This is a genomic window from Methylobacterium sp. Leaf113, assembly GCF_001423325.1.
In the GTDB taxonomy this organism is placed as follows: domain Bacteria; phylum Pseudomonadota; class Alphaproteobacteria; order Rhizobiales; family Beijerinckiaceae; genus Methylobacterium.
The window spans coordinates 1-57154 of sequence record NZ_LMNJ01000011.1; the positions used below are offsets into that span (position 1 = coordinate 1).

Genomic DNA, 57154 nt, shown 5'->3' on the forward strand with positions numbered 1-57154 from the left:
CCTGATCGTGCCGGTGGCCATGGAAGAGAAGCTGCGCTTCGCCATCCGTGAAGGCGGACGCACCGTCGGCGCCGGCGTCGTCGCCGCCATCAACGAGTAGTCCTGATCCGGTCGGCCCGAGCGGCCGCCTGATATGACGCCAAGTACGGCGCTCCGGTTTTAGTCCGGGGCGCCGTGCGCGTTTTAGCCGGCGTCGGCACCTGCCGACTGCCTGCAATCGAGACGGCGAAGGATCTTTGTCGACCGCGCAGTTTGACCATTGCGGAGCCACGGCGACCGGTCTATAGCAGCGCCGCGGCGAAGGACTTGTCCCTCGCGTAGGAGTGTAGCTCAACTGGTCAGAGCGCCGGTCTCCAAAACCGGAGGTTGCGGGTTCGAGTCCCTCCACTCCTGCCACTTGGATTTTGCCAACTGGCCGCGTCAAACCAGTCGACCCTCCCATCCCCGTTCCTTCGAGCTGATCGTTCATCCGCGAAGTCCGGTCGGGCGTAGTCGACAAGCCCGGCGACTTGCGTTAGAGCGGTCGCCTTCCGAGATCGATGAAGGCCGTTGATGCTGGCTCCCTCCGGAGCCGCCGCATTGCGCTTTCCCGAAGCTCGGGCCGATCTCCCTGTTGTTGGCGCCATGGCATCGAACGAAGCATCGAAGAAAGTGGACCTCGCGCGCACTCCGCAGCGCGGCTCCGCCACGCCGACGCCCCCGCGGGCGACACCGCCCGTCCGCCCGACCCCGAAGCGTGTCGGACCGGCCGAGTTCCTGACCCAGGTTCGCGACGAGGGCCGCAAGGTCACGTGGCCGAGCCGCAAGGAGACCGTCGTGACCACCGTGATGGTGTTCATCATGGTGGTGGTGGCCAGCATCTTCTTCACCGTGGTGGATCAGGCGCTGCGTTATCTCGTGACCCTGATCCTCGGGGTCGGCGCTTAAAATCACTTCTCGGCCCGAGCGCCCTGCAGCGCTCGGGCTGACTGACGTCAGGATTTGGTGAGAACCGTGTCGAAGCGCTGGTACATCGTCCACGCCTACTCGAATTTCGAGAACAAGGTCGCGCAGTCCATCAAGGATCAGGCGGCCCAGCGTGGCCTGATGGAGCTGTTCGACGAGGTCATGGTCCCGACCGAAAAGGTCGTCGAGGTCCGGCGCGGCCGCAAGGTCGATGCCGAGCGCAAGTTCTTCCCGGGCTACGTCCTGGTGAAGTGCGACCTGACCGACGAAGTCTATCACCTGATCAAGAACACGCCCAAGGTGACGGGCTTTCTCGGCGCCGACAAATCGAAGCCGGTTCCGATCCCGGATGCCGAGGCCGAGCGCATCAAAGGCCAGGTTGCCGAGGGCGTCGACCGTCCGAAGCCCTCCGTCTCCTTCGAGATCGGCGAGACGGTTCGTGTCTCCGACGGTCCGTTCGCGTCGTTCAACGGCACCGTCGAGGAAATCGACGAGAGCCGCTCGCGCCTCAAGGTGGCGGTCTCGATCTTCGGCCGCGCGACGCCGGTCGAGCTGGAATACGGCCAAGTCGAGAAGATCTGATCGCTTCGCTTTCGGTCGATCGTCCGCGATCGGTCATACCCTTTCGTTCGGCCTAGAGCCGGGCGCGAAACCACCGCTCTTCGCAGCGGTGTCACACGCGGGAGGCCCGCCCGGTTCGCCGCCGGGGTCGACGGTCCGAACCGCGACCTGCAACCGCCCGTATCGTTCGCGCTGAGGCCAGCCGGACAGCGGGCATTCTTTGGGAGCAGTCCCTATGGCAAAGAAGATCACGGGCTACGTGAAGCTTCAGGTTCCGGCAGGCGCCGCGAACCCGTCGCCGCCCATCGGCCCCGCGCTCGGTCAGCGCGGCCTCAACATCATGGAATTCTGCAAGGCCTTCAACGCGAAGACCTCTCAGATCGAGAAGGGGACCCCGATCCCGGTCGTCATCACGGCGTACCAGGACCGCTCCTTCACCTTCGAGATGAAGCAGCCGCCGGTCACCTTCTTCCTCAAGAAGGCTGCCGGCCTGAAGATCGGCAAGAAGCCGGCTTCCGGCTCGAAGACTCCGGGCAAGGGCCCGACTGTGGGCAAGGTGACCGAGGCGCAGCTGCGCGAGATCGCCGAGAAGAAGATGCCCGACCTGAACTGCGACTCGGTTGACGCCGCCGTCGCCATGATCCGTGGCTCCGCTCGGGCCATGGGCCTCGACGTCGTCGCTTAAGGGGAGGGCACAATGGCACACGAAGGCAAGCGCATCCGCGCCGCCCGCGAGGGCATCGACGCGCTCAAGCTCTATCCCATCGACGAGGCGATCAAGCTCGTGAAGGAGAAGGCCAGCGCCAAGTTCGACGAGACCGTCGAGATCTCGATGAACCTCGGCGTCGACCCGCGCCACGCCGACCAGATGGTCCGCGGCGTCTGCAACCTGCCCAACGGCTCTGGCCGGACGGTGCGGGTGGCGGTGTTCGCTCGCGGCGCGAAGGCCGACGAGGCCAAGGCCGCCGGCGCCGACATCGTGGGCGCCGAGGACCTGCTCGAGATCGTCCAGAGCGGCAAGATCGAGTTCGATCGCTGCATTGCGACCCCCGACCTGATGCCGCTCGTCGGCCGTCTCGGCAAGGTGCTCGGCCCGCGCGGTCTGATGCCGAACCCGAAGGTCGGAACCGTCACCATGGACGTGAAGGGTGCCGTCGCCGGCGCCAAGGGCGGCTCGGTGGAGTTCCGCGTCGAGAAGGCCGGCATCATCCACGCCGGCATCGGCAAGGTCTCCTTCGACGCCGATAAGCTTGTCGAGAACATCAAGGCGTTCGCCGACGCGGTGTCCAAGGCGAAGCCGGCCGGCGCTAAGGGCCAGTACGTCCAGCGCGTCGCCGTGACCTCCTCCATGGGTCCTGGCGTCAAGGTGGAGCCGTCGACGGTCCTCACCGCCTGATTCACGCGCGCGTGCATCCAAACGTTGGAAACGCCCGGCCACTGCGGCCGGGCGTTTTCGTTTGCACTCACTTCAGCCAGAATGGCTTGCGGCCCTCTTGGCGCAGGACAACAGGATCGAGATCGAGTTCGATCATTTGCTCCGAGGACAATTGACGAATTGTCTTGCGCCCCTGAGAACGACGGCGCCAGGTCCTTAGCAGGGCCATGGGTCTTGCGAGATGCCCTATACCCGCGAGAGCGCCTGGATTTAGGTGCCGGAACAGGCAAAATGAGCCTAGCGGAGGCGGTCTTGTATTCGTCGTCACGGGCATCTCCATCGCTGCACGCGATCCTATTGATCCGAATATGAATTGATTCAATTATAGAATTGAACTCGGAGCAATTTAAGCGTGACGGATTACCGAACAATCTCCGACGGGATTGCGGCCGAGATCGCCGCGGGCAGCCTGCCTCCCGGCGCCCAACTGCCGCCACAGCGCCAGTTCGCCTATGAGCGTGGCATTGCGGTCTCGACCGCGAGTCGGGTCTATGCCGAGTTGACGCGGCGCGGCCTCGTCACCGGAGAGGTCGGACGTGGCACCTTCATCCGCATGTCTGGAGCTCCGCTAGGCGACGCCCCGCCGGATACCGACGACGGCCTGATCAATCTCGAGCATGTCTTCTCGATCCTGCCGACGCAGGCTGCAGATCTGTCGGCGAGCTTAGCCGCACTTCTTCGTCCGGCGGCGCTCCAAGCCACGTTCCCGCCGCTCCGTGCCAGCGCGACACCGCAGGCGCGAGCCACTGCAGCGGCTTTCTTCCGCCGCGGCGGCTGGTCGGCCGAGCCCGAGCGCATCCTGTTCACCGGAGCGGGACGACAGGGAATCGCCGCCGCACTGATGGCCTTGGCCCGCCCCGGTGACCGGATCGGGGTCGAAGCCCTGACCTATCCGGTGGTCAAGGGCATGGCGGCCCGCCTCGGCCTCACCCTGGTTCCGCTGGCGATGGACGGGGAGGGCGTACGGCCGGACGCGATCACGGATGCACACCGCGCCGGACCGCTGCGGGCCCTCTACCTTCAGACCGTGCTGCACAGTCCCCTGGGGCACACCATGGATGCCCGACGCCGGCAGGACGTCGCGCGCCTGCTCGACCGGCACGACATCATCTGCATCGAGGACGCGGTGTACGGGTTCCTGTGCGACGAGGAGCCACTGGCGGCCCTCGCACCGGATCGGGTGATCGTGGTCGACAGCCTGTCGAAACGGCTGGCCCCTGGGCTCAGCCTCGGCGTTCTCGCCGTACCCTCTGCCCTGGTCGAACCGCTGGCGCGCACCATCCGCAACGGAGCCTGGACCGCCAGCGGCCTGCCGCTCGCGATGGCCCGTCAGGTCATCGAAGACGGCCTCGCCAGCCGCATTGGGCAGGCGAAGCGGGCGGACGTGGCGATTCGACAAGCTCTGGCCCGCGAGATCCTGACCGGCCTCGACGTTCAGGGAGACCCACGCGCCTACCATCTCTGGCTGACACTTCCTGGCGTCTGGAATGCCGAGCGCTATGCCGCGGCGGCGGCGCGCCGCGGTGTCGCGGTCTCGCCCGCGAGCGCCTTCGCCATCGACCCCGCGACGGCGCCCGACGGCGTCCGCCTCGCGCTCGGCTCGCCCCCCATCCCGAAGCTCACGATCGCGCTCCAGATCCTTCGGCAACTCGCCCTCGATGGCGAGGATTCCCAGGTCGAGTAGCCCTCCGGCCGGCGGGTGATGCGGCCTTCGGGAGCCGCGAAACCGGTGCGACGGCGTCGACTCCGTTCAAAGGCGCGTGAGGGGAAGCGCCGACTGTGACGGATGGTCGTACGGGCGGAAACGAACACGCGAGAAAACAACATGCGAGGGTGACGCCTTCGTGGATGCCTGTGCTAGGTATGCAGTCATGCGATGCACCCTCTCCGTCAACTCGAAGCGACGCATCCTGTGCGTCTTCCCTGCCTACACGCCGTCCTTCGGGACCTTCTCTCACGCCTATCCCCTGATGGGTGGCGTGAAGGCCTTCATGCCGCCGCAGGGGCTCCTGCTGATCGCGGCCTACATGCCCGAGGCCTGGGAGTACCGGTTCATCGACGAGAACATCGCCCGGGCCGGCCCAGCGGATTTCGCCTGGGCCGATGCGGTCTTCGTGTCGGGCATGCACATCCAGGCCCCGCAGATCCGGGACATCTACGCCCGCGCCCACGCCGCGAATAAAGTGACGGTGCTGGGCGGTCCCTCGGTGTCCGGCTCGCCGGAGCAGTACCCCGAATTCGACTACCTGCATCTCGGTGAGATCGGCGACGCCACCGACGAACTGGTGGCGATCCTCGACCGCGACGTGTCGATCCCGGCCGCGCAGGTGCGCCTGGAGACCAAGGAGCGGCTTCCGCTCTCGGATTTCCCGGCCCCCGCCTACGAGGCGGCTCCCCTGAAGCGCTACCTTATCGGATCGCTGCAGTTCTCCTCCGGCTGCCCCTATCGCTGCGAGTTCTGCGATATCCCGCAGCTCTACGGCCGTCAGCCGCGCCTCAAATCCCCCGAGCAGATGCTCGGCGAACTCGACGCCATCATCGCCCAGCCTGGCCACCCGGCGGTGGTGTACTTCGTCGATGACAACTTCATCGGCAATCGCAAGGCCACGAAGGACATGCTGCCCCACCTCGTAGCGTGGCAGAAGAAGAACGATTATCCGCTTCAGTTCGCCTGCGAGGCGACCCTGAACATGGCCAAGCAGCCCGACATCCTCGAGCTGATGCGCCAAGCCAACTTCATGACCGTCTTCGTCGGCATCGAGACGCCGGAGGAGGACGCCCTCGCGGGCATCGACAAGAAGCACAACGCCGCCGTGCCGATGTACGAGGCGATCGAGATCCTCAACAGCTTCGGTCTCGAGGTGACCTCCGGCATCATCCTCGGCCTCGACACCGACACCGACCAGTCCGAGCAGAAGCTGATCGACTTCATCGACAAATCGGCCGTGCCCGTGCTGACGATGAACCTACTCCAGGCCCTGCCCAAGACGCCGCTCTGGGATCGGCTCACCCGTGAGAACCGCCTCGTCCACGACGCGGCCCTCGAATCCAACGTGCTGTTCAAGCGCCCGCACGACGACGTGGTGGCGAGCTGGCGCCGGGCGATCGCCCACGCCTACGAGCCGGCGCAGATCTTCGAGCGCTTCCGCCATCAGGTCGAGGTGACCTACCCGAACCGGATCAAGACTCCGATCAAGGGCAAGCTCACGCGCACCAACCTACGCCGGGGTCTCGTCCTCGGCTTCAACATCGCGGTGCGGGTCGGATTGTTGTCGGACTATCGACGGGTGTTCTGGAAAGCGGCCGGTCACGCCCTCAAGCGGGGCCAGATCGAGGCCGTGTTTAACATGGGCTTCGTGGCGCACCACCTCATCCGCTTCACCCGGGAAGCGCTGCGGGGCGAGCACAACGCCTCGTTCTACGCCGCCAAGGCGGAGCAGAAGAACACGGCGCGCGAGCCCTGGTGGCGCGCGGCCCGCAAGTTCCTTCCGACCTAGGAAGAGGTTGGCGCCCGGCCAATCATCGTCGGGCGCACTGGGCGAGACGGGGAGAGGACGTGGCTAGAGGGCGTCAAGGGAAAACAGCACGCCCCGCTCATTTTTCACGGCGGGGCTCTTGGCAGGCTGCTTGCAAGGCTCTATAGACCGCCTCAACGTTTTCATACATGCGAAAGGAATCGGCCGATCGGTCGCATTCCGATTGAGAGATCGCCTGGGCAACTAGGCGGTGATGGCCGGAAGGCTTTGAAGGGCGAAAGCGCTTCGGGGCTTCGTCCGGCCATGTCCTGTCCGAGACTGCAGGTGCCGGGCAACCGGCTTAATCGTCCAAGCCTGCACAGACGGGGAAGACCGAATTTCTAGACCCCTCGGCCGGTTCGCTCGACGCGGACAGGACGAGGAATCGGTTTGAACCATCTCACCCGTATCGTCCACCCGCTCCGGGGGCCGATAGGGGACAGGGCCGTGAAGCGTCGCCAAGGACGTTCCGGCTTCTCGTTAAGCCGAGTTCCGTCCCGGGCGGCATGTGCAACCGGCGGACCCATTCTCGGGTTCCGCCAACCGGAGAGAGCCCCAGTGGACAGGACAGCCAAAGCTGATCTCGTCTCGACGCTCAACGGCGTGTTTGCGAACACGTCCGTCGTCGTCGTGGCCCACTACAAGGGCCTCACGGTCGCCGACATGCAGAAGCTGCGCTCGCAGATGAAGCAGGCCGGTGCCACCGTGAAGGTCACCAAGAACCGCCTCGCCAACATCGCTCTCGATGGCACGGACGTCGCCTCCATCAAGCCCCTCCTGAAGGGTCCGACCCTGCTCGCTTATTCCAGCGATCCGGTCGCGGCCGCCAAGGTTGCGGTGGACTTCGCCAAGGCCAACGACAAGCTCGTGATCCTCGGCGGCGCCATGGGCACGACAGCCCTGAACCCGGACGGTGTGAAGGCCCTCGCCTCGCTCCCGTCCCTCGACGAACTGCGCGCCAAGATCGTGGGCCTCATCCAGGCTCCCGCGACCAAGATCGCCCAGGTCGTCAACGCACCGGCGGCCAAGCTCGCCCGCGTGTTCGGGGCCTATGCCAACAAGGACGAGGCTCAGAGCGAAGCGGCCTGAGGCCGCATCGCTCTTTTCATCCCATCCGTTCAAACCGATATCTAAAGGAACACCAACATGGCTGATCTCGCCAAGCTCGTCGACGACCTGTCCTCGCTGACCGTTCTCGAGGCTGCTGACCTCGCCAAGATGCTCGAAGAGAAGTGGGGCGTCTCGGCTGCTGCCGCCGTCGCCGTCGCCGCTGGTCCGGCCGCCGGCCCGGCTGCCGCTGCCGAGGAGCAGACCGAGTTCACGGTCATGCTCACCGCCGCCGGCGACAAGAAGATCGAGGTCATCAAGGAGGTCCGCGCGATCACCGGCCTCGGCCTCAAGGAAGCCAAGGACCTCGTCGAGGGCGCTCCGAAGGCTGTCAAGGAGTCCGTCAACAAGGAAGAGGCCGAGAAGCTCAAGGCTCAGCTCGAGAAGGCTGGCGCCAAGGTCGAGCTCAAGTAAGACTCTTCGGTGGGCCGTATCGGTCCATCACCGTCCCTTGGGTCCATCCAGACCTGAGGGCACCGAAGGCCCGCGGGTTCACGCCCGTGGGCCACGGTCGCTTCAGGCGACCCGACCGGCCCACGTGAGGGCCACGAGTTTTTCAGTTCGGGAGGGCGTCGTCCGGCGGGGCGGGCTCACCGCCTGGTCGCGGGAGGCAAGAGCCTTCCCCGGGCACCCGGTACGCGGGACGTAGGAGCGAGGTCACCCATGGCCAACACGCTGGTCGGTCGCAAGCGGATTCGCAAGTTCTTCGGCAAGATCAAGGAAGTCGCCGAGATGCCGAACCTCATCGAGGTTCAGAAGGCATCCTACGATCAGTTCCTGATTATGGACGAGCCGGAAGGCGGACGGGGCGACGAAGGCCTGCAGACCGTGTTCAAGTCGGTGTTCCCGATCTCGGACTTCTCTTCCACGGCCCTGCTCGAATTCGTGAAATACACGTTCGAGCAGCCGAAATACGACGTCGACGAGTGCCGGCAGCGCGGGATCACGTTCGCAGCCCCGCTGAAGGTGACGCTGCGCCTGATCGTGTTCGATGTGGACCCGGATACCGGCGCGAAGTCGGTCAAGGACATCAAGGAGCAGGACGTCTACATGGGCGATATGCCCCTGATGACGGAGAATGGCACCTTCATCGTCAACGGGACCGAGCGTGTCATCGTCTCGCAGATGCACCGCTCGCCCGGCGTGTTCTTCGACCACGACAAGGGCAAGACCCATTCCTCGGGCAAGCTCCTGTTCGCCGCCCGCATCATTCCGTATCGCGGCTCCTGGCTCGATGTCGAGTTCGACGCGAAGGACATCGTCCACGTCCGCATCGATCGGAAGCGCAAGCTGCCGGTGACCTCGCTGCTGTTCGCGCTGGGTCTCGACGGCGAAGAGATCCTGTCGACCTTCTACAACCGCGTGATCTATGATCGTGACGGCGCCGAGTGGCGCGTGCCTTACGATGCCGACCGCCTGAAGGGCTTCAAGGCGTCCGTCGACCTGATCGACGCGGAGTCCGGCGAAGTCGTGCTCGAGGCCGGCAAGAAGCTGAACGCCCGCAACGCCCGGCAGATCGCCGAGCGTGGCGTGAACTTCCTCAAGGCCACCGACGAGGACCTGATCGGCCAGTACATCGCCGAGGACCTGGTCAACCCGAAGACGGGTGAGATCTGGGCCGAGGCCGGCGATGAGATCTCCGACAAGCTCCTCAAGAGCCTGGAAGAGGTCGGGGTCTCCGAGTTGCCGGTGCTCGACATCGACCACATCAATGTCGGTCCCTACATCCGCAACACGCTCGCGGTGGACAAGAATTCCGGCCGCGAAGGCGCGCTGTTCGACATCTACCGCGTCATGCGCCCCGGCGAGCCGCCGACGCTCGATACCGCGGAGGCAATGTTCCATTCGCTGTTCTTCGATTCCGAACGCTACGACCTCTCCGCCGTGGGCCGCGTGAAGATGAACATGCGCCTGGACCTCGATGCCGAGGACACCGTGCGTACCCTGCGTCGCGAGGACATGCTCGCGGTCGTCAAGGCGCTGGTGGACCTGCGCGACGGCAAGGGCGAGATCGACGACATCGATCACCTCGGCAACCGCCGGGTACGCTCGGTCGGCGAGCTGATGGAAAACCAGTACCGCCTCGGCCTGCTCCGCATGGAGCGCGCCATCAAGGAGCGGATGTCCTCCGTCGACATCGACACGGTGATGCCGCAGGACCTCATCAACGCCAAGCCGGCCGCTGCCGCCGTGCGCGAGTTCTTCGGCTCGTCGCAGCTGTCGCAGTTCATGGATCAGACCAACCCGCTCTCCGAAGTGACGCATAAGCGCCGCCTCTCGGCGCTTGGCCCGGGCGGTCTGACGCGTGAGCGGGCCGGCTTCGAAGTGCGCGACGTGCACCCGACCCATTACGGCCGCATCTGCCCGATCGAGACGCCGGAAGGCCCGAACATCGGTCTGATCAACTCGCTCGCGACGTTCGCACGCGTCAACAAGTACGGCTTCATCGAGACCCCCTTCCGGCGGGTGAAGGACGGCGTCGTCACCACCGACGTTGCCTACCTCTCGGCAATGGAAGAGGCGAAGTACTACGTCGCGCAGGCCAACGCGCAGATGGATGAGACCTTCAAGCTCATCGAGGATCTTGTGGTCTGCCGTCGCGCCGGTGACGTCATCGTCGTGCCGCCGGATCGCGTCGACCTGATGGACGTGTCGCCGAAGCAGCTGGTGTCGGTCGCGGCCGCGCTCATCCCGTTCCTCGAGAACGATGACGCGAACCGCGCACTGATGGGCTCGAACATGCAGCGCCAGGCGGTGCCGCTGGTTCGCGCCGATGCGCCCTTCGTCGGCACCGGCATGGAGGCCGTGGTCGCCCGCGACTCCGGCGCCGCCATCGCGGCCCGCCGCACCGGCATCGTCGATCAGGTGGACGCCACCCGTATCGTCATCCGAGCCACCGAAGAGGCCGATGCCAACAAGCCCGGCGTCGACATCTATCGCCTGCAGAAGTTCCAGCGCTCCAACCAGTCGACCTGCATCACGCAGAAGCCCCTGGTGCGTGTCGGCGAGGCCGTGAAGAAGGGCGAGATCATCGCCGACGGCCCTTCGACGGAGTTCGGTGAACTCGCTCTCGGCCGGAACGTGCTTGTCGCGTTCATGCCGTGGAACGGCTACAACTTCGAGGACTCGATCCTGCTCTCCGAGCGGATCGTGAAGGATGACGTGTTCACCTCGATCCACATCGAGGAGTTCGAGGTGATGGCCCGAGATACCAAGCTCGGACCGGAAGAAATCACCCGCGACATCCCCAACGTCTCGGAAGAGGCGTTGAAGAACCTCGATGAGGCCGGCATCGTCTATATCGGTGCCGAGGTGCACGCCGGCGACATCCTGTGCGGCAAGATCACGCCGAAGGGCGAAAGCCCGATGACGCCGGAGGAAAAGCTCCTGCGCGCTATCTTCGGCGAGAAGGCATCGGACGTGCGCGACACCTCGCTTCGGGTTCCCCCGGGCGTGACCGGCACCATCGTCGAGGTCCGGGTGTTCAACCGCCACGGCGTCGACAAGGATGAGCGCGCCCAGGCGATCGAGCGCGAGGAGATCGAGCGTCTCGCCAAGGATCGTGACGACGAGCAGGCGATCCTGGACCGCAACACCTACGCCCGTCTCGCAACGGTGCTCATCGGTCAGGCTCCCATCGCGGGACCGAAGGGCTTCCGCAAGGAGACCACGCTCACCCGCGAGTTGCTCAGCGAGTACCCGCGTTCGCAATGGTGGCAGTTCGCCGTCATCGACGACCGTCTCATGACCGAGATGGAAGCGATGCAGAAGCAGTACGACGAGTCGAAGAAGCGCCTCGAGCAGCGCTTCCTCGATAAGGTCGAGAAGTTGCAGCGCGGCGATGAACTTCCGCCCGGCGTCATGAAGATGGTCAAGGTCTTCGTGGCGGTGAAGCGTAAGATCCAGCCGGGCGACAAGATGGCCGGACGCCACGGCAACAAGGGCGTGGTCTCGCGGATCGTCCCGATTGAGGACATGCCGTTCCTGGAAGACGGGACCCATGCCGACATCGTGCTGAACCCGCTGGGCGTGCCCTCGCGCATGAACGTCGGCCAGATCCTGGAAACCCATCTGGGTTGGGCTGCGGCCGGTCTCGGCCGCAAGGTCGGCCTCGCGGTGGACGCCTACCTGCGCAACCAGGACATCGAGCCGCTTCGCGGCGAGATGCAGGCGATCTACTCGCCGTCCGAGTTGGAAGGCTTGTCCGACGACGAGTTGGCTGAAGCCGCCAACAACGTGCGTCGCGGCGTGCCGATGGCGACCCCGGTGTTCAACGGCGCCAAGGAAGCCGACATCGAGCAGATGCTGGAAATGGCCGGTCTCGACCGGTCGGCCCAGTCGACGCTCTACGATGGTCGGACCGGTGAGCCTTTCGACCGCAAGGTCACGATGGGCTACATCTACATGCTGAAGCTGCACCACCTGGTGGACGATAAGATCCACGCCCGGTCGATCGGCCCGTACTCCCTGGTCACCCAGCAGCCGCTGGGCGGAAAGGCTCAGTTCGGCGGTCAGCGCTTCGGCGAGATGGAGGTCTGGGCTCTGGAAGCCTACGGCGCCGCGTACACGCTGCAGGAGATGCTCACGGTCAAGTCGGACGATGTCGCCGGCCGGACCAAGGTCTACGAGGCGATCGTCCGTGGCGACGACACCTTCGAGGCCGGCATTCCGGAGTCGTTCAACGTGCTCGTCAAGGAGATGCGTTCGCTCGGCCTCAACGTGGAGCTGACGTCTTCCAAGAAGCTCGCCAACGACCAGATCGAGCCGCCCGCAGAGGCGGCCGAATAACCACCGCATCACGCTCCCGCGCCGGGATCAGTCCCGGCGCGGTCTGAGCGGGGAGGGGCAGGGCCTCCCGTTCTACGGTCAGCGACGATCCGGCCGGTCGTCGCGCCGCATCCATTTTCAGCACGTGGTCAGCCCCTCGGCGGAGGGTGCGCCTCGTCAGCAGGAGTAGATCATGAACCAAGAGGTCATGAATCTTTTCAACCAGCAGGCTCAGCCCCAGAGCTTTGACCAGATCAAGATCTCGATCTCGTCGCCCGAGAAGATCCTCTCGTGGTCTTTCGGCGAGATCAAGAAGCCCGAGACGATCAACTATCGCACATTCAAGCCTGAGCGTGACGGCCTGTTCTGCGCCCGCATCTTCGGACCCATCAAGGACTACGAGTGCTTGTGCGGCAAGTACAAGCGCATGAAGTACAAGGGCGTGATCTGCGAAAAGTGCGGCGTCGAGGTGACCCTCGCGCGCGTTCGGCGCGATCGCATGGGCCATATCGAGCTCGCCGCGCCCGTCGCCCATATTTGGTTCCTGAAGTCGCTGCCGAGCCGCATCGGCCTGCTGCTCGACATGGCGCTCAAGGACCTCGAGCGCATCCTGTACTTCGAGTCCTACTGCGTCATCGAGCCGGGCCTCACCCCCCTGAAGGAGCGTCAGCTCCTGTCAGAGGAGGAGTACCTGCGCGCGCAGGAGGAATACGGCGAGGACAGCTTCACCGCCATGATCGGCGCCGAAGCGATCCGCCGGATTCTTCAGGAACTGGACCTCGACGGCATCGCGGATTCCCTGCGCGAAGAGATCGCCACCACGACCTCCGAGCTGAAGCCGAAGAAGCTGCTCAAGCGCCTGAAGATCATCGAGGCCTTCCAGATGTCGGGCAACAAGCCCGAATGGATGATCCTCACCGTGGTGCCGGTGATTCCGCCGGATCTGCGCCCGCTGGTCCCGCTCGATGGCGGTCGCTTCGCCACGTCCGATCTTAATGACCTCTACCGCCGCGTCATCAACCGCAACAACCGTCTGAAGCGGCTGATTGAGCTGCGAGCGCCGGACATCATCATCCGCAACGAGAAGCGCATGCTTCAGGAGGCGGTGGACGCGCTGTTCGACAACGGCCGCCGTGGCCGCGTCATCACGGGTGCCAACAAGCGTCCGCTGAAATCTCTCGCCGATATGCTGAAGGGCAAGCAGGGCCGCTTCCGCCAGAACCTACTCGGCAAGCGCGTCGACTACTCGGGCCGCTCGGTCATCGTGGTGGGCCCGGAGCTGAAGCTGCACCAGTGCGGCTTGCCCAAGAAGATGGCGCTCGAGCTGTTCAAGCCGTTCATCTACGCGCGCCTCGACGCCAAGGGCTTCTCCGCCACGGTGAAGCAGGCCAAGAAGCTCGTCGAGAAGGAGAAGCCGGAAGTCTGGGATATCCTCGATGAGGTGATCCGCGAGCACCCGGTGATGCTGAACCGCGCACCGACCCTGCACCGCCTCGGCATCCAGGCCTTCGAGCCGAAGCTGATCGAGGGCAAGGCGATCCAGTTGCACCCGCTGGTCTGCGCCGCGTTCAACGCCGACTTCGATGGCGACCAGATGGCCGTGCACGTTCCGCTGAGCCTCGAGGCTCAGTTGGAGGCGCGCGTCCTGATGATGTCGACGAACAACATCCTGCACCCGGCGAACGGTCAGCCGATCATCGTGCCGTCGCAGGACATCGTTCTCGGCCTCTACTACCTGTCGATCGTCGCCGAGGGCGCCATCGGCGCGTTCGACCCGACGAACAAGCAGAACCCGATGCAGGGCGTTTTCGGCAATATCGGCGAACTGGAGCATGCTCTGGCGGCGAAGACCGTCAAGCTGCACACCAAGATCCGCTGGCGCTGGAACGGCATCGGGCCGGACGGCGAGCCGCTGACCAAGACCTACGACACCACCCCCGGCCGCGTAATCCTCTCGACCGCTCTGCCGCTGCACAAGAACGTCCCCTACGACGTCGTCAACAAGCTGATGACGAAGAAGGAGATCTCCGCGATGATCGACACCGTCTACCGCCACTGCGGTCAGAAGGAGTCGGTGATCTTCTGTGATCGCATCATGGCGCTCGGCTTCAACCACGCGTTCAAGGCTGGCATCTCGTTCGGCAAGGACGACATGGTTGTGCCGGACAACAAATGGCCGATCGTGGACGACACCCGCGCGCTGGTGAAAGATTACGAGCAGCAGTACAATGACGGCCTGATCACCCAGGGCGAGAAGTACAACAAGGTCGTCGACGCCTGGGCCAAGTGCTCGGACAAGCTCGCCGCCGAGATGATGCTGCGCATCTCGACCGTGCAGAAGGACGAGCACGGCGCCGACAAGCAGGTCAACTCGATCTACATGATGAGCCATTCCGGTGCCCGTGGTTCGCCGGCCCAGATGAAGCAGCTCGCCGCCATGCGCGGCCTGATGGCCAAGCCATCGGGCGAGATCATCGAGACGCCGATCATCTCGAACTTCAAGGAAGGCCTCGACGTGCTCGAGTACTTCAACTCGACGCACGGCGCACGTAAGGGCCTCGCCGACACCGCGCTCAAGACCGCGAATTCCGGTTACCTCACCCGTCGTCTCGTCGACGTGGCGCAGGATGCCGTGATCCGCGAGACCGATTGCGGCACGACGAACGGCATCCGCATGCGCGCCATCGTGGATGCCGGCCAGGTCGTGGCTCCGCTGGCGATCCGTATCCTGGGCCGTGCCACGGCCGAGGATCTGGTGGCCCAGGATGGCACCATGATCGTCAAGACCGGCGAGACCATCGAGGAGAAGCACCTGCCCGCCATCCAGGCGGCCGGTATTCAGGAGGTGAAGATCCGCTCGGTGCTCGTCTGCGCCACCAAGAGCGGCGTCTGCGCCACCTGCTACGGGCGCGATCTGGCCCGTGGCACGCCCGTCAACATGGGCGAGGCTGTCGGCGTCATCGCCGCGCAGTCGATCGGCGAGCCGGGCACCCAGCTCACCATGCGGACCTTCCACATCGGTGGTGCGGCCCAGATCGCCGACTCGTCCTTCATCGAGTCGAGCTTCGAAGGTTCGATCAAAATCCGCAACCGGGCCCTCGCCCGGAACTCGGACGGTGATCTGATCGCCACCGGCCGTAACGTTGCTGTCGTCATCGTCGGCACCGACGGCTCGGAGCGTGCAGTCCACCGCCTGCAATACGGCGCGAAGCTGCGGGTCGACGATGGCGACAAGGTGAAGCGCGGTCAGCGCATCGCCGAATGGGACCCCTATACCCGTCCGATCATCACCGAGACGGACGGCGTGGTGGCCTACGAAGACCTCATCGACGGCCAGTCGATCACCGAGACCACCGACGAGTCGACTGGCATCGCCAAGCGCGTCGTCATCGACTGGCGGGGGACCGCCCGCACCGCCGACCTCAAGCCGGCGATGCTGGTGCTCGACGACGACGGCAAACCGATGAAGTTGCCGCGCGGCTCCGATGCCCGTTACTTCCTGCCCGTCGATGCCATCATCGGCTACGACCCCGGCGCGAAGGTGAAGGCCGGCGACATCCTCGCCCGCGTCTCCACCGACTCCGCCAAGACCCGCGACATCACCGGCGGTCTGCCGAGGGTGGCGGAACTGTTCGAGGCACGGCGTCCGAAGGATGCCGCGATCATCGCGGAGAAGTCGGGTACGATTCAGTTCGGACGCGACTACAAGAACAAGCGTCGCCTGACGCTGACCCCGCATGACGGTTCTGAGGCGGTCGAGTACCTGATCCCGAAGGGCAAGCACATCCACCTTCAGGATGGCGACGTCGTCGAGCTTGGCGACTACATCGTCGACGGCAACCCGGCACCGCACGACATCCTGGCAATCAAGGGCGTGGAGGAGCTTGCTGCCTACCTCGTCAACGAGATCCAGGAGGTCTACCGGCTCCAGGGCGTGTCCATCAACGACAAGCACATCGAGGTCATCGTCCGGCAGATGCTGCAGAAGGTCGAGATCACCGATGGTGGCGATTCCGACATCCTGACGGGCGACCAGATCGATCGGACGGAACTCGCAGACATCAACGAGAAGCTGCTTGCCGAGGGCAAGAAGCCGGTCGTGGGTGTTCCGGTTCTGCTCGGCATCACCAAGGCGAGCCTCCAGACGAAGTCGTTCATCTCGGCGGCCTCGTTCCAGGAGACGACACGGGTGCTCACCGAGGCCGCCGTCAACGGCAAGATCGATTACCTTGAGGGCCTCAAGGAGAACGTCATCGTGGGCTCGCTCATCCCGGCGGGTACCGGCTCGATGGCGGCTGAGATCCGGGCTGTCGCGCGCCGACGCGACAACCTCATTCTGCAGCAGAAGGCCGCCGAGAGCGGGGCTCAGCCCCTCTCGGAGCTGCCGCCCGCCGCGGAATAACCCGAACGCCGCATCGCGTCGGAACGAAGGGGCTGCCCATGGGCGGCCCCTTTTTCGTGACCGGTCGGACCGAAGATTTCGTGCGTCGCAGGACGACGCAACTTCATGATCCTGTAACGGAATGGGTTGACGCGGGTCGAATCCACCTCTATCAGGCCCTCATTGAACGGCTGGCCGTAGGCAGCAAACGATCGTGAGGCGCCGAGCCTCGATCCAGGCTTCCTAGACGCATCCGACTTCAACGAACGAACACGTGTCAGTCCGGCATGATCGCTTGCTTCAATGCGGGTGATCCTCTGCTTGCAACGGCGCGCCAAAGGCTGAGATCAGCCTGGGGCGCGGTTTTGCGTTTCGTCGCACAGCTTTGTGCGATGCCGGGGCTGACCGCAACGAGATTTGGATTTCGACGGTCACCGCCGATGGTGACGCGTTTCGAGAGGATTGGCATGCCGACGATCAACCAGCTGATCGCTCAGCCGCGCAAGGCGCAGAAGAGCCGCAACAAGGTGCCGGCGCTCGACGCCTGCCCGCAGAAGCGTGGCGTCTGCACCCGCGTCTACACGACGACTCCGAAGAAGCCGAACTCCGCGCTCCGTAAGGTCGCGAAGGTTCGTCTGACCAATGGCTTTGAGGTCATCGGCTACATCCCAGGCGAGGGTCACAACCTTCAGGAGCACTCCGTGGTGATGATCCGCGGCGGCCGCGTGAAGGACCTTCCGGGTGTGCGTTACCACATTCTGCGCGGCGTGCTGGACACACAGGGCGTCAAGGGCCGCAAGCAGCGTCGCTCCAAGTACGGCGCCAAGCGTCCGAAGTAAGAGCGACACGCGACGTACGATTGATATTCGCGCACCCTGTAAGGATGTCGCCGGCCTCAGAGAGGTTCAAGGCGGCCTGCGCAGGGTGGTTTCAAGAAGACCAAGTTTAAGACGGAGCGAGCGATGTCCCGCCGCCATTCTGCCGAGAAGCGTGAGATCATCCCGGACCCGAAGTACGGGGACATCGTGCTGACCAAGTTCATGAATTCCATCATGTACGAGGGCAAGAAGTCCACCGCTGAGCGGATCGTCTATGGCGCCTTCGACATCGTCGAGAACCGCGCCCGTGCAAACCCCATCGAGGTGTTCCGCGCGGCTCTCGACAACGTCGCTCCGGCGATCGAAGTCCGCTCCCGCCGCGTTGGCGGTGCAACCTACCAAGTCCCCGTCGAGGTGCGCACCGAGCGCCGCCAGGCACTCGCCATCCGTTGGCTGATCCAGGCCGCCCGCGGCCGGAACGATCGGACCATGGTCGAGCGGCTGTCGGCCGAGCTTCTCGATGCCGCCAACAATCGCGGCAACGCCGTCAAGAAGCGTGAAGATACGCACCGGATGGCTGAAGCCAACCGCGCCTTCTCGCACTACCGCTGGTAAGCGGACCCGGACCCTTTCAGGAGCAATCCGATGCCCCGCACGCACGCGATCGAGGACTACCGCAATTTCGGCATCATGGCTCACATTGATGCTGGCAAGACCACGACCACCGAGCGGATCCTGTATTACACCGGCAAGTCCCATAAGATCGGCGAAGTCCATGACGGCGCCGCGACGATGGATTGGATGACGCAGGAGCAGGAGCGTGGCATCACGATCACCTCGGCTGCTACTACCTGCTTCTGGCGCGACAAGCGCCTGAACATCATCGACACCCCCGGCCACGTTGATTTCACCATCGAGGTGGAGCGCTCGCTTCGCGTCCTCGACGGTGCCGTCTGCGTTCTCGATGGCAACCAGGGCGTGGAGCCCCAGACCGAGACCGTCTGGCGTCAGGCCGACAAGTACGACGTGCCGCGCGTCGTGTTCGTCAACAAGATGGACAAGATCGGCGCCGACTTCTTCAAGTGTGTCGCCGACATCATCGACCGCGTCGCTGGCAAGCCGGTGTGTCTGCAGCTTCCGATCGGCGCCGAGACGACCTTCAAGGGCGTCATCGACCTGATCAAGATGAAGGCCATCGTCTGGACGTCCGAGAAGCTGGGCGCCGATTTCTCAGAAGCGGAAATTCCAGCCGATCTCGCTGATCAGGCCGCTGAGTACCGCATCAAGCTGGTCGAAGCTTGTGTGGAAATGGATGATGACGCCATGGCGGCCTATCTCGACGGTGTCGAGCCGGATGCCGAGACGATGCATCGCCTCGTCCGTACGGCCGTCCAGCGTCGTGCCTTCCACCCTGTGCTGTGCGGTTCGGCGTTCAAGAACAAGGGCGTCCAGCCCCTGCTCGATGCCGTTGTCGATTACCTGCCGTCTCCTGCAGACCGTGGCGAGATCAAGGGCCTCGACTTCAAGACCGAGGAAGAGATCGTCCGCCATCCGTCGGATAGCGATCCCTTCTCCATGCTCGCCTTCAAGATCATGGACGATCCGCACGTCGGCACGATCACGTTCTGCCGCGTCTACTCAGGAAAGATCGAGTCGGGCGCCAACGTCATCAACTCGTCGCGCGACAAGAAAGAGCGCGTCGGTCGCATGCTTCTCATGCACGCCAACAATCGCGAGGACGTGAAGGAGGCCTTCACGGGTGACATCGTGGCCCTGGCCGGTCTCAAAGAAACCCGTACGGGCGATACCCTGTGCGATCCGAAGGACGCCGTCATCCTCGAGAAGATGGAGTTTCCGGAGCCCGTCATCGAGATCGCGGTCGAGCCGAAGTCCAAGGCCGATCAGGAGAAACTCGGCATCGCGCTTGCCAAGCTGGCAGCCGAGGATCCGTCGTTCCGGGTCTCCACGGACCAGGAATCCGGCCAGACCATCCTTCGCGGGATGGGCGAGCTTCACCTCGACATCAAGGTCGATATCCTGCGCCGCACCTATATGGTCGATGCAAATATCGGTCAGCCGCAGGTGGCCTATCGTGAAAAGCTCACGAAGCGCACCGAGATCGACTACACCCATAAGAAGCAGACCGGCGGTACCGGTCAGTTTGCTCGGGTGAAGTTCATTGTCGAGCCGAACGAGCCCGGCAAGGGCTTCGAATTCTCCTCGAAGATCATCGGCGGTACTGTGCCGAAGGAATATATCCCGGGCGTCGAGAAGGGCCTTAATTCGGTTCTCGGTGCTGGCATCCTGGCGGGCTTCCCGGTCGTCGATATCAAGGTCGAACTGATCGATGGCGCCTACCACGACGTCGACTCGTCGGCTCTCGCCTTCGAAATCGCGTCCCGCGCGGCGCTTCGTGAAGCCCTCCAGAAGGGCGGATCAGTGCTCCTCGAGCCGGTGATGAAGGTCGAGGTCGTCTCGCCGGAAGAATATACGGGTTCGGTCATCGGCGACCTCAATTCCCGCCGCGGCCAGATCCAGGGCCAGGACATGCGCGGCAATGCGAACGTCATCAACGCGATGGTGCCGCTCGCCAACATGTTCGGCTATGTGAACCAGCTCCGGTCCTTCTCTCAAGGCCGCGCCAACTTCACGATGCAGTTCGACCATTACGAAGAGGTGCCGCGCGGCGAGGCCGAGAAGGTCGTCGCCAAGTACGCCTAAAGCCGGCGGCGCTCCCACAGGAGCGCCTCCCGCACCCCTTCAGACGCAACATCAGATCAGACGGAGGCTATCATGGCCAAAGAGAAATTCGCGCGTACGAAGCCGCACTGCAACTGGCGGAGTCGGGCGGTGCGACGTTCACGGCCTACGACCAGATCGACAAGGCTCCCGAGGAGAAGGCGCGCGGGATCACGATCTCGACGGCGCACGTGGAGTACGAGACGGCCAACCGTCACTACGCCCACGTCGACTGCCCGGGCCACGCCGACTACGTGAAGAACATGATCACGGGTGCGGCGCAGATGGACGGCGCAATCCTGGTGGTGTCGGCGGCCGACGGCCCGATGCCGCAGACCCGCGAGCACATCCTGCTCGCCCGTCAGGTCGGCGTGCCGGCCCTGGTGGTGTTCCTCAACAAGGTCGACCTGGTCGACGACGCCGAGCTCCTCGAGCTCGTCGAGATGGAGGTGCGCGAGCTCCTCTCCAAGTACGACTTCCCCGGCGACGACATCCCGATCACCAAGGGCTCGGCCAAGGTCGCCCTGGACAACGGCGACAAGGCCGTCGGCCACGACGCGGTGCTGGCGCTGATGGCGTCGGTGGATGCCTACATCCCGCAGCCGGAGCGTCCGATCGACAAGCCGTTCCTGATGCCGATCGAGGACGTGTTCTCGATCTCGGGTCGCGGCACGGTGGTGACGGGTCGCGTCGAGCGCGGCATCGTCAAGGTCGGCGAGACGGTGGAGATCGTGGGCATCCGCGACACCCAGACCACGACGGTCACGGGCGTCGAGATGTTCCGCAAGCTGCTCGACCAGGGTCAGGCGGGCGACAACGTCGGCGTGCTGCTGCGCGGCACCAAGCGCGAGGACGTGGAGCGCGGCCAGGTCGTGTGCAAGCCCGGCTCGGTCAAGCCCCACACCAAGTTCAAGGCCGAGGCCTACATCCTCACCAAGGAAGAGGGTGGCCGTCACACGCCGTTCTTCACCAACTACCGCCCGCAATTCTACTTCCGCACCACGGACGTGACCGGCGTGTGCGTGCTGCCCGAGGGCACCGAGATGGTGATGCCGGGCGACAGCGTGACCATGGACGTCACCCTGATCGTGCCGGTGGCCATGGAAGAGAAGCTGCGCTTCGCCATCCGTGAAGGCGGACGCACCGTCGGCGCCGGCGTCGTCGCCGCCATCAACGAGTAGCCGAGCGCGCCCGCATCGGCCTCGTCACCGAGGCCGTGATGCCGGGCGACAGCGTGACCATGGACGTCACCCTGATCGTGCCGGTGGCCATGGAAGAGAAGCTGCGCTTCGCCATCCGTGAAGGCGGACGCACCGTCGGCGCCGGCGTCGTCGCCGCCATCAACGAGTAATCGTCCGCCTCAACGGTCACGTCTGCAGGGAACGATTGAGGGGCGGGTCCTCGCGCCCGCCCCACATCGCCCCGCCAAGGTTTCAGGTCATGAACGGTCAGAATATTCGTATCCGCCTCAAGGCGTTCGACCATCGCATCCTCGATGCGTCGACCCGCGAGATCGTCTCGACGGCCAAGCGCACCGGCGCCACCATCCGTGGTCCCATACCGCTGCCGACGCATATCGAGAAGTTCACCGTCAACCGCTCGCCGCATATCGACAAGAAGTCGCGCGAGCAGTTCGAGATGCGCACCCACAAGCGCGTCCTCGATATTGTCGATCCGACGCCGCAGACCGTGGACGCGCTGATGAAGCTCGACCTCGCCGCCGGCGTGGACGTGGAGATCAAGCTCTAAGTCCCGCCGGGATTTAGAGCTTACCGTAGAATCGCGCGAGGGAGACACCTATGCGCTCAGGCGTCATCGCACAGAAGGTCGGCATGACCCGCATCTTTACGGATGCAGGCGAACATGTCCCCGTCACAGTGCTCAAAATCGATCAATGCCAAGTGGTTGCCCACCGTACCGTCGAGAAGAATGGCTACGTCGCCCTTCAGGTTGGCGTAGGCAAGGCCAAGGTGAAGAACGTGTCGGCTGCCGAGCGCGGCCGGTTCGCAGTCGCCAAGGTCGAGCCCAAGCAGAAGCTTGCCGAGTTCCGCGTGTCCGAGGACAAGCTGATCCCGGTAGGCGCCGAGATCACCGCCGACCACTTCATTCCGGGCCAGTTCGTCGATGTGACGGGTACGACCACGGGTAAGGGCTTCGCCGGCGGTATGAAGCGCTGGAACTTCGGCGGCCTTCGCGCCACCCACGGCGTGTCCATCTCGCACCGTTCGATCGGCTCGACCGGTGGCCGCCAGGATCCGGGCAAGACGTTCAAGAACAAGAAGATGCCCGGTCATATGGGCGTCGATCGGGTCACCACCCAGAACCTGCGTGTCGTGCGCACGGATCCTGAGCGTGGCCTCATCCTCGTCGAGGGCGCCGTCCCCGGTGTCGCCGGCGGTTGGATTCAGATCCGCGACGCGGTGAAGCGTAAGCTCCCCGCGGACGTTCCGCAGCCTGGTAAGTTCCGTGAGCTGGGCGCTTCGGCTCCCGCGACCGAGGCACCGGCTCCCGAGGCTCCCGCTTCCGAGGAGAACGCGTGATGCAGATCGATATCACCACGCTCGACGGCGAAGGTGCCGGATCGGTCGACCTCAACGAGACCATCTTCGGTCTCGAGCCCCGCGTCGACCTGCTCCAGCGCATGGTGCGTTGGCAGCTCGCCAAGCGTCAGGCCGGCACCCACGCGGTGAAGAACCGGTCCGACGTGAACCGCACCCGCAAGAAGCTGTACAAGCAGAAGGGTACGGGTAACGCACGTCACGGCGCGGCGTCGGCTCCGCAGTTCCGCGGTGGTGGACGCGCTTTTGGACCGGTTGTTCGCAGCCACGCACACGACCTGCCGAAGAAGGTCCGTGCTCTCGCTCTCAAGCATGCCCTCTCGGCAAAGGTGAAGGATTCCACCCTCATCATCATCGACGACGTAAAGCTGGCCGAGGGTAAGACCAAAGCGCTGGTCGAGCGTTTCGAGAAGATGGGGCTGTCCAGCGCTCTGATCATCGGCGGTGCCGAGGTCGATGTGAACTTTGCCCGCGCCGCCCGGAACATTCCGCAGATCGACGTGCTTCCGGTCCAGGGCATCAACGTCTACGACATCCTGCGTCGCGAGAAGCTCGTGCTGACCCGCGCAGCGATCTATGCGCTGGAGGCGCGTTTTCAATGAGTGCCGATCCGCGCCACTACGACATCATCGTCTCCCCGGTCATCACCGAGAAGGCGACGAACCTCACCGAACAGAACAAGGTCGTGTTCCGGGTAGCCCCGAAGGCGACGAAGCCGCAGATCAAGGAAGCGGTCGAGAAGCTGTTCGACGTCAAGGTCACGGGCGTGAACACGCTCGTGACTAAGGGCAAGAAGAAGATTTTCCGCGGGCTTCGCGGACAGCGCTCGGACGTGAAGAAAGCGATCGTGACCCTCGCCGAGGGTGAGACGATCGACGTCACGACCGGCCTCTGAGACAAGTCGGGTTAAGGATTACCACCGATGGCCTTGAAGACATTCAAACCGGTCACGCCGAGCCTTCGCCAGCTCGTGCTCGTCGACCGCCGTGAGCTCTACAAGGGCAAGCCGGTCAAGAAGCTCACCGAGGGCAAGTCGTCGTCCGGCGGCCGCAACAACCTCGGCCGCATCACGGTTCGCTTTCGCGGCGGCGGTCACAAGCGCACGCTCCGCAACGTGGATTTCAAGCGTCGCGAGCAGATGGGCGTGTCCGCCACCGTCGAGCGGATCGAATACGATCCGAACCGCACGGCGTTCATCGCGCTGATCGCCTTCCCCGATGGCACGCAGAGCTACATCTTGGCTCCGCAGCGTTTGTCGCCCGGCGATAAGGTGATCGCGGCCGAACAGGTCGACATCAAGCCCGGCAATGCCGGTCCGGTCGGCAACATGCCGGTGGGCACGATCGTCCACAACGTGGAGCTGAAGATCGGCAAGGGCGGCGCAATCGCCCGCTCAGCCGGCAACTACGCCCAGATCGTGGGTCGCGATCAGGGCTACGTGACGCTTCGTCTGAATTCCGGCGAGCAGCGCTTGGTGCATGGTCAGTGCTTCGCCAGCGTCGGCGCGGTTTCGAACCCGGACCACATGAACATCTCGCTCGGCAAGGCCGGCCGCAACCGCTGGCTCGGCAAGCGCCCGCACGTTCGCGGCGTTGCCATGAACCCGGTCGACCACCCGCACGGCGGCGGCGAGGGACGCACTTCCGGCGGCCGTAACCCGGTCACGCCCTGGGGCGTTCCCACGAAGGGGAAGAAGACCCGCTCGAACAAGCGGACCGACGTCTTCATCCTGTCCAGCCGTCATAACCGTAAGAAGTAACGCCCATGGCACGCTCGCTCTGGAAGGGGCCGTTCATCGACGGCTACCTCCTCAAGAAGGCTGAAGCCGCTCGCGGTTCCAGCCGTAACGAAGTCATCAAGATCTGGAGCCGCCGCTCCACGATCCTGCCGCAGTTCGTTGGCCTCACCTTCGGTGTGCACAACGGGCAGAAGCACATCCCGGTCTACGTCTCCGAGGAAATGGTCGGCCACAAGTTCGGTGAGTTCTCGCCGACCCGAACCTTCCACGGTCACGCAGCCGACAAGAAGTCGAAGAGGCGCTGATCATGGGTAAGCCCGCCACTCCCCGCGCGCTCCCCGAGAACGAGGCTCAGGCCGTCGCGCGCATGCTGCGCGTCAGCCCTCAGAAGCTCAATCTCGTCGCGCAGCTCATTCGCGGCAAGAAGGTCGATTCGGCACTCGCCGATCTTGAATTCTCCCGCAAGCGGATCGCCCGCGAGGTCAAGAAGTGCCTCGAGAGCGCGATCGCCAATGCTGAGAACAATCACAACCTGGACGTCGACGATCTCGTCGTCACCCAGGCGTTCGTTGGCAAAGCCCTCGTGCTGAAGCGGTTCCACGCCCGGGCGCGTGGCCGCGGCGCCCGTATCCTGAAGCCCTTCGCGAACCTCACCATCGTGGTGCGCGAAGTCCCGACCGCCGAAGCGGCGTGAGGAGGACCTGATGGGCCAGAAAGTCAATCCGATCGGTCTCCGGCTCGGTATCAACCGGACCTGGGATTCCCGCTGGTTCGCCCAGAAGGGTGAATATGCGAAGCTCATGCACGAGGACGTCGCGATCCGCGCCGCCCTCATGAAGCAGCTCAAGCAGGCTGCAGTATCGAAGATCGTCATCGAGCGTCCGCACCGGAAGTGCCGTGTCACCATTCACTCGGGTCGTCCGGGCGTGGTCATCGGCAAGAAGGGTGCGGATATCGAGAAGTTGCGCAAGCTGGTCGGTACGCTGACCAAGGCCGAGGTGACGATCAATATCGTCGAGGTGCGTAAGCCCGAAGTCGACGCCACGCTGGTGGCCGACTCGATCGCTCAGCAGCTCGAGCGCCGCGTCGCTTTCCGTCGTGCTATGAAGCGCGCTGTTCAGTCGGCGATGCGTCTCGGCGCCGAGGGCATCCGGATCAACTGCTCGGGCCGTCTCGGCGGCGCCGAGATCGCTCGCCAGGAATGGTATCGCGAGGGACGCGTCCCGCTGCACACGCTCCGCGCCGATGTCGACTATGGCGTCGCGACCGCCTTCACAACCTACGGGACGTGCGGGATCAAGGTTTGGGTGTTCAAGGGCGAAATCCTTGAGCACGACCCGATGGCACAGGATAAGAAGGCGCAGGAAGAGGGTGGCCGTTCGGGCGGCCGTCGCGAGCGCGATGGTGAGGGTGGCCGCGAGCGCGGCCGGCGCGAGCACGCCTGACGGCGTGTTCGTGACCCCGTCACCCAGAAAGGTGTTGAGAGGCTGCCATGTTGCAACCCAAGAAGACCAGGTTTCGTAAGCAGTTCAAGGGTCGCATTCACGGTGCGGCCAAGGGCGGTTTCGACCTCAACTTCGGGACGTTTGGCCTGAAGGCCATCGAGCCCGAGCGCATCACCGCGCGTCAGATCGAGGCGGCTCGCCGCGCGATCACCCGCGAGATGAAGCGCCAGGGCCGCGTCTGGATCCGGATCTTCCCGGACGTTCCGGTCACTGCCAAGCCCACCGAAGTCCGCATGGGCTCTGGTAAGGGCGCTCCAGAGTTCTGGGCTGCTCGTGTGCATCCCGGACGGATCATGTTCGAAGTCGACGGCGTGGCCGAGGACGTTGCGAAGGAGGCCTTGCGCCTCGGCGCAGCGAAACTTCCCATCCGCACGCGCGTCGTCCAGCGCATCGCTGATTGAGGGAGGGGATCATGAAGTCGTCGCAAAGACAGTCGGATCTGGCCGCCTTGTCGCCCGATCAGCTGAACGATGAGTTGCTGAACCTGAAGAAAGAGCAGTTCAATCTGCGCTTCCAGGGTGCCACCGGTCAGCTCGAGAACGTCGCGCGTGTCCGCGAAGTCCGCCGCGATATCGCCCGCGTTCGCACGCTCCAGCGTCAGAAGACGCTGAAGTCCGCGCAGGCCTGAGGAGTACATCATGCCGAAGCGCGTATTGCAGGGTGTCGTTGTCAGCGACAAGGGCGAGAAGACCATCGTCGTTAAGGTGGAGCGTCGCTTCACCCACCCGGTGATGAAGAAGACCGTCCGTCGTTCGAAGAACTACCACGCTCACGATGAGACTAACATCGCCAAGGTCGGCCAGACCGTGTCGATCGAGGAGTGCCGTCCGTTCTCCAAGACCAAAACTTGGAAGCTCGTCGAGGGTGCTCCCGCCAACGAGGTGGCTCCGGCTTAGGCCTGACCGAGATGCATCGACGTCGAAGCGGGCGCAGATCCCTGCGCCCGCTTTTTCGTTTTCGCGGCCGATTCTGGATCGGCTGAGGCTGTGCCCGATGGTTCCCGGCTGTACCGCCGGTTACGGAAATACACCTTGCGTGATTTGGCCTGCCGGTGTAATGGCCATGCCTTCGCGACAGGTGAGAGGGGTGTTCGCACCCTTCGTACGCGGCGACCGCGCCGGGGTCTACGGACACCGATAGCGCGGTGCTTCATATGAGCCGGGGACATCAGATCCCCATCAGGCGTCGTCCGCCGGACAATACCGTCCGCGTGCGGAAACCCGCCTGAAACAAGGAAAGGTCACTGCCCGTGATCCAGATGCAGACGAATCTGGACGTCGCCGACAACTCTGGTGCGCGCCGCGTGATGTGCATCAAGGTTCTGGGCGGGTCGAAGCGTAAATACGCCGGTGTCGGCGACATCATCGTGGTCTCCGTCAAGGAAGCAATTCCCCGGGGCCGCGTGAAGAAGGGCGACGTCATGAAGGCGGTCGTCGTTCGCACGGCGAAGGAAGTGAAGCGTCCCGATGGGTCGGTGATTCGCTTCGATAAGAACGCTGCCGTTCTGATCAACAACCAGAAGGAGCCGATCGGCACCCGTATCTTCGGACCGGTTCCGCGCGAGCTGCGCGCCCGCAACCACATGAAGATCATCTCGCTCGCGCCGGAGGTGCTGTAATGGCCGCTAAGGTCAAGAAAGGCGACAAGGTCGTCGTCCTCACCGGTCGCGACAAGGGTCGTTCCGGCGAGGTCATCCAGGTGCTCCCCAAGGAAGATCGCGCGCTCGTTCGCGGCATCAACCTGGTCAAGAAGCACCAGAAGCAGACGCAGAACCAGGAAGGCGGCATCGTCTCCAAGGAAGCTGCGATTCACCTGTCCAACATCGCCGTCGCCGACCCCAAGGATGGTCAGCCCACGCGCGTTGGTTTCCGCATTCTCGACGACGGCCGCAAAGTCCGGTTCGCCAAGCGCTCGGGGGATCTGATCGATGGCTGAGAAGAACACTGACGGGTACACCCCGCGCCTGCGCAAGCACTACGACGAAGTGGTGCGCCAGAAGCTGATCGAAGAGTTCGGCTACAAGAACCCCATGCAGGTTCCGGTCATCGAGAAGATCGTGATCAACATGGGTGTCGGTGAGTCGACCGCGGACTCCAAGAAGGCTTCGGTTGCCGCCGGCGATCTGGCCCTCATCGCCGGCCAGAAGCCGGTCATCACCAAGGCCCGTAAGGCCATCGCGACCTTCAAGGTCCGTGAGGGGATGCCGATCGGCTGCAAGGTGACGCTGCGCAAGCAGCGCATGTACGAGTTCATGGATCGGCTGATCACGATCGCTCTCCCGCGCGTTCGCGACTTCCGCGGCCTGAACCCGCGCTCTTTCGACGGCAACGGCAACTATGCCCTCGGTCTGAAAGAGCACCTCGTGTTCCCGGAGATCTCGTACGACAAGGCCGAGGCCACCTGGGGCATGGACATCGTCATCCAGACGACGGCCCGTACCGATGCTGAGGCGCGCGCGCTCCTCACGCAGTTCCGATTCCCGTTCCGGCAGTGAGCCCCCGCTAGGGTCTCAGACGCGGACACCGGAGAGAGAAATGGCAAAGAAAAGCTCGATCGAGAAGAACAAGCACCGCGAAGCGTTGGTGAAGCTCTATGCTCCCAAGCGCAAGGCGCTGCTTGCCACGGCGAATGACGAGTCCCTCGAGATGGAGGAGCGGTTCGAAGCGCGCCTGAAGCTCGCGGAACTGCCCCGCAACTCGTCCCCCACCCGCATCCGCAACCGTTGCGGCATGACCGGCCGGCCGCGTGCCTTCTATCGCAAGATGGGCATCTCGCGCATCGCGCTGCGCGAACTCGGCAACCAGGGTCTGATCCCCGGTCTCGTCAAGTCGAGCTGGTAAGGAGCAACCACCATGGTCAACGATCCCGTGGGTGATATGCTCACCCGCATTCGCAATGGTCAGCAGCGCCGCCGCAACGTCGTCCAGACGCCTGGTTCGCGTCTGCGCGCCAGCGTGCTCGACGTCCTTAAGTCCGAGGGCTACATCCGCGACTACGCGACCACGGATTACGGCAACGGCCGTACCGAGTTCGCGATCGAGCTGAAGTACTACGACGGCCAGCCCGTCATCCGCTCGATCCAGCGCGTGTCGAAGCCCGGCCGCCGTGTCTACTCGTCGGTTGGCGAGCTGCCGCGCGTCGCCGACGGTCTCGGCGTCACCATCGTGTCCACCCCGCAGGGCGTCATGGCCGACCACGAGGCGCGCGAGCGCAACGTCGGCGGTGAAGTGCTCTGCAAGGTGTTCTGATCTCGGACTTGGAGGAATAAGGCGATGTCTCGCGTAGGCAAGAAGCCCGTTCCCGTCCCGTCCGGTGTGACGGCCACGGTGACCGGTCAGACGGTTAAGATGAAGGGCTCCAAGGGCGAGCTCCAGTACGTCGTTCCCAGCGTGGTCGACGTGAAGTTCGAGGACGGCGCCGTTTCGGTGCAGCCCCGGAACCAGACGAAGGAGGCCCGCTCGCTGTGGGGGACCTCCAGAGCTCAGGTGGCGAACCTCGTCGAGGGCGTCTCCAAGGGTTTCGAGAAGAAGCTCGAGATCACCGGCGTGGGTTACCGCGCCGCGATGGCCGGCAAGGCATTGAAGCTCTCGCTCGGTTACAGCCACGACATCGAGTACGAGATCCCCGCGGGGATCACGATCGCGGTGCCGAAGCCCACCGAAATCGTCATCACCGGCATCGACCGGCAGGTGGTCGGACAGGTGGCAGCCGAGATCCGCGACTATCGCGGCCCTGAGCCCTACAAGGGCAAGGGCGTGAAGTACGCGGGCGAGTTCATCTTCCGCAAGGAAGGCAAGAAGAAGTAAGGGCCGGCCAACATGTCACGCAAATTCGATGCACTCGACCGCCGCAAGGCGCGTGTGCGCCGCGCGCTGCGGGCGGCGGCCAATGGGCGGCCCCGGCTTTCGGTGTTCCGTTCATCCAAGCAGATCTACGTTCAGGTCATCGACGACGCGGCGGGCAAGACCCTCGCTTCGGCTTCGAGCCTCGACAAGGATCTCCGCACCGGCCTCAAGACCGGTGCCGACGTTTCCGCCGCGCAGGCAGTTGGCAAGCTCGTTGCCGAGCGGGCCAAGGCTGCGGGCGTCACCCAGGTGATCTTCGATCGCTCGGGCTACCTCTATCACGGGCGCGTCAAGGCGCTCGCCGACGCCGCCCGTGAGGGCGGCCTCGAGTTCTAAGATTGGCGGAGGAGGGCGGCTTCGGCCGCTCTCCGTTCCAGACGATTCAAGCGAGCGGGTCCGCCACCCGCGCCAGTGAGATGGATATACAGAATGGCACGTGAACGTGAAGGCGGGGGCCGCGGCCGTCGCGACGAGCGCGAGGAGCGCGACAGCGAGTTCGTGGACAAGCTCGTCCACATCAACCGTGTCGCCAAGGTGGTGAAGGGCGGCCGTCGGTTCGGCTTTGCGGCGCTCGTCGTCGTCGGCGACCAGAAGGGCCGCGTCGGCTTCGGCCACGGCAAGGCGCGCGAAGTGCCAGAAGCAATTCGCAAGGCCACGGAAGCTGCCAAGCGCGGTCTCGTCCGTGTCGCACTGCGCGAGGGTCGTACGCTGCATCACGACGTCTATGGTCGTCATGGCGCCGGCAAGGTGATTCTCCGCGCTGCCCCCCAGGGTACCGGCATCATCGCGGGTGGTCCGATGCGCGCCGTGTTCGAGACGCTGGGCATGCAGGACGTGGTGGCGAAGAGCCTTGGTTCATCGAACCCCTACAACTTGGTGCGTGCGACCTTCGAGGCGCTCAAGAATGAAGACAGCCCGCGTTCGGTCGCGGCCCGTCGCGGTCTCAAGGTGTCGGCCCTTCAGGCTCGTCGCCGTGATGCCGATCCGTCCGACATGTCCGAAGCAGCCGTAGCGTAAGGGGAGGGTCCGATGGCACAGAAGACTCTCCGGGTTGAGCAGATCGGCTCGCCCATTCGCCGCGAAGGTGACCAGCGCGCGACGCTGATCGGCCTGAAGCTGAACAAGCTGCACCGGGTTTCCGAGCTGGAGGATACCCCCTCCGTGCGCGGCATGATCCGCAAGGTGCAGCACCTCGTGCGCGTCGTCAGCGACGCGGCCTGAGGGAGGGCATCATGAAACTCAACGAACTCCGCGACAACGACGGCGCCACCAAGAACCGGATGCGCGTCGGTCGGGGCATCGGCTCCGGCAAGGGCAAGACCGCGGGACGCGGCGTGAAGGGTCAGAAGGCCCGGACCGGCGTTTCCATCAAGGGCTTCGAGGGCGGCCAGATGCCGTTGCATCGTCGTCTGCCGAAGCGCGGCTTCAACAATCTGTACTCGACGGACCTGAACGAGGTGAACCTCGGCCGCGTCCAGCAGGCTGTCGATGCCGGCCGGATCGAGGCGGGCGCCACCGTCACCGTCGAGACCCTGATCGCCGCCGGTATCTGCGCTCGTGCCCGTGACGGCGTGAAGCTGCTCGGCGTCGGTGAGCTGACCACCAAGCTGACCTTCGAGGTCACCCGCGCGTCGAAGTCGGCGATCGAGGGTGTCGAGAAGGCCGGCGGTGCGGTCACCGTGACCTACGGCGACGGTGTGTCCACGCGCGGCAAGCCCGCCCGCGTGGTTGCGTAGCCCTGAGTCTGACTTTAAGTCGATGCTCTGAGCGGCGGCCCGTGCGACCTCGCGCGTGGCCGCCGTTCCCGTTTTATCGGGGAGCGTGAGCGTCTCGTCTGAGACGATCCGCAGCTCCCGTATGACCCATCTCAGGAAACGGTGTCATGGCCTCAGCCGCCGAGCAGCTTGCCGCGAACCTCAACTTCGGGGCCATCGCCAAGGCCGATGAGCTTAAGAAGCGCATCTGGTTCACGCTGGGTGCGCTCATCGTCTTCCGTCTGGGCACCTACATCCCGATCCCTGGGATCGATCCGGAGCAGTTCGCGCGGAACTTCCAGCAGCAGGCGGGCGGCGTGCTCGGCCTGTTCAACATGTTTTCGGGCGGTGCGGTCGAGCGCATGGCGATCTTCGCGCTCAACATCATGCCCTACATCTCCGCCTCGATCATTATCCAGCTCCTGACCTCGGTGATCCCGAGCCTGGAATCGCTGAAGAAGGAAGGCGAGTCGGGCCGCAAGGTCATCAACCAGTACACACGCTATCTCACGGTGGTGCTGGCGCTCGTTCAATCGTGGGGGATCGCCTTCGGCTTGCAGAGCTCGAGTGCGGCGATCGACCCAGGTCCGTTCTTCATCCTGTCGACGGTGATCACGCTGACGGGAGGTACGCTCTTCCTGATGTGGATCGGTGAGCAGATCACCTCGCGTGGCATCGGCAACGGTTCGTCCCTGATCATCTTCGCCGGCATCGTCGCACACCTGCCGGTCGCCATCGTGGGCGCTCTCGAGCTCAGCCGAACCGGTGCGCTGTCCTCCGCGGTGATTCTCGGCATGGGCGTCGCGGCGATCGCGCTGGTCTACTTCATCGTGTTCATGGAGCGTGCTCAGCGCCGCCTATTGATCAACTACCCGAAGCGGCAAGTCGGCAATCGGATGTACGAGGGTCAGACCTCGTTCCTGCCCTTGAAGCTCAACACCGCCGGTGTCATTCCGCCGATCTTCGCCTCATCGTTGCTGCTGCTTCCCGCGACTGTCGCGAGCTTCTCGGCCAACAATGGCGGCACCGGTATCCTGGCGACGATCACGACCTATATTGGGCATGGCCGGCCCCTCTACATGGTCCTCTATGCGGCGCTGATCATCTTCTTCGCGTTCTTCTATACCGCGGTGGTGTTCAACCCCGAGGAAACCGCGGACAATCTGAAGAAGCAGGGAGGATTCATCCCCGGCATCCGGCCCGGTGAGCGCACGGCTGCGTTCATCGACAAGGTTCTGACGCGGATTACCCTAATCGGCGCCCTGTACCTGACCTTCGTGTGCCTGGTGCCGGAGATTCTGGCCTCCTACTCCTCGGCCAGCATTGGCTTTGGCGGGACCTCGCTTCTGATCGTCGTCTCTGTGACCATGGATACGGTGGCGCAGATCCACGGTCATCTGATGGCGCATCAGTACGAGGGCTTGGTCAAGAAGGCCAAACTGCGTGGCGCATCGCGCCGTCGCTGACATGACGGCTGCGGTGGTTTTCTGGCTGCCGCGCCCGTTGCTAGACTACCGGCTTGCCCGGGCCGGACTGCCGAGCGATCAAGACAAAACGTACTGAGGAAACGACACCATGCGCATCATCCTGCTTGGGCCCCCCGGCGCGGGGAAGGGGACGCAGTCTGAGCGGATCGTTGCACGGTACGGCATCCCACAACTATCGACCGGCGACATGTTGCGGGCGGCGGTTTCGGCAGGAACCCCGGTCGGTCTGCAGGCGAAGAGCGTGATGGAGTCGGGTGGACTGGTCTCGGACGCGATTGTGGTCGGGATCGTCTCAGACCGGATCGAGGAGGCCGACGCCAAGCGCGGCTTCATCCTCGATGGCTTTCCGCGCACCGTGGAACAGGCAAGGGCCCTCGATGCCATGCTGTCCGAGAAGGGCATCGCCCTGGATACCGTCATCGAGTTCGCTGTCGATGAGAATGCCCTGGTCGGCCGTATCGCCCGGCGTGCCGAGGAGACTGCGGCGCGCGGCCAGCCCGTCCGTAAGGATGACACGCCGGAGGTGTTCAAGACGCGCCTCGATGCGTATCGGAAACAGACTGCGCCGCTTTCCGATTATTACGCCGGTACCGGTCTGCTGCAGACGATCGATGGCATGAAGGCGGTCGATGCCGTAACCGAGGATCTCGTCGCGATCCTCGATCCTCAGTCGGCCACCGCCGCGTCCTGAACAGGTGCCGGTGGCGTCTTCGATTTCGCCCGCTGCTCGGATTGACATATTCTCTGGTCCGCGCTAGTGGGCCGGTCTTCGTTCAGCGAAAGTGGGTTCGGATCGCCTCATTGAGGGGCTGATGCGGGCCGATTTTTCGTTTTGGACGGCGTGCATGGGCCGGTCTCCACCGGACGCGCGTCACACTTTGGCCCGAGCCTTCGCCCGGTGCCTTATGGAGAGTTCCCTTGGCTCGTATCGCCGGCGTCAACATCCCGACCAACAAGCGCGTTGTCATCGCGCTTCAGTACATCCACGGCATCGGCCCCAAGAAAGCCGAGGAGATCACCGGCAAGGTCGGTATCCCGGCCGAGCGCCGCGTCAACCAGCTGACCGACGCCGAAGTGCTCTCGATCCGTGAGACCATCGACCGCGACTACATCGTCGAGGGCGATCTGCGTCGTGAAGTGTCGATGAACATCAAGCGCCTGATGGATCTCGGATGTTACCGCGGCCTGCGCCATCGCCGTAACCTGCCCGTCCGCGGCCAGCGCACGCATACCAACGCGCGTACCCGCAAGGGTAAGTCGAAGCCGATCGCCGGCAAGAAGAAGTAATCATTCGAGATTGGCAGGTCGGCTTCGTCCGGCCCGCCACTGTTGCGTCGCGGATCCCGTTATCGGGAACCACGTGGCGGCACGGTGGGCCTGGATCGTTCATCCAGTGCTCCCTTGCCTGAGATCAGAAGACTCCCGAGCGCCTGGAATCACGGGCGCGCCTGAAGGACGAGAGAACACATGGCCAAGGAAACCACCCGCGTTCGTCGGCGCGAACGTAAGAACATCGTCTCGGGCGTCGCGCACGTGAACGCGTCGTTCAACAACACGATGGTCACCATTACCGACGCCCAGGGCAACACCATCTCGTGGTCGTCCGCCGGCGCGATGGGCTTCAAGGGCTCGCGTAAGTCGACCCCTTATGCCGCTCAGGTTGCGGCCGAAGACGCTGCCCGCAAGGCGGCCGAGCACGGTATGCGGACCCTCGAGGTTGAGGTCTCCGGTCCTGGTTCGGGTCGCGAGTCGGCTCTGCGCGCCCTGCAGGCCGCCGGCTTCACCGTGACCTCGATTCGTGACGTGACCTCGATCCCGCATAACGGCTGCCGCCCGCGCAAGCGCCGTCGCGTCTGAGCGAGAGCGAACACGAACTCTTGGGGCCTGTCACGGAGACGCGCGTGTCGAATGCTCAGAATCCGCTTCCGGGTGTGCTGCGGTGGAGCTTGGGTGATCTCACGATCACGGTGATGAATGACGGCTACCTTCAAGGGTCGCTCGATCTCGTCACCGGGATCGAACGCGAGGAGGCCGGTGTCCTGCAGGCTGCCGGCTTTCGCGCGCAGGATCCTCGCATCACGCTGAACGCGTTTCTAATCACGGGCCCCGGTCGCAAACCGGTCCTGATCGATACGGGGATGGGCAGCTTCGGCGGACCGTCTCTCGGTCGCGTCCCGGCGGCTCTCGCGGCAGCGGGTGTGGCGCCCGCCTCGATCGAGACGGTGCTGCTCACGCATCTGCATCCAGATCACGCCGGCGGGCTGCTCGCCGGCGAAGGGATGGCGGCCTACCCGAATGCGGAACTCGTGCTGCATTCCGACGAGGCGGCACATTGGCTCGACGACGGGGCTATCTCGCGGGCATCCGAGGAAGCGAAGCCCTACTTCGAGATGGCGCGGAAGGCGACGGCCCCCTACGCGGAACGCATCCGCACGATGACCGGCGGTAGCGTCTCTCCGGGAATCGAGGCTGTGCCGTTGCCGGGGCATACTCCGGGACACACAGGCTATCGCATCACATCGGGTAATGCGTCGCTTTTGATGTGGGCGGATATCGTTCATCTGCCGGCGATCCAGTTCAAGCAGCCGGAAGCCGGTATGGTCTTCGACGTCGATGAAAATCAGGCACGCGACGTGCGTCGCCGGATGCTTGATTCGGTCGCTGAGGACCGGACCTTCGTGGCAGGTGCCCATCTGGAATTTCCCGCTCTGGGCTTCGTTGCCCGGGATGGAGCCGGTTACCGTTTCGTCCCGGAACTCTGGGTCGCTGCGCAATAATTGTCGGCGCTCAGCGCGGACACATCAGTTTCAGGCCCGCCGAGCGCCGATGGCGCGGTGTCGACGGGCGACGCGCGGACCACGTGTGGGGCCCGCGCCGATCTTGCGAGAGGTAGCATCGTGGTCATTCAGAAGAACTGGCAAGAGCTCATCAAGCCGAACAAGCTTCAGGTCTCGACCGGACACGACCCCAAGCGGGTCGCCACCGTCGTTGCCGAGCCCCTGGAGCGCGGCTTCGGCACGACGCTCGGAAATTCGCTGCGCCGGGTGCTGCTCTCTTCGCTCCAGGGCGCGGCCGTGACCTCCGTGCAGATCGACGGCGTGCTGCATGAATTCTCGTCGATCCCGGGCGTGCGTGAAGACGTCACCGACATCGTCCTCAACATCAAGACCATCGCCATTCGCTCCCAGACCGAGGCGCCCAAGCGCCTGACCCTGCGGAAGACGGGTCCCGGCATCGTCACCGCCGGTGATATCGGTACGGTGGGTGACGTCCAGATCCTCAACCCGGACCTGGTGATCTGCACCCTCGACGATGGCGCCGAGATCCGCATGGAGTTCACGGTCGCGACCGGCAAGGGCTACGTGCCTGCCGAGCGCAACCGTCCCGAAGATGCGCCCATCGGCCTGATCCCGGTGGATGCCCTGTTTTCTCCCGTCACCAAGGTGTCCTACCGCATCGAGACCACCCGCGAGGGCCAGGATCTCGACAAGGACAAGCTGACGATGACGATCGAGACCAATGGCGCCGTGTCGCCGGAGGATGCGCTGGCCTACGCCGCACGCATCATCCAGGACCAGCTCCAGGTGTTCGTGAACTTCGAGGAGCCCCGCAAGGAAGAGGCTCAGCCGCTCGCGCCGCAGCTTCCCTTCAATCCGGCCCTGCTCAAGAAGGTCGATGAACTCGAGCTTTCGGTGCGTTCAGCGAACTGCTTGAAGAACGACAACATCGTCTACATCGGCGATCTGATTCAGAAGTCGGAGGGCGAAATGCTGCGCACCCCGAACTTCGGACGCAAGTCTCTGAACGAGATCAAGGAAGTGCTCGCCGCGATGGGCCTGCACCTCGGCATGGATATCCCCGGCTGGCCGCCGGAGAACATTGAAGACCTCGCCAAGCGCTTCGAAGAGCACTACTAGGCAACACCGCACGTCAGTCCGGGCGCTGCGCCGCAGAGCCCGGACAACCAGAACGCCGATGGTTTCGACCGTTCGGTGTTGTGGTATCCGCCTCCCGGGATCGCCTTGGGAAGCCCGGGATGAGCAAGGCCTGACGCAAGCCCGGTTCGGTCAGCGTCAGGGTGAAGGAATCCCGCCGCAGGGTTACGCGGAATCAACAGCCCCGAAGATCAATTCTGAGGGGCGCTTGGCCGTACCGTGGCACGGCGGCCATCAACCAAGGATCAGCCATCATGCGTCATGGATTTCGCGGTCGTCGCTTTAACCGCACCACCGAACACCGCAAGGCGATGTTCGCCAACATGTCGGCCGCGCTGATCAAGCACGAGCAGATTGTCACCACCCTGCCGAAGGCCAAGGACCTGCGTCCGGTCATCGAGAAGCTGATCACCCTCGGCAAGACCGACACGCTGCATGCCCGTCGTCTCGCCATGTCGCAAATCCGCGACCAGGACATGGTTCGCAAGCTCTTCGCCGTCATCGGCCCGCGCTACAACGCGCGTCCGGGCGGCTACTGCCGCATCATGAAGGCGGGCTTCCGCTACGGCGACAATGCCCCGCTCGCGGTGATCGAATTCGTCGACCGTGACGTCGACGCCCGCGGCAAGGATTCCGGCCCGGTTCTGGACGACGCCGCGTAAATCACGCGTCCGCGTCGTTGGATAGGAAAAGGCGGTCTTCGGGCCGCTTTTTTCGTTGCCGCTTGCGGCTGCCACGGCCACGTCATCCATCCCAGATGGTTTGCTGCGGAGAGCGATTTTCTGCTTCGCTCAGGCCGCCCTGTCGAGGAGGCGCGAGACCTCTGCGGCGAGCTCGGCGGATTCGAAGGGCTTGCGCAGGACAGGCAGATCCGAAGGAATCGGGATCGCCTCGGCATGGCCGGTGACGATGAGCACCGGCACATCGGACCAGCGCGTCCGCACGATCTCGGCGAGCTCGACGCCCGTCATGCCCGGCATCGCGAGATCCGCCACCACGAGATCGAAGGCGTCCTGCTCCATCAGGGAGACGGCCGTCGATCCATCGGAGGCTTCGCGTTCGGTATAGCCGAAGCTCGACAGGAATGAGGCGGTGACATGCCGGACCTCCGGGTCGTCATCCACCACGAGGATACGGGCACCGCGGACCGCTGGAGTTGTCGGGCCGGGCGCCAGGACCTCATCTGGTCCTGCGACTTCGACGCGCGGCAGAGTGATCTGGACCCGGGTTCCGGCACCGGGCTCGCTCTCGATGCGCAGGCGACCGTGGGATTGCTGCGCAAGACCGAAAACCATCGCAAGCCCGAGGCCCGTGCCTTGGCCGACCGCTTTGGTGGTGAAGAACGGCTCGCACACCCGCGCAAGGATTTCGGGCGCGATACCGCTGCCTGAATCGGCGATCTCGACCATCATGTAATCCCCGGGGGCCAAGTCCGGATCGTCAGCTACCCGGAGGTTGCGGGTGCCGATTGCAATCTGGCCGCCCTCCGGCATCGCATCGCGGGCGTTGATGCAGAGGTTGAGGATCGCGAGCTCGAGCTGATCGGGATCGACACAGGCCGCCGGCGCTTCGGGAGCGAGCGTGGTTTGGATGGTGACGAGGCCGCCGAGACTGCCGGCAAGGAGATCGTTCATTCCCTCGATCAGGCTGTTCACGTCGACGGAGCGGGGACGCAAGTCACGCGATCGGCTGAAGCTGAGCAGGCGTTTGGTGAGGGAAGCGCCTCGCTGGGCCGCCTGCATCGCGTTCCCGACGAGGCGCTGCACCCGCGGCTGATCCGCAACCTTGGGCGCCACCAGCTCGAGGCTCCCCAGGATCGCCATCAGAAGGTTGTTGAAATCATGCGCGATACCGCCGGCCAGGGTCCCCAAGGCCTGCATCTTGTCGGACTGGCGCAGGCGTGCCTCCAGGGACTTTTGCGCGGTGACGTCCCGCTCGATCGTCGCCAGATGCGTGATCCCCCCAGCCGCGTCACGGATCGGCACGCGGGTGACGTGGCGCCAGCGCTCAGCTCCCACCGCCCCTTCGGATACCAAACTGTCGCTCGGCGCCCCAGTGGTAATCGCGGCTGCGTCCGCAGCCTGGATGATGCCATCCTGCCCGAGCACGTCGTCCTCGGTTCGCCCCATGCAGTCGGAGACATCGCTGCCCAGGCTCTCCGCCTTGTAGGCATTGAGACGGATGAAGCGGCCGGCGGAATCCTTGAAGGAGATGGCATCCTGAGCATTGTCGAGGAGGCCACGCAGCAGTGCGCGCTCGGTTGCGAGTTCCCGGGCGAGTTGGTGACGCTCGAAGGCCTGCCGCACCGTATTGCGCAGGAGGTTCGCGTCCCACGGCTTCGTGGCATAGCCAGTGATGCCACCCTGGTTCAGGGCCGCGACCACGGCGCTCATGTCGGCGTAGCCAGTGAGCAGGATCGCCTGGGCATCGTGGAACCGGCGTGCCTCCGCCAGCATGGCGTCGCCGGTCATGCCGGGCATGCGCTGATCCGAGAGGATGACGGCGATATCCGGATTGCCGGCCAGGATTTCGAGGGCCTCCGCCGGCTTCGTTGTCGTCAGCACGCGGAACGTGTCCTCGAACAGGTCTTCGAGGGCAACGAGGATGTCCGGTTCGTCGTCGACGGCGAGGATCGTGCCTTGGGACATGCTCAACCCGTCTGCCGTGGAATGCCGATCACGAAACAGGCTCCGCCTCCGGGAGCGGCCTCAACACTGAGCGTGCCGCTATGCGCCTGGACGACACTGTAGGCAATCGCGAGACCCAGGCCCGTCCCCGAACCGACGGGTTTCGTGGTGAAGAAGGGTTCGAAAATCTTCTCACGCAGGGGTTCAGGGATGCCCGGTCCGGTGTCGCTGATGCGGATCAGATCAAGGTCAGGGCTGCTGCGGGTCTCGATGACGATGGTCCCGGTCTCCGGCATGGCATCGGCGGCATTCCCAAGAATGTTCATCACCACCTGGTTGAGCAGGGCCGGCGTGCAATGGATCTCCGGCCGCCCTGAGAAATCACGCACCACAGCGATCCGGTCGCCAAGCTTGTGTTGGATCAAGGCGAGGACCGTTTCGATCGCCTCAGGGACATGCACGAGAGTCCGCTCGCCCTCGTCCAAGCGCGAGAACTTTCGCAGGTTGAGGACGAGATCCTGGATCCGGGTCAGGCCCATCCGCATAGCGCCGACGCGATCGCCGCATTTCTTCAGGCGACGGGGATTGTCGGCAGCATCGGGTGCCGTGGACACCTCACCCAGGATGCGCTCCACCGTACCCTGATGGGCGAGGATGAAGGCCAGCGGATTGTTGATTTCGTGGGCGATGCCCGCGACCAGCTCGCCGAGGGACGCCATCTTGGCCGCCTGGACCAGCTTGGCCTGGGCGTCGGTGAGCTTGCGGTTGGCCGTGGCAAGATCGGCATTGGCCTGCTCCAGGGCACCCGCGAGAGCCGCGCGCGCTTCCGCGGCCTCGGCTTCGGCGCGGGCACGTTCGAGGGCCCGCTCGCGTGCACCAAATTCTCCGGCGATCCGGCGGTTGTCCTCCTCGAGCAGCTTGCGGCGGACGAGACTGCGGACCCGCAGAACGAGGATCTCGCCGTCGGACTTCGAGACGACGTCATCGGCCCCCGCCGCAAAGGCCTCGACCAGGAAGTCTTTCGCCGGGCTGGTGCCGGCGATGCCGACCACCTGGAAAGTCGGGCCTCCAGCTTCGCGGCGCGCAAGCTCGGCATTGCGATGCTCGCTGATCGCCCGGCACAGGGCGAGGCCGTCATAGCGGGTGGCGAGAAGGTCGATCGTCACACAGTCGAACGCCGCCCCCTCTGTGCTCAGCGCTTCCATGGCGGCGGCGTGAGTGTCCGCGGTGGCGACCTCGTGGCCCTCATGGGCGAGGAGGCCCGCCAGGAAGGTCCGGTAGGTCGCGCTCCCGTCGACCACGAGGACGCGGCCCCGACGAAACGCGGAGATGCCCGGACCGTCGCTGCCGCCCGTGCGCTCGCGCAGAAGCGCACGGATGCGGAGCACCAGAAGGTCGCGATCGGCGGATTTCGCTACGTAGGCATCGGCGCCGCTCTCCAGGCCCTGCCGCTCCCCGTCGCGGGCACCGGTGAGCATGAGGAGCGGCAGGGCGCGGGTGCGCAGGGAGAGTCGAAGCTGCCGGGCGAACTCGTCTCCGTTCATCCCGGGAAGGTGGTGGTCGGCCACCACCAGATCGGGCAGGCGGGTGTTCAGGTGATCGAGAGCGGCTTCGGCCGTGGCGCAGCGCTCGACCACGAACCCCTTTGATTCGAGCAGGAGCCGCAACTCCAACGCCTGAGTCTCGGAATCTTCAACGAGCAGGAGGCGCGCCGGATTGGTCTCGTTCACGGACCGCCCTCCGCAAGGCGGACGAGGTGAGCGGCGATCCGGTCCAGAGGCAAGACGCTCCCGGCCGCGGAGAGGCGGATCGCGGCCGCCGGCATACCGAATACGACCGCCGTGCTTTCGTCCTCGGCGACGGTCAGGCCACCGGCCCGGCGCATGTCGAGGAGCCCGGTCGCGCCGTCCTCGCCCATCCCCGTCAGCAGGACTCCGATACCGCGCGTTCCCGCGTGCCGGGCAACGGAGCGAAATAGGGCGGTGGCGGCCGGGCGCTGGCCGCCGACCGGTGCGGTATCGGTGATGCGCAGGTGACCACCCCCGCCGAGTTCGAGATGCCGGTCTCCCGGCGCAACGTAGACACGACCGGGCGCCACCCGTTCACCCTCCTGAGCCACGGACACGGTGAGCCCGACGACGCCGTTCAGCCAGGACGCGAAGCCCTCCATGAAGGCCGGCCCCATGTGTTGGACCACCAGGATCGGCAGAGGGAAATTTACCGGCAGGGCACCGATGACCCGGGCCAGCGCCGGCGGACCGCCCGTGGACGCCGCGATGGCGAGCACACTGGCCGATTCAGGCACCTTGAGTGCGGCGGCGATCGGCACCGGGTTGGCCGCCCGGCCGGCCCATTCCGATCCGATCGGCCGGCGCCGGATGACCGGAACGGCCGCCATGATGCGCAGCTGCGTACAGATCTCGCTGGCCGCCGCGTCATAACCCGCATGGGTGGTAGCTACGGGCTTCTGTACCACGGACAGCGCACCGGCCCTGAGGGCGTTCATCGAGATGCGGAGGGATGAATCCTCGATCGAGTCCGCGATCACCACGATGGGCGTCGGATGCTCGGCCATGATCCGCCGCGTGGTTTCCAGACCATCGATGCCGGGCAAACGGATATCCATCGAGACGACGTCCGGCCGAACCTGGCTGATCGTCGCGAGGGCTTCCTCGCCGGACGCCACCGCCGCCACCACTTCCAGGCGCGGATCCCGTCCGACGATGTGGATGAGGAGTTGCCGCACCACCAGGGAATCCTCGACCAGCATCACGCGCACCCGCGCCAATCGTCCCTCCTGAATCGCTCCGTCCCGTCCCTGTCCGCTCACAGCAATTGCCCGATGGTGTCGAGGAGCTTGCGCTGATCGAAGGTCTGCTTCGTCAGGTAGGCATCCGCGCCGAGGTCGAGGCCGCGTGCCACGTCTTCCGCATCGCCGCGCGAGGTCATCAGGATGATCGGCAGGCGCGCGAACGCCTCCTCGGCGCGCAGCGCCTTCAGGAGGCCGAAGCCGTCGAGGCGTGGCATTTCCACGTCGGCGACGACGAGGTCGACCGGCTCGATGCCCGCCCGCAGACGATCGAGCGCATCCTGACCGTCGACACAGACGACGACGCGGTATCCTGCGGCTTCCAAGATACCTTTCTCCAAGGTGCGCGTGGTGATGGAATCGTCCACGACGAGGATCGTCGAACGTGGTCCCTGCGCGATCGTTCCGTGTGGGCCTATCGGCTGCGGCGCCGCGGCGCGGCCTGCCTCACCCGCTCGTGCGACGAGGCCGTCGGCATCGAGGACGACGGCGGGCCTATCCCCGGCCAGGATCACGGTTCCGGAAATCAGACGCGGATCGGTGCCGATGGGGGGCGCCGGCAACACCCGCAGCGACACGACATCCGAGAGCGCATCCACGGCAAGCACGCAGCGGCGCCCGCCGCCGCGGAGCAGAATCGCCGGACGTGTCGTCCCCGTCTCGTCGGACCGGGGTGCCAATCCAAGGAGGATCCTCAGATCAAGGACCGGCAGACTGATGGCGCGTCCCTCGATCTCCACCTGTGTCACAGTGCGGCCCATGACGGAGATCAGGTCGAGTCGGTCCAGCCGGAGCAACCGCTCCGCCGATCCGCTTGGAATCGCGTAGGTGATACCGGCTGCTTCGACGAGAAGTATCGCCCGGCGCGCAGCCGAGAGCGGCAGCGTCATGGTCAGTTCAGTACCGAACGGCACGCGTGGCGCGAGCCGGACGGCACCGCCGAGCCGGCGCACCGCATCGGCCACTACCGAGAGGCCGATCCCGCGCCCGGACAGGGTATCGACGGCGGAGGCGGTGGAGAATCCGGGTTCGAACACCAGGGCGAGAAGCGCCTCCGGCGCGGGATCGGCGCCGCCATTCAGCAGCCCTCGGTGCCGGGCGGTCTCGGCGATGGCGGCAAAATCGGGTCCACGCCCATCGTCCTGCACGCGAACGACGAGGCGGCCGCCCTGAACCGCGACGTCGAGACCGATCGCCAGTGCGGCCGGCTTGCCGAGGCGTCGGCGCGTCTCGGGCGGTTCGGCGCCGTGGCTCAGGGCGTTGCGCAGGGCGTGTAGAACAGGGTCCTTGAGGACCTGAAGCATCGCTCGGTCGACGGGAAGGTCGAGGCCGTGGACCGTCACTTCGATCTCGCGCTCTTCGCCGCGCGCATGATCGCGCAGGGTCCGGGCAAAGCCTCCAAAAGCGGTCTCAGCCGGCACGAGCGCCAAACGCTCGGCTTCGCCCGCAACCCGGGCCATGGCGCCGTCGACGGAGGAAGCGAGGGCGCCGCGCACCCGCGCCAAATCGGCAGCATCGCGAGCGAGCGCGAGAAGACCGGTCTCGAGGGCGCGCGCCTCCGCGTCCGAGCCGGCCTGTCGGACCTGTGCCCCGCGCGCAACCGCGGTTCGACGCCTCACGCTGCCGCGCTGCGTCTCGATCAGGCGGGCGAGATCGTTGGCACGGCGGCCCAGCCGCGCGAGGCCTTCGGCCAGCACGGCCTCGCCGCCAAGCGCACTGGCAAGTTCATGCGTCGCCCGGGTCAGGGCTTCAACCGCGTCTGCCGGGACCCGCAGGAGGGTCTGAACCCCCTCGGCCGGTGGCTCCGTCGCCGTGGGCTTGGCAGCGGCAACAGGAGGAGGGGATGGGGCCGGGGGTACTGGCGGCGCTGGTTCCGGCGCAAGCGCGGCCTTCGAGTCGAGCGCTCCGTCCAGCGCCGCGAGGGCATCGCCCGGCATGTCCGGGCCGGCTCCATCGGTAAGGCCGGCGACATAAGCCTCGATCCGGTCGAGGGCGAGATGCACGGCAGCGGCGGCGGCGCGCGACAGACCCCCGTCCTGTGCGACGACGCGCTCGAACAGGGTCTCCAACCGATGAGCAACGGCCTCCACCGCTGGCAGGTCAACGGCGCGTGACGCACCTTTCAGGCTGTGCGCCCGCCGGAAGATGTCGTTCCAATCGGGGGCGTGCGTGCTGGCCTCGCCACCAAGGGCGGCGCGAATCGCATCGACATGCTCGCGATGCTCGACCTCGAATGCCGCAAGAAGAAGCTGGCGAATATCCATCCGTCGCCTAGGGCCACCTCGGAGTCAGCGCGGCTCCCAAAACTTCGGAAGAGCCGACCACCCATTCGTGAGCGATGAGCTTCGCCGGCTTCTCACGACCGGTGAAGTGCGAAAAACGTCCCATCCCAGATCCATCCGCCCGGATCCATCCGAATGAGTGATCCGAGCCGCCCCCAGTACCGCACCGGGTCGAGTGACCCGGCAGCGACTTTCCCGACAGTGACTTGCCCAATAGAGACTTGCCCGACAACCGCTCGGTTCGTGCGGATGCCGTATCAGTGCCGGTAGCGCTCGGCGAGCGTCATCAGGGCTTGCGCGAGTTCGGTCAGGTTGGCCGAGGCTGCCTCGACCTCGCGGGTGCCGGCCGCAGTCTGCTGGCTCGCCTGACGGATGTTCTGCAGGGCGCCCATCACCTGCTCGATGCCGAGTTGCTGCTGGTTCGTCGACGCGACGATCTGCTGGAAGGTCTGGACGCTCTCCTCGACCCGGGCGGTGATCTCCTCGATGGTCCGCTGCGTCGTGTCGGAGCGGGCCTTACCGGTCGCGGCACGCTTGACCGCCTCCTCGGTGAGCATCACCGAGGTATTGATGCCACGCTGGATCTCGCCAAGGATGGTGCGGACCTGTCCGGTGGCCGCCTTGGCCTGATCGGCCAGGAGCTTCATCTCGGACGCGACGACGGCGAAGCTGCGTCCGCTCTCGCCGGCCGCCGCGGCTTCGATGGCGGCGTTCAGCGCCAGGAGGTGGGTGCGCTCCGAGATGTCGTTGACGGTGGTGATGATGTCGCCGATCGCCTGCGTCTTCTCCGAAAGGGCGACGATGTTGCCGGCCACCGCCTCGGCCTGCTCGCGAATCGAATCCATCGCCCGCGCGGTGTCGGCCACCGCGCGCAGACCGGCGCGGGAGGTCTGGGCCGTCGACTGTGCGGTGGCGATGACCTCGCCGGCACGCTTGCCGATCTGAGCGCCCGAATGGGTGATCTCGTCGACGGTGGCGGCGGTCTCCTGCACAGCGGCGAACTGCTCCTCGACACTGGCCGCCTGTTCCTGGGCGGAAGCGCGGATCTCGGCGGCCGCCGCATTCAGGTCGGAGGTGGCGGCCCGGTTGGTCCGCGCCAGATCGGCAAGACCCGAGACCATGCGGTTGAGAGTTCGCCCGAGGCGTCCGATCTCGTCCTTGCCCCGCGCATCCAGGGTGCCCGACAGGTCGCCCTCGCCGACGCGCTCGGCAAAGGCCATCACCTCCTCGAGGGGTCGCACGACCGCCCGGCTGATGAGGATGGTGATGAGGACGCTGAGGAGAATGCAGGCGCCGAGGGTCGCCAGAATCAGGAAGCGGCTGTGATCGTACACGTCGGCGACCCGGTGTTGTCCCGCCGTGATGCCCTCATCAAGGGCAGAGCGCGTGCGCTCGACATCGGCGAGGAACACGTCCTGACTGCGATTCACCGCGTCGTTCCGGGACTCGACACCGTCGATATCCTTGGCGGCGACGGCAGCGAGCTGCGCCTCGCTGGCGGAACGCAGCTCGCGTAGATCGGCCGCGGCCTCGAGCGCGATGCCGTTCACCTTGCGCCAGGCCCGGCTGCGCTCCTCGGATGCTGAGCGGCTCTGATATCCATCGCTCGCGCGGATCAGGTCGGCAAGGATCGCATCGGCTTCCGTCGCCGCCCGGCGCCAGCTCCCGGAGACATCCTCTCGCTCCGGTCCGCCACGCGCGCGCATCAGCAGGGCGATGATCGCGTTGCGCCGCTGAAGACCCATGTCACGGGCCTTGTTCGCGAGTTCGTCGAGTTGACGCGCCACGGTGAGATCGCGGGTGACGATGCCGTCCGTGGTGTCGCGCACGACGGCGATCTGGCCGAGGGCGTAAAGGCCGAGCGCGATGCTCACCACCGTGATGGCGACGAAGCCGAGGAGAATGCGTTTTCCGATCGAGATCGACACAGGTGGCTCCAGGCTTCGCTAAATCGACTGACATCCCGGCTGGCGGCGCCCGGGTCAGCCTCACAAGGGTCTCAGCCGAAGCGGCGCCTCAGCGAGACACGCAACGGGACGAATTCACGGCAGGAATTGGCGCAGCAGGCGCGGCAGGTCGACGACGACGAACCCGGACGTCGCGTCAGGTCCGGCGCCGGGGGCGGCATAGCCCGAAACCGCCTCGGTGCTCAAACCCGCCTCGCCGAAGGTCAGGTCAGTCGAATCCTCCGCCACCTCCGCAACACCGAGCACCCGATCGACAGCCAGCGCGACGGGACTTCCGGACCCGCGCATCAGGACCACGTGCCCGGCCTCACTTCCTCCATTCGCAGCACGCCCGAGCGCGCGCCCCAGGGCAATCAGACTGACGACCCGGCCGGAGAGTGCGATGAGCCCGAGGATCGCGGGCGGAGCGCCCGGCAGTGGCGTCACGGTTCGGGCCGGCAGCACCTGAGCGACATGGGTCAGGGGAAGGGCGAAGCGTTCGTCTCCGCAGGCGCAGACGAGAAGGGCGCGCATCGCGCCCGCGGCCCCCGCCCTCGCGTGCCCGCGACGGGCGAGCAGGCGAGAGCGCTCCTCACGCAAGACCTGCAGGTTCAGAGAGGCGGTTTCGCCGCCACCAAACTCCGTCACGGCACCTTTCCTTTCGCGGCAGCGCGGGCGAGGGCTGCGCTACGCGCGAGCTCGTACGGACCGATCCCGTCGCCCTCTGCCACCCTGGCATCGGGCGCCAGGGCTTGGGCCAGACGGATGGCATTGTCGAGGGCCCGGACCGCTTCCGCGGACCGACCGAGGCCGAGCATCAGCAGGCCGAGTTGGTAGTGGGCCATGACGAAGTCCCGGTCGAGATAAAGTGCGCCGCGCCAAGCGCGCTCGGCTTCCACCTCGCGTCCGAGGCTGTGGGCGAGAAGGCCGTCGTAATAGTGCAGCACCGGATCGGCGGGTGAAGCGGGAATTGCCCGCCGCAGAGCCCGCCAGGCCTCGGCCGTGTCTCCGGAATCCGCAAGCACGCGGATCTGCGCAAGCACAGCCGCCGGCTCGCTGGAATGAGATCCTGGCTCGGGCCGTGGATCGGGCAAGGGATCGGACGAAGATTCGGCCAGAGATTCCCGGGCATCAGAGGACGTGGCCTCGGACCTGGACGACGCCCCGGTGGCCATCGCGGGGGGAAGCGGGTCTGCCAGCCGGAACGTTGCAGCCGCCGCAACCACCGGCTCCGGCCGCCAGGACGGGGCAGGGGCGATCGGAGCCCGTGCACCCCAAGGACGGTAAGCCACGGTTCCGGGCAGGTTGACGGGTTCGAGCAGGGCGGAGATGGCCGGATTCGGCTCGGCATGGCCGATGAGGAGCCAGCCCTCCGGGGTCAGGCGCCGACCAAGACCGCGCACGATCCCCAGGACCACCTCGGCCTCGAAATAGATCAGCACGTTGCGACAGAGGATCAGGTCGAAGTCGGCCAGGGGCTGCACCGCCCGGACGTCGATGAGGTCCATGAGGTTGCGCCGCTCGAAGCGCACCATCCGGCGAAATTCCGGCCGCAGGGCATAGGTGCCGTCACGTCCCGATCCCGCCACGGGCGGCCCCGGGACGAAATAGCGGAGGCGCTCCCCGGGGGGCAGGGTCCGCAGGGCCCAGCGACCATAGATCCCCGCCCGGGCGGTCTCGAGGGCCGCCGTGCTGATGTCGGTCCCGAGAATCGAGAGGCGCCAATCGGGGAGGGCGGGGCCGAGAAGCTCGTGCAGCAGAATGGCGATGGAGTAGGGCTCCGCCCCCGTGGAGCAGCCGGCACTCCAGACTCGCAAGGTGCGTTCGGTCGAACGAGCGGCGATCAGGGTGGGCAGGATCGTGGTGCGCAGGGCGGCGAACTGCTCGGCGTAGCGGAAGAAGAACGTCTCGCCGATGGTGATCTCGGCCTCCAACGCAGCCCATTCCGGGCCGCCCGCCAACCGGTCGTCGAGCCATGCGGCGTAAGCTGTCGAATCGGTGAGCCCGAGCACCCGGAAACGCTTGCGCAGGCGATCGAAGAGAAGATCGTCCTTGTCGGCGTAATAATGGTGGCCGGTGCGGGCGATGATCCGGGCCTTGAGAGCCGGGAAGCCCGGATCGACCTCCGGACCGGAGCGCGGCGGACGCGTCATGGGCGCTGCATTTCGCGTCGCTGTTTGCTCAGGCTGCGGACAACGCGGTGAGGCGCTCGGCCGCCGCATCGGCCAGCGCCGCCAAGCGCAGGCGCTCCTCCGACGTGAGGAGATGGGACAAGCCGAGCACGTGGATCAGGCCGTCGTCGTGCGCGATCTCGGATATGACGCAACCGTTGAGGGTCCGCTCCGGTGAGACCGCCCGGATCGCGGAGGCCTCGATCGAGATGAGGTCCTCGACCCTGTCGACCAGGAAGCCGGTGCTCCCCTGCGCATCGAGCACGATATGCCGGTAGGCACTTGTAGCCTCCGACTCGGTGCCGCCCGCGCGGAGGCCGAGAAGACGGGCGAGGTCGACGACTGGAATCGGATTGCCGCCGAGGTTGAGGAAGCCCTCCAGGGGACCGCCTCCGGCTGGCGGAGCATGTAGATTTGGCAGCGGCAGGACCTCGCTCACCGACGTCCGCGCCAGAGCGCAGGCGACACCCGCCACGTCGAGGAGGAGAAAGGCGGTGGTCTCGGGCAGGATTGGACATCCTTGTTCGGTAGAGGACCGGGGTCGGGCGCGAACCTTTCGCAGCCTCCGGCCTTGATAGGACGGGGAGACGGGACCGGGCAAATCTGAATCCCCGGCCGAGCCCGCCGTCTTGCGATGTCGGGTATTGCCGGTCAGACCTCGCCATCCACGGGCGTCATCGTTCGCAAAGCCTGTTTCGCAAGAACCGCCCTACCCAGACCCGCCCCGCCAGATTCAACCTGCAAGGATCGCCCGCATGTCCCGTCCAATCCGATACGGTCTCGCTTTCCTGGCGATCGTCGCATTTGCCGCGCCTCTGCCGGCATCGGCCGAGATGCCGGGTGCCGACTGGCTGACCCCGGCGCAGACGAAGGAAGCTCTGAAAAGCGCGGGCTACAGCGAGATCACCAAGCTCGAAGCCGATGATGGTCACTGGGATGGCGAGGGCATCAAGAACGGGCGGCGGATGACCTTCGATGCCGATCCGAGAACCGGTGCGATCCTCGGCGAGGTTCCAGTCGAATAGGGTGGCCGGTTTTACCGTCGCGATACCCACATCGCGACGTCTGAACCTGCACGATTGTGCGCCCTGCGCGTTGACCGGGGATCTCGCCTCCAGTATGACACCCCACACGATTTTCGATTCGCCGTCTTGGCGAACGAACAAGGCAGACGACAACGCGATGCGTGCCATCCTTATCGTAACGGAAGCGCCACCGACGGAGCGGACCTGACAGCAGGGTCCGCGATCCGAATGGTGGCGCATGCAGGGTCCCTCGGGACCCTTTTTTATTGCCGCGACGCGCCGGACGACACGAGCAGCACAGACAGGTTTCAAGGAGCAGGACGATGGGCGGCGAGGTCATGACCGGGGCCGAAATGGTCATCCGGGCGTTTCAGGATCAGGGTGTCGATACGCTGTTCGGGTATCCCGGCGGCGCGGTGCTGCCGATCTACGATGCACTGTTCCACCAGGAGACCCTGAAGCACATCCTCGTGCGCCACGAGCAGGGCGCCGTCCATGCGGCGGAGGGCTATGCCCGCTCCTCCGGCAAGGTCGGCTGCGTCCTCGTCACTTCGGGACCCGGTGCCACCAACATCATCACGGGCCTGACCGACGCGCTGCTCGATTCGATCCCGCTGGTCTGCATCACCGGTCAGGTTCCGACGCACCTGATCGGAACGGACGCCTTCCAGGAGTGCGACACGGTCGGCATCACGCGCCACTGCACGAAGCACAACTATCTGGTCAAATCGATCGACGACCTGCCGCGCATCCTGCACGAGGCCTTCTACGTCGCTGCCAACGGGCGGCCCGGCCCGGTCGTCATCGACCTGCCGAAGGACATCCAGTTCGCGTCCGGCGTCTACGAGCGCCCGACCCAGAACGGCCACAAGACCTACAAGCCGGCCTTCAAGGGCGACGCGGCCCAGATCCAGGCCGCTGTCGAATTGATGGCTTCCGCACGCCGGCCGATCCTCTACACGGGCGGCGGCGTCATCAATGCGGGCCCGCACGCCTCTGCGCTGCTGCGCAAGCTCGCCGCCGAGACTGGTTTTCCCGTTACCTCGACCCTGATGGGTCTCGGCGCGTTTCCGGCCTCGGACGACCAGTTCCTGGGCATGCTCGGCATGCACGGAACCTACGAGGCCAACCTGGCGATGCATGATTGCGACGTCATGGTCTGCATCGGCGCTCGCTTCGACGACCGGATCACCGGCCGGCTCGATGCCTTCGCGCCGTTCTCGAAGAAGATCCACGTCGATATCGATGCCTCCTCGATCAACAAGGTCGTCAAGGTCGATGTCGGGATCGTCGGCGATTGCGGCTCGGTGCTGGAAGACATGCTCGCCGCCTGGACTGCGCTGCCCCGACAGCCGGACAAGGCTCGCCTTGAGGATTGGTGGACCAAGATCCGGACCTGGAAGGCGCGCGACTGCCTCGCCTATTGGCCATCGGGCACGATCATCAAGCCGCAATACGCCGTCCAGCGCCTCTACGAGGCCTGTAAGGATCGCGAGACCTACGTCACGACCGAAGTCGGTCAGCACCAGATGTGGGCGGCGCAGTACTTCAAGTTCGACGAGCCGAACCGCTGGATGACCTCCGGCGGCCTCGGCACCATGGGTTACGGCCTGCCAGCGGCCATCGGCACGCAGCTCGCCCACCCGAACGGCCTCGTCATCGACATTGCCGGCGAAGCCTCGATCCTGATGAACATGCAGGAACTGTCGACGGCGGTGCAGTATCGCCTGCCGGTCAAGATCTTCATCCTGAACAACGAGTACATGGGTATGGTGCGCCAGTGGCAGGAGCTGCTGCACGGCTCGCGCTACTCGCAGAGCTACTCCGAGAGCCTGCCCGATTTCGTCAAGCTGGCCGAGGCCTACGGCGCCAAGGGCATCCGCTGCGAGAAGCCGGGCGATCTCGACGCCGCGATCGCCGAGATGCTCGACTATGACGGTCCGGTCGTCTTCGACTGCATCGTCGACAAGAAGGAGAACTGCTTCCCGATGATCCCGTCGGGCAAGGCGCACAACGAGATGCTGCTGTCCGACTACCTCGGCGAGACTGGGGTCGAGATCGGCGACGTCATCTCCGAAGAGGGTAAGATGCTGGTCTGAGCCTCCAGGCGCAGCCGGGCCGGGCGGTGACACGCCCGGCCGACCCCTTCATTCTCCATCGGCCCCGCCGGGCCACCCACGACACGCCATCGCAGACGAAGATCCGGGGCACGCCCATGAACGCCATGAATACGCACTATCCCGATGCCGGCCGGGTCGAGCCGATCAACCGGCACACCCTAGCTGTCATCGTCGACAACGAGCCCGGCGTGCTCGCCCGGATCTCGGGTATGTTCTCGGGACGCGGCTACAACATCGAGAGCCTGACGGTGTCGGAGACCGAGGTGGCGCGCCATCTCTCCCGCATCACCATCGTCACCGCCGGAACCGACGCGGTGATCCAGCAGATCAAGGCGCAGCTCGACCGCCTCGTGCCCGTGCACCGGGTGGTTGACCTGACCCTCCAGGGCAAGGCCCTTGAGCGCGAACTGTGCCTCGTGAAGGTCGCTGGCACCGGCGAGCACCGCACCGAATCGCTGACCCTCGCGGCCGCCTTCGGCGCCAAGACCCTCGACGCGACCCTGAACTCCTTCGTGTTCGAGGTCACCGGTACCACCGAGGAGATCGATCGCTTCATCGGCCTGATGACGGTGATCGGCCTCGTGGAGATCTCCCGCACCGGGATCGCCGCGATGGGACGTGGCGCCGAGCCGATGTGACGGAAATTCGCAAACAGAGGGTGCGGATGTCGGTTCCGACATCATCGAGGACGACGATCCCCATTGGTCTCCTGGACCGCCAGCGATGGGACGCGCGTTCATTCCGATCCAGGTCCTAAATCTGAGCCCTTAGATCTGAAAGCTTGGATCTGAACGCGCGGAAGGCGTCCGAAGCGATCCTGGTTGATCAGGTTCGCTTCATCGATCTCCGGACCGGAACAGGCCGACGCCTCGGCAGAGTTCCGGGAAACATCCTTGCAGAAGCCTGATCGAAACTGGCTACCCTCATCGGCGTACCGGTGATCGACCTGGCGGAGGAAGACGAAGCCCCATGACCACCCTCTACTACGCCCCCGGCGCCTGCTCGCTCGCCTCCCATATCGCGCTGGAAGAAACCGGCGCGCCCTACGAGACCGTGCGGCTCGACCTCGCCAAGGGCGATCAGCGGGCCCCACAATACCTCGCCGTTAACGAGCGCGGCCGCGTGCCGGCGCTGGTGGAGGCCGACTGGGTGCTCACCGAGAACACCGCGATCCTTCGCCACATCGCGCGCCTTCACCCGCAGGCCGGCCTGTGGCCCGAGACGCCGCGTGACCAGGCCCGGGTCGACGAATGGCTCGGCTGGCTCTCCACCGGCCACCACATCGCCTACGCGCATATCCGCCGGGCGGAGCGCTACAGTGGAGACGAGGCAGCCTATCCGGGCATCCAGGCCAAGGGTGCGGAGACCTGCGGCGACCTCTTCACGATGACCGAGGTCAAGCTCTCCAACGGCGGCTGGGCCATCGGCGAGACCTACAGTGTCGCCGATCCCTACCTCCTGCTGTTCTGGACCTGGGGCCGCGGCCCGGCCCTCGGCTTCGACATGGCGGCGCGCTTCCCCGCCTGGACGGCGCATGCCCGCGCCATGGCTGCGCGTCCCGCCGTGCAGGCGGTCTTCGCCCGCGAGGGATTGAAACTGCCGGCCTGAGTACCGGAAGGCGAAGCAAAGCGCGGGGCATGCGACAATTCCCCTTCCGTCAAGGGGATCGCCTCGCTAAAAGCTCCGCGGATCGCACGGCCGCGCGGATGTCGTTTCAGATGAGGGCGCCGGAGCGCACTCATGCTCAATCGAGAGAAAAGAGAAGGTACCGCCATGCGGGTCTATTACGATCGTGACGCCGACCTGAACCTGATCAAGGGCAAGAAGGTCGTCATCGTCGGCTACGGCAGTCAGGGCCATGCCCACGCCCTCAACCTGCGCGATTCGGGCGTCAAGGGCATTGTCATCGCCCTGCGCGAGGGCTCCGCCACCGCCAAGAAGGCGGAGCATGAGGGCTTCACGGTGATGAACGTCGCCGACGCCGCCAAGCAGGCCGACGTCGTCATGATGCTGACCCCGGACGAGCTACAGGGCGACATCTACAAGGAGTCGCTGGAGCCGAACATGAAGCAGGGCGCCGCCCTTCTGTTCGCCCACGGCCTCAACGTCCACTTCAACCTGATCGAGCCCCGCAAGGACCTCGACGTGCTGATGGTCGCGCCGAAGGGCCCCGGCCACACCGTGCGCGGCGAGTACCTCAAGGGCGGCGGCGTGCCGACCCTGATCGCCATCGCGCAGGACGCTTCCGGCAACGCGCACGATCTCGGCCTGTCCTACGCTTCGGCCAATGGCGGCGGCCGCGCCGGCATCATCGAGACCACCTTCAAGGAAGAGTGCGAAACCGATCTGTTCGGCGAGCAGGCCGTGCTGTGCGGCGGCCTCGTCGAGTTGATCAAGGCCGGCTTCGAGACCCTCGTCGAGGGCGGCTACGCCCCCGAGATGGCCTATTTCGAGTGCCTGCACGAGGTGAAGCTCATCGTCGACCTCATCTACGAGGGCGGCATCGCCAACATGAACTACTCGATCTCGAACACCGCCGAGTACGGCGAGTACGTCACCGGCCCGCGCATCGTGACGCCGGAGACCAAAGCCGAGATGAAGCGCGTCCTCAACGATATCCAGTCGGGTAAGTTCACCCGTGACTGGATGCTCGAGAACAAGGTTGGCCAGACCTCGTTCAAGGCCACCCGCGCCAAGCTCGCCGCTCACCCAATCGAGGAGGTCGGCGCCAAGCTGCGCGGCATGATGCCGTGGATCTCCGAGAAGGCCCTGGTCGACAAAGCCAAGAATTAATCCGGGATCGGGAGGCCGGCTTCGCTCGGCCTCCGGTTGCGGATGAAGCCGGCGTCGCGCAAGCGGCGTCGGCTTTTTCGTGCGTCGATCATCGGACACGCCGCCGTCACTGAGACGTGATCAAGACGTCCCGCCTGTTGTGCTCAAACAGCTTTCCCGCGATCATGCTCCGCAACGGCCGCCCATCTTGAGAGCAGCCGAAACGCGGAGGACACCCATGGCATCGCTATACTACGACGAGCATCGCGCGCTGCAGGAGGAGTACAATACCGTCAAGCTCGCCGAGCGCCTGGATACCGGCTGGGTGCATGACGCGATCGGCAAGGATGAAGCCGCCTTCATCGGCAGCCGAGACATGTTCTTTCTCTCCACCGTCGATCCCGACGGCATGCCCACCGTCTCCTACAAGGGGGGCAGCCCCGGCTTCGTGAAGGTGCTCGACGACAACACCCTCGTCTTCCCGGGCTTCGACGGCAACGGCATGTGGTACTCGATGGGCAACATTGAGGGGCAGTCCAAGGTCGGCCTGCTGTTCATCGATTTCGAGACCCCGCACAGAGTCCGCGTCCAGGGCCATGCCCGGATGCTTCGCGACGATCCTCTGATGGCCGAGTACACCGAGGCCAAGTACCTCGTCCGCGTCGAGGTCACGAAGGCCTGGGTCAACTGCCCGCGCTACATCCACAAGTACCAGAAGGTGGCGCAGAACAAGTACGTACCGACCCCGGACAAGGAGACGCCTCTCGCCCTGTGGAAGCGTCTCGACATGGTCGCCGACGTCATCCCCGAAGCGGACAAGGCCCGTGTCGAGAAGGAAGGACGTCTCGAACTTCCGGAATACGAGGCCCGGGTCGCCCGCGGCGAGAGCTGACATCACGCCCCGCCCTCTCCCTGCATGGGAGAGGGCGGAACGCCTCACACCATCCGCAGGCGCGGTCCGCGGCGGACGAACCCGACGATGTCCTTGACCGCATCGAGGGTTGGGGTCGCGATGGCCTCGGCGCGTTCGGCGCCATCGGCCAGCACGGCATCGATCTCGGCCGGATCTGAGACCAGGCGCTTCATTTCGGCGCCCAGGGGCGCCAGAGTTTCGACGGCGAGTTCGACCAACGCACCCTTGAAGGCCGAAAACTGCGCGCCGCCGTAATCGCGCAGCACGTCCTCGCGCGAGATATCCTTCAGGGCGGCGAAAATGCCCACCAGGTTGTCGGCCTCGGGCCGGCCGCTGAGGCCCTCAACCTCGGAGGGGAGGGCGTCCGGATCAGTCTTGGCCTTGCGCACCTTGGCCGCGATAGCATCAGCATCGTCCGTGAGATTGAGGCGCGAATTGTCGGAGGCATCCGACTTCGACATCTTCTTGGTGCCGTCGCGCAAGCTCATGACACGGCCGGCCGGCCCACCGATCAGCGGTTCGGTGACGGGGAAGAAGCCAGCGCCCTCGTCGTGCCCATGCGCGGCGATCGATTCCGAAAAATCGTTGTTGAACTTCTGCGCGATGTCCCGCGTCAATTCGAGGTGCTGCTTCTGGTCCTCGCCCACCGGGACGTGGGTCGCCCGATAGGCCAGGATGTCGGCTGCCATCAGGACGGGATAGGCGTAGAGCCCGATCGAGGCGTTCTCCCGGTCCTTGCCGGCCTTGTCCTTGAACTGGGTCATGCGGTTGAGCCAGCCCAGGCGCGCGACGCAGTTGAAGATCCAGGCGAGCTCGGCGTGCTGGGGCACTTGGCTCTGATTGAAGACGATCGAGCGCTTCGGATCGATGCCCGCGGCGAGGAAAGCGGCGGTGACCTCGCGGATCTGCCCCTTGAGCGCGGCCGGGTCCTGCCACAGGGTGATCGCGTGCATGTCGACGACGCAGTACAGGCACTGCGCGTCGCGCGCCTGCATCTCGACGAAGCGCTTGATGGCGCCGAGATAGTTACCGAGATGCAGGTTCCCGGTCGGCTGTACGCCCGAGAACACCAGTTCCTTGAACGCGCTCATCGCGGCGTGGTCCTCGTAGGGATAGGGGTGAGGCAGCCGCCGGCGAACAATCCCGCAGCCAAGCGCCGGTTTCTGGACGCCGCGCCGGGACCGGTCAAGGCTCCGGGCCCGCGAAGGCACCCGCGCTCAGGGCTCGCGGATAGCGCCTCCGGCACCCATTCGGGCCTGCCCCTCGGGGCAGAGGTCGAGGAGCACGCAGCGCCCGCAGGCCGGATTGCGATGGTGGCAGATCTGCTGGCCATGCAGCATCAGCACTTCATGATTGTCGTAGAGGGCCTGCGCGCTCCAGTCAGCGGGCAATTGCGCCC

The 57154-nt window shown here is 65.1% G+C and carries 57 protein-coding genes, 1 tRNA gene and 3 pseudogenes (1 of these 61 cut by a window edge); 51 read left to right on the forward strand and 10 right to left on the reverse strand.

Annotated features, from left to right (window positions below; genetic code table 11):
- The 45 genes and pseudogenes from ASF60_RS23515 to rplQ all read left to right on the forward strand — a co-directional run.
- A pseudogene (locus tag ASF60_RS23515) lies at positions 1-100 on the forward strand (EF-Tu/IF-2/RF-3 family GTPase); the annotation flags it as partial.
- Between the two features lie 219 nt (positions 101-319).
- Positions 320-396 (forward strand) — tRNA-Trp (locus ASF60_RS08705).
- Between the two features lie 228 nt (positions 397-624).
- Positions 625-927, forward strand: a complete 303-nt coding sequence (gene secE, locus ASF60_RS08710; RefSeq protein WP_056183489.1) for a preprotein translocase subunit SecE — start codon at positions 625-627, stop codon at positions 925-927.
- A gap of 66 nt (positions 928-993) precedes the next feature.
- A complete protein-coding gene (gene nusG, locus ASF60_RS08715) occupies positions 994-1527 on the forward strand; it encodes a transcription termination/antitermination protein NusG (RefSeq protein ID WP_056183491.1) in 534 nt (177 codons plus the stop codon).
- A gap of 214 nt (positions 1528-1741) precedes the next feature.
- The gene (rplK, locus tag ASF60_RS08720) at positions 1742-2191 is read left to right on the forward strand and encodes a 50S ribosomal protein L11 (protein WP_018044245.1); all 450 of its coding nucleotides are present in this window, start codon (positions 1742-1744) and stop codon (positions 2189-2191) included.
- A gap of 12 nt (positions 2192-2203) precedes the next feature.
- A complete protein-coding gene (gene rplA / locus ASF60_RS08725) occupies positions 2204-2902 on the forward strand; it encodes a 50S ribosomal protein L1 (RefSeq protein ID WP_056183492.1) in 699 nt (232 codons plus the stop codon).
- A gap of 391 nt (positions 2903-3293) precedes the next feature.
- Positions 3294-4625, forward strand: a complete 1332-nt coding sequence (locus ASF60_RS08730; RefSeq protein ID WP_056183494.1) for an aminotransferase-like domain-containing protein — start codon at positions 3294-3296, stop codon at positions 4623-4625.
- Between the two features lie 187 nt (positions 4626-4812).
- Positions 4813-6438 (forward strand): B12-binding domain-containing radical SAM protein, encoded by a 1626-nt coding sequence (locus tag ASF60_RS08735; RefSeq protein ID WP_056183497.1) that lies wholly within the window; start codon positions 4813-4815, stop codon positions 6436-6438.
- Between the two features lie 576 nt (positions 6439-7014).
- The gene (rplJ, locus tag ASF60_RS08740; protein WP_056183499.1) at positions 7015-7545 is read left to right on the forward strand and encodes a 50S ribosomal protein L10; all 531 of its coding nucleotides are present in this window, start codon (positions 7015-7017) and stop codon (positions 7543-7545) included.
- A 57-nt stretch (positions 7546-7602) separates the two neighbouring features.
- Complete coding sequence (rplL, locus tag ASF60_RS08745) at positions 7603-7977, forward strand: 50S ribosomal protein L7/L12 (RefSeq protein WP_056183502.1); 375 nt, start codon at positions 7603-7605, stop codon at positions 7975-7977.
- A 249-nt stretch (positions 7978-8226) separates the two neighbouring features.
- Entirely contained in the window at positions 8227-12351 is a 4125-nt protein-coding gene (rpoB, locus tag ASF60_RS08750; protein ID WP_056183504.1) for a DNA-directed RNA polymerase subunit beta, read from the forward strand.
- 172 nt (positions 12352-12523) lie between these two features.
- Entirely contained in the window at positions 12524-16732 is a 4209-nt protein-coding gene (gene rpoC / locus ASF60_RS08755; RefSeq protein ID WP_056183506.1) for a DNA-directed RNA polymerase subunit beta', read from the forward strand.
- Positions 16733-17178: 446 nt separating this feature from the next.
- On the forward strand, positions 17179-17550 hold the full coding sequence (gene rpsL, locus ASF60_RS08760; protein ID WP_018044234.1) for a 30S ribosomal protein S12: 372 nt from the start codon (positions 17179-17181) through the stop codon (positions 17548-17550).
- 123 nt (positions 17551-17673) lie between these two features.
- Entirely contained in the window at positions 17674-18144 is a 471-nt protein-coding gene (gene rpsG / locus ASF60_RS08765; protein WP_056183508.1) for a 30S ribosomal protein S7, read from the forward strand.
- Positions 18145-18174: 30 nt separating this feature from the next.
- Entirely contained in the window at positions 18175-20250 is a 2076-nt protein-coding gene (fusA, locus tag ASF60_RS08770) for an elongation factor G (RefSeq protein WP_056183511.1), read from the forward strand.
- A 72-nt stretch (positions 20251-20322) separates the two neighbouring features.
- A pseudogene (gene tuf / locus ASF60_RS08775) lies at positions 20323-21449 on the forward strand (elongation factor Tu).
- A gap of 26 nt (positions 21450-21475) precedes the next feature.
- Positions 21476-21619: pseudogene (gene tuf, locus ASF60_RS23520) on the forward strand (elongation factor Tu); the annotation flags it as partial.
- An 89-nt stretch (positions 21620-21708) separates the two neighbouring features.
- Complete coding sequence (gene rpsJ / locus ASF60_RS08780) at positions 21709-22017, forward strand: 30S ribosomal protein S10 (RefSeq protein WP_018044230.1); 309 nt, start codon at positions 21709-21711, stop codon at positions 22015-22017.
- A gap of 50 nt (positions 22018-22067) precedes the next feature.
- A complete protein-coding gene (rplC, locus tag ASF60_RS08785) occupies positions 22068-22808 on the forward strand; it encodes a 50S ribosomal protein L3 (protein WP_056183512.1) in 741 nt (246 codons plus the stop codon).
- Positions 22808-23428, forward strand: coding sequence for a 50S ribosomal protein L4 (gene rplD / locus ASF60_RS08790; protein WP_056183515.1), 621 nt, complete (start codon positions 22808-22810; stop codon positions 23426-23428). The genes rplC and rplD overlap by 1 nt, the downstream gene beginning before the upstream one ends.
- On the forward strand, positions 23425-23721 hold the full coding sequence (locus ASF60_RS08795; protein WP_056091577.1) for a 50S ribosomal protein L23: 297 nt from the start codon (positions 23425-23427) through the stop codon (positions 23719-23721). Before rplD ends, ASF60_RS08795 begins: the two co-directional genes overlap by 4 nt.
- A 27-nt stretch (positions 23722-23748) precedes the next feature.
- A complete protein-coding gene (gene rplB, locus ASF60_RS08800; protein WP_055949274.1) occupies positions 23749-24585 on the forward strand; it encodes a 50S ribosomal protein L2 in 837 nt (278 codons plus the stop codon).
- Between the two features lie 5 nt (positions 24586-24590).
- The gene (gene rpsS / locus ASF60_RS08805; RefSeq protein WP_055949278.1) at positions 24591-24869 is read left to right on the forward strand and encodes a 30S ribosomal protein S19; all 279 of its coding nucleotides are present in this window, start codon (positions 24591-24593) and stop codon (positions 24867-24869) included.
- Positions 24870-24871: 2 nt separating this feature from the next.
- Positions 24872-25258 carry a 50S ribosomal protein L22 gene (rplV, locus tag ASF60_RS08810; RefSeq protein WP_056183517.1) on the forward strand — a complete coding sequence of 129 codons (387 nt, stop codon included), beginning with the start codon at positions 24872-24874 and terminating at the stop codon, positions 25256-25258.
- 10 nt (positions 25259-25268) lie between these two features.
- Positions 25269-26009 (forward strand): 30S ribosomal protein S3, encoded by a 741-nt coding sequence (gene rpsC, locus ASF60_RS08815; protein ID WP_056183519.1) that lies wholly within the window; start codon positions 25269-25271, stop codon positions 26007-26009.
- A gap of 47 nt (positions 26010-26056) precedes the next feature.
- Positions 26057-26470: a 50S ribosomal protein L16 gene (rplP, locus tag ASF60_RS08820; RefSeq protein WP_056091591.1), complete on the forward strand. Its 414-nt coding sequence runs from the start codon at positions 26057-26059 to the stop codon at positions 26468-26470.
- 11 nt (positions 26471-26481) lie between these two features.
- On the forward strand, positions 26482-26697 hold the full coding sequence (gene rpmC / locus ASF60_RS08825) for a 50S ribosomal protein L29 (protein WP_018044221.1): 216 nt from the start codon (positions 26482-26484) through the stop codon (positions 26695-26697).
- 10 nt (positions 26698-26707) lie between these two features.
- On the forward strand, positions 26708-26965 hold the full coding sequence (rpsQ, locus tag ASF60_RS08830; protein WP_056183521.1) for a 30S ribosomal protein S17: 258 nt from the start codon (positions 26708-26710) through the stop codon (positions 26963-26965).
- A 353-nt stretch (positions 26966-27318) separates the two neighbouring features.
- Entirely contained in the window at positions 27319-27687 is a 369-nt protein-coding gene (gene rplN, locus ASF60_RS08835) for a 50S ribosomal protein L14 (RefSeq protein ID WP_055949294.1), read from the forward strand.
- On the forward strand, positions 27687-28004 hold the full coding sequence (rplX, locus tag ASF60_RS08840) for a 50S ribosomal protein L24 (RefSeq protein WP_056183523.1): 318 nt from the start codon (positions 27687-27689) through the stop codon (positions 28002-28004). Before rplN ends, rplX begins: the two co-directional genes overlap by 1 nt.
- Complete coding sequence (gene rplE / locus ASF60_RS08845) at positions 27997-28563, forward strand: 50S ribosomal protein L5 (RefSeq protein ID WP_056183525.1); 567 nt, start codon at positions 27997-27999, stop codon at positions 28561-28563. The genes rplX and rplE overlap by 8 nt, the downstream gene beginning before the upstream one ends.
- Positions 28564-28603: 40 nt before the next feature.
- Positions 28604-28909 (forward strand): 30S ribosomal protein S14, encoded by a 306-nt coding sequence (gene rpsN / locus ASF60_RS08850; RefSeq protein WP_056183527.1) that lies wholly within the window; start codon positions 28604-28606, stop codon positions 28907-28909.
- A 12-nt stretch (positions 28910-28921) separates the two neighbouring features.
- Positions 28922-29317 (forward strand): 30S ribosomal protein S8, encoded by a 396-nt coding sequence (gene rpsH / locus ASF60_RS08855; RefSeq protein ID WP_055881679.1) that lies wholly within the window; start codon positions 28922-28924, stop codon positions 29315-29317.
- Between the two features lie 24 nt (positions 29318-29341).
- Positions 29342-29875, forward strand: a complete 534-nt coding sequence (rplF, locus tag ASF60_RS08860) for a 50S ribosomal protein L6 (protein ID WP_056183530.1) — start codon at positions 29342-29344, stop codon at positions 29873-29875.
- Positions 29876-29887: 12 nt separating this feature from the next.
- The gene (rplR, locus tag ASF60_RS08865) at positions 29888-30250 is read left to right on the forward strand and encodes a 50S ribosomal protein L18 (RefSeq protein WP_056183532.1); all 363 of its coding nucleotides are present in this window, start codon (positions 29888-29890) and stop codon (positions 30248-30250) included.
- Positions 30251-30343: 93 nt separating this feature from the next.
- Positions 30344-30931 (forward strand): 30S ribosomal protein S5, encoded by a 588-nt coding sequence (gene rpsE / locus ASF60_RS08870; protein WP_055949312.1) that lies wholly within the window; start codon positions 30344-30346, stop codon positions 30929-30931.
- Positions 30932-30943: 12 nt separating this feature from the next.
- Entirely contained in the window at positions 30944-31135 is a 192-nt protein-coding gene (rpmD, locus tag ASF60_RS08875; protein WP_056183534.1) for a 50S ribosomal protein L30, read from the forward strand.
- A gap of 11 nt (positions 31136-31146) precedes the next feature.
- Complete coding sequence (gene rplO / locus ASF60_RS08880) at positions 31147-31650, forward strand: 50S ribosomal protein L15 (RefSeq protein ID WP_056183536.1); 504 nt, start codon at positions 31147-31149, stop codon at positions 31648-31650.
- A gap of 146 nt (positions 31651-31796) precedes the next feature.
- Positions 31797-33134 (forward strand): preprotein translocase subunit SecY, encoded by a 1338-nt coding sequence (secY, locus tag ASF60_RS08885; RefSeq protein ID WP_056183538.1) that lies wholly within the window; start codon positions 31797-31799, stop codon positions 33132-33134.
- 109 nt (positions 33135-33243) lie between these two features.
- Positions 33244-33846 carry an adenylate kinase gene (locus ASF60_RS08890; protein WP_056183540.1) on the forward strand — a complete coding sequence of 201 codons (603 nt, stop codon included), beginning with the start codon at positions 33244-33246 and terminating at the stop codon, positions 33844-33846.
- Positions 33847-34073: 227 nt separating this feature from the next.
- Complete coding sequence (gene rpsM / locus ASF60_RS08895; RefSeq protein WP_019904471.1) at positions 34074-34442, forward strand: 30S ribosomal protein S13; 369 nt, start codon at positions 34074-34076, stop codon at positions 34440-34442.
- Positions 34443-34622: 180 nt separating this feature from the next.
- A complete protein-coding gene (rpsK, locus tag ASF60_RS08900; protein ID WP_055949325.1) occupies positions 34623-35012 on the forward strand; it encodes a 30S ribosomal protein S11 in 390 nt (129 codons plus the stop codon).
- Positions 35013-35056: 44 nt separating this feature from the next.
- Positions 35057-35932 (forward strand): MBL fold metallo-hydrolase, encoded by an 876-nt coding sequence (locus ASF60_RS08905; RefSeq protein ID WP_056183542.1) that lies wholly within the window; start codon positions 35057-35059, stop codon positions 35930-35932.
- A 120-nt stretch (positions 35933-36052) separates the two neighbouring features.
- Positions 36053-37072, forward strand: a complete 1020-nt coding sequence (locus ASF60_RS08910) for a DNA-directed RNA polymerase subunit alpha (protein WP_056183544.1) — start codon at positions 36053-36055, stop codon at positions 37070-37072.
- A 272-nt stretch (positions 37073-37344) separates the two neighbouring features.
- The gene (rplQ, locus tag ASF60_RS08915) at positions 37345-37752 is read left to right on the forward strand and encodes a 50S ribosomal protein L17 (protein WP_056183546.1); all 408 of its coding nucleotides are present in this window, start codon (positions 37345-37347) and stop codon (positions 37750-37752) included.
- Between the two features lie 129 nt (positions 37753-37881).
- On the opposite strand, the gene ASF60_RS08920 is transcribed toward rplQ, so the two are convergent.
- From ASF60_RS08920 to ASF60_RS08955, 8 genes are all read right to left on the reverse strand, one after another.
- Positions 37882-39738 carry a response regulator gene (locus tag ASF60_RS08920; protein ID WP_056183548.1) on the reverse strand — a complete coding sequence of 619 codons (1857 nt, stop codon included), beginning with the start codon at positions 39736-39738 and terminating at the stop codon, positions 37882-37884.
- Between the two features lie 2 nt (positions 39739-39740).
- Complete coding sequence (locus ASF60_RS08925; protein WP_056183551.1) at positions 39741-41447, reverse strand: response regulator; 1707 nt, start codon at positions 41445-41447, stop codon at positions 39741-39743.
- Positions 41444-42487: a chemotaxis-specific protein-glutamate methyltransferase CheB gene (cheB, locus tag ASF60_RS08930; protein WP_056183642.1), complete on the reverse strand. Its 1044-nt coding sequence runs from the start codon at positions 42485-42487 to the stop codon at positions 41444-41446. The genes ASF60_RS08925 and cheB overlap by 4 nt, the downstream gene beginning before the upstream one ends.
- A gap of 56 nt (positions 42488-42543) precedes the next feature.
- Positions 42544-44790 (reverse strand): hybrid sensor histidine kinase/response regulator, encoded by a 2247-nt coding sequence (locus ASF60_RS08935; protein WP_056183553.1) that lies wholly within the window; start codon positions 44788-44790, stop codon positions 42544-42546.
- Between the two features lie 275 nt (positions 44791-45065).
- Entirely contained in the window at positions 45066-46736 is a 1671-nt protein-coding gene (locus ASF60_RS08940; RefSeq protein ID WP_056183555.1) for a methyl-accepting chemotaxis protein, read from the reverse strand.
- Positions 46737-46850: 114 nt separating this feature from the next.
- Positions 46851-47402: a chemotaxis protein CheW gene (locus tag ASF60_RS08945; protein ID WP_056183556.1), complete on the reverse strand. Its 552-nt coding sequence runs from the start codon at positions 47400-47402 to the stop codon at positions 46851-46853.
- Positions 47399-48907 (reverse strand): CheR family methyltransferase, encoded by a 1509-nt coding sequence (locus ASF60_RS08950; protein WP_056183558.1) that lies wholly within the window; start codon positions 48905-48907, stop codon positions 47399-47401. Before ASF60_RS08950 ends, ASF60_RS08945 begins: the two co-directional genes overlap by 4 nt.
- Positions 48908-48935: 28 nt before the next feature.
- Positions 48936-49487, reverse strand: a complete 552-nt coding sequence (locus ASF60_RS08955) for a chemotaxis protein CheW (protein WP_443136747.1) — start codon at positions 49485-49487, stop codon at positions 48936-48938.
- A 193-nt stretch (positions 49488-49680) separates the two neighbouring features.
- On the opposite strand from ASF60_RS08955, the gene ASF60_RS08960 reads away from it, so the two are divergent.
- From ASF60_RS08960 to ASF60_RS08985, 6 genes are all read left to right on the forward strand, one after another.
- Positions 49681-49950 (forward strand): PepSY domain-containing protein, encoded by a 270-nt coding sequence (locus ASF60_RS08960; protein WP_056183560.1) that lies wholly within the window; start codon positions 49681-49683, stop codon positions 49948-49950.
- 323 nt (positions 49951-50273) lie between these two features.
- Positions 50274-52049, forward strand: a complete 1776-nt coding sequence (locus tag ASF60_RS08965; RefSeq protein ID WP_056183563.1) for an acetolactate synthase 3 large subunit — start codon at positions 50274-50276, stop codon at positions 52047-52049.
- 116 nt (positions 52050-52165) lie between these two features.
- Entirely contained in the window at positions 52166-52708 is a 543-nt protein-coding gene (ilvN, locus tag ASF60_RS08970; protein ID WP_056183565.1) for an acetolactate synthase small subunit, read from the forward strand.
- Positions 52709-53039: 331 nt separating this feature from the next.
- On the forward strand, positions 53040-53678 hold the full coding sequence (locus tag ASF60_RS08975; protein ID WP_056183568.1) for a glutathione S-transferase family protein: 639 nt from the start codon (positions 53040-53042) through the stop codon (positions 53676-53678).
- Positions 53679-53843: 165 nt separating this feature from the next.
- Entirely contained in the window at positions 53844-54863 is a 1020-nt protein-coding gene (gene ilvC, locus ASF60_RS08980; protein ID WP_056183570.1) for a ketol-acid reductoisomerase, read from the forward strand.
- Between the two features lie 217 nt (positions 54864-55080).
- Positions 55081-55734, forward strand: a complete 654-nt coding sequence (locus tag ASF60_RS08985) for a pyridoxamine 5'-phosphate oxidase family protein (protein ID WP_056183572.1) — start codon at positions 55081-55083, stop codon at positions 55732-55734.
- Positions 55735-55778: 44 nt separating this feature from the next.
- On the opposite strand, the gene trpS is transcribed toward ASF60_RS08985, so the two are convergent.
- Both trpS and ASF60_RS08995 read right to left on the reverse strand, forming a co-directional pair.
- On the reverse strand, positions 55779-56846 hold the full coding sequence (gene trpS / locus ASF60_RS08990) for a tryptophan--tRNA ligase (protein ID WP_056183574.1): 1068 nt from the start codon (positions 56844-56846) through the stop codon (positions 55779-55781).
- A 126-nt stretch (positions 56847-56972) separates the two neighbouring features.
- On the reverse strand, positions 56973-57154 hold the 3' end of the coding sequence (locus ASF60_RS08995) for an endonuclease III domain-containing protein (RefSeq protein ID WP_056183576.1). The gene runs 610 nt beyond the window's last position; the window shows 182 of its 792 coding nt (coding positions 611-792); its start codon lies off the right edge, out of view; it ends in the stop codon at positions 56973-56975.

Coding starts and splice junctions, on each gene's coding strand:
- secE (WP_056183489.1), top strand. CDS start 625: ATGGCATCGAACGAAGCATCGAAGAAAGTGGACCTCGCGCGCACTCCG.
- rplK (WP_018044245.1), top strand. CDS start 1,742: ATGGCAAAGAAGATCACGGGCTACGTGAAGCTTCAGGTTCCGGCAGGC.
- rplA (WP_056183492.1), top strand. CDS start 2,204: ATGGCACACGAAGGCAAGCGCATCCGCGCCGCCCGCGAGGGCATCGAC.
- ASF60_RS08735 (WP_056183497.1), top strand. CDS start 4,813: ATGCGATGCACCCTCTCCGTCAACTCGAAGCGACGCATCCTGTGCGTC.
- rplL (WP_056183502.1), top strand. CDS start 7,603: ATGGCTGATCTCGCCAAGCTCGTCGACGACCTGTCCTCGCTGACCGTT.
- rpoB (WP_056183504.1), top strand. CDS start 8,227: ATGGCCAACACGCTGGTCGGTCGCAAGCGGATTCGCAAGTTCTTCGGC.
- rpoC (WP_056183506.1), top strand. CDS start 12,524: ATGAACCAAGAGGTCATGAATCTTTTCAACCAGCAGGCTCAGCCCCAG.
- rpsL (WP_018044234.1), top strand. CDS start 17,179: ATGCCGACGATCAACCAGCTGATCGCTCAGCCGCGCAAGGCGCAGAAG.
- rpsG (WP_056183508.1), top strand. CDS start 17,674: ATGTCCCGCCGCCATTCTGCCGAGAAGCGTGAGATCATCCCGGACCCG.
- fusA (WP_056183511.1), top strand. CDS start 18,175: ATGCCCCGCACGCACGCGATCGAGGACTACCGCAATTTCGGCATCATG.
- rpsJ (WP_018044230.1), top strand. CDS start 21,709: ATGAACGGTCAGAATATTCGTATCCGCCTCAAGGCGTTCGACCATCGC.
- rplC (WP_056183512.1), top strand. CDS start 22,068: ATGCGCTCAGGCGTCATCGCACAGAAGGTCGGCATGACCCGCATCTTT.
- rplD (WP_056183515.1), top strand. CDS start 22,808: ATGCAGATCGATATCACCACGCTCGACGGCGAAGGTGCCGGATCGGTC.
- ASF60_RS08795 (WP_056091577.1), top strand. CDS start 23,425: ATGAGTGCCGATCCGCGCCACTACGACATCATCGTCTCCCCGGTCATC.
- rplB (WP_055949274.1), top strand. CDS start 23,749: ATGGCCTTGAAGACATTCAAACCGGTCACGCCGAGCCTTCGCCAGCTC.
- rpsS (WP_055949278.1), top strand. CDS start 24,591: ATGGCACGCTCGCTCTGGAAGGGGCCGTTCATCGACGGCTACCTCCTC.
- rplV (WP_056183517.1), top strand. CDS start 24,872: ATGGGTAAGCCCGCCACTCCCCGCGCGCTCCCCGAGAACGAGGCTCAG.
- rpsC (WP_056183519.1), top strand. CDS start 25,269: ATGGGCCAGAAAGTCAATCCGATCGGTCTCCGGCTCGGTATCAACCGG.
- rplP (WP_056091591.1), top strand. CDS start 26,057: ATGTTGCAACCCAAGAAGACCAGGTTTCGTAAGCAGTTCAAGGGTCGC.
- rpmC (WP_018044221.1), top strand. CDS start 26,482: ATGAAGTCGTCGCAAAGACAGTCGGATCTGGCCGCCTTGTCGCCCGAT.
- rpsQ (WP_056183521.1), top strand. CDS start 26,708: ATGCCGAAGCGCGTATTGCAGGGTGTCGTTGTCAGCGACAAGGGCGAG.
- rplX (WP_056183523.1), top strand. CDS start 27,687: ATGGCCGCTAAGGTCAAGAAAGGCGACAAGGTCGTCGTCCTCACCGGT.
- rplE (WP_056183525.1), top strand. CDS start 27,997: ATGGCTGAGAAGAACACTGACGGGTACACCCCGCGCCTGCGCAAGCAC.
- rpsN (WP_056183527.1), top strand. CDS start 28,604: ATGGCAAAGAAAAGCTCGATCGAGAAGAACAAGCACCGCGAAGCGTTG.
- rpsH (WP_055881679.1), top strand. CDS start 28,922: ATGGTCAACGATCCCGTGGGTGATATGCTCACCCGCATTCGCAATGGT.
- rplF (WP_056183530.1), top strand. CDS start 29,342: ATGTCTCGCGTAGGCAAGAAGCCCGTTCCCGTCCCGTCCGGTGTGACG.
- rplR (WP_056183532.1), top strand. CDS start 29,888: ATGTCACGCAAATTCGATGCACTCGACCGCCGCAAGGCGCGTGTGCGC.
- rpsE (WP_055949312.1), top strand. CDS start 30,344: ATGGCACGTGAACGTGAAGGCGGGGGCCGCGGCCGTCGCGACGAGCGC.
- rpmD (WP_056183534.1), top strand. CDS start 30,944: ATGGCACAGAAGACTCTCCGGGTTGAGCAGATCGGCTCGCCCATTCGC.
- rplO (WP_056183536.1), top strand. CDS start 31,147: ATGAAACTCAACGAACTCCGCGACAACGACGGCGCCACCAAGAACCGG.
- secY (WP_056183538.1), top strand. CDS start 31,797: ATGGCCTCAGCCGCCGAGCAGCTTGCCGCGAACCTCAACTTCGGGGCC.
- ASF60_RS08890 (WP_056183540.1), top strand. CDS start 33,244: ATGCGCATCATCCTGCTTGGGCCCCCCGGCGCGGGGAAGGGGACGCAG.
- rpsK (WP_055949325.1), top strand. CDS start 34,623: ATGGCCAAGGAAACCACCCGCGTTCGTCGGCGCGAACGTAAGAACATC.
- rplQ (WP_056183546.1), top strand. CDS start 37,345: ATGCGTCATGGATTTCGCGGTCGTCGCTTTAACCGCACCACCGAACAC.
- ASF60_RS08920 (WP_056183548.1), bottom strand. CDS start 39,738: ATGTCCCAAGGCACGATCCTCGCCGTCGACGACGAACCGGACATCCTC.
- cheB (WP_056183642.1), bottom strand. CDS start 42,487: ATGCTGGTCGAGGATTCCCTGGTGGTGCGGCAACTCCTCATCCACATC.
- ASF60_RS08935 (WP_056183553.1), bottom strand. CDS start 44,790: ATGGATATTCGCCAGCTTCTTCTTGCGGCATTCGAGGTCGAGCATCGC.
- ASF60_RS08950 (WP_056183558.1), bottom strand. CDS start 48,907: ATGACGCGTCCGCCGCGCTCCGGTCCGGAGGTCGATCCGGGCTTCCCG.
- ASF60_RS08960 (WP_056183560.1), top strand. CDS start 49,681: ATGTCCCGTCCAATCCGATACGGTCTCGCTTTCCTGGCGATCGTCGCA.
- ASF60_RS08965 (WP_056183563.1), top strand. CDS start 50,274: ATGGGCGGCGAGGTCATGACCGGGGCCGAAATGGTCATCCGGGCGTTT.
- ilvN (WP_056183565.1), top strand. CDS start 52,166: ATGAACGCCATGAATACGCACTATCCCGATGCCGGCCGGGTCGAGCCG.
- ASF60_RS08975 (WP_056183568.1), top strand. CDS start 53,040: ATGACCACCCTCTACTACGCCCCCGGCGCCTGCTCGCTCGCCTCCCAT.
- ilvC (WP_056183570.1), top strand. CDS start 53,844: ATGCGGGTCTATTACGATCGTGACGCCGACCTGAACCTGATCAAGGGC.
- ASF60_RS08985 (WP_056183572.1), top strand. CDS start 55,081: ATGGCATCGCTATACTACGACGAGCATCGCGCGCTGCAGGAGGAGTAC.
- trpS (WP_056183574.1), bottom strand. CDS start 56,846: ATGAGCGCGTTCAAGGAACTGGTGTTCTCGGGCGTACAGCCGACCGGG.